58 protein-coding genes and 1 tRNA gene (3 of these 59 only partly in view) are annotated in these 54,088 nt (G+C 67.1%); 37 read left to right on the forward strand and 22 right to left on the reverse strand.

Features of this window, described 5'->3' with window-relative positions:
• Together purD and FPZ61_RS03785 are read left to right on the forward strand one after the other, a co-directional pair.
• A protein-coding gene (gene purD / locus FPZ61_RS03780) for a phosphoribosylamine--glycine ligase (protein WP_185465033.1) crosses the window boundary here: on the forward strand, positions 1-516 show its final stretch. The gene continues 810 nt to the left of window position 1, outside the view; 516 of the gene's 1,326 nt are visible here — the last part of the coding sequence; its start codon lies off the left edge, out of view; it ends in the stop codon at positions 514-516.
• 84 nt (positions 517-600) lie between these two features.
• A complete protein-coding gene (locus FPZ61_RS03785; RefSeq protein WP_185465157.1) occupies positions 601-2,604 on the forward strand; it encodes an ATP-binding protein in 2,004 nt (667 codons plus the stop codon).
• Between the two features lie 19 nt (positions 2,605-2,623).
• On the opposite strand, the gene kaiC is transcribed toward FPZ61_RS03785, so the two are convergent.
• From kaiC to FPZ61_RS03800, 3 genes are all read right to left on the reverse strand, one after another.
• The gene (kaiC, locus tag FPZ61_RS03790; RefSeq protein WP_255441339.1) at positions 2,624-4,168 is read right to left on the reverse strand and encodes a circadian clock protein KaiC; all 1,545 of its coding nucleotides are present in this window, start codon (positions 4,166-4,168) and stop codon (positions 2,624-2,626) included.
• A 76-nt stretch (positions 4,169-4,244) separates the two neighbouring features.
• Positions 4,245-4,583: a circadian clock protein KaiB gene (gene kaiB, locus FPZ61_RS03795; protein ID WP_185465034.1), complete on the reverse strand. Its 339-nt coding sequence runs from the start codon at positions 4,581-4,583 to the stop codon at positions 4,245-4,247.
• The gene (locus FPZ61_RS03800; protein WP_185465035.1) at positions 4,580-5,479 is read right to left on the reverse strand and encodes a circadian clock protein KaiA; all 900 of its coding nucleotides are present in this window, start codon (positions 5,477-5,479) and stop codon (positions 4,580-4,582) included. Before FPZ61_RS03800 ends, kaiB begins: the two co-directional genes overlap by 4 nt.
• A 176-nt stretch (positions 5,480-5,655) precedes the next feature.
• On the opposite strand from FPZ61_RS03800, the gene rplU reads away from it, so the two are divergent.
• Entirely contained in the window at positions 5,656-6,054 is a 399-nt protein-coding gene (rplU, locus tag FPZ61_RS03805) for a 50S ribosomal protein L21 (RefSeq protein ID WP_185465036.1), read from the forward strand.
• Between the two features lie 50 nt (positions 6,055-6,104).
• Entirely contained in the window at positions 6,105-6,371 is a 267-nt protein-coding gene (gene rpmA, locus FPZ61_RS03810; RefSeq protein WP_185465037.1) for a 50S ribosomal protein L27, read from the forward strand.
• A gap of 47 nt (positions 6,372-6,418) precedes the next feature.
• On the opposite strand, the gene FPZ61_RS03815 is transcribed toward rpmA, so the two are convergent.
• Both FPZ61_RS03815 and FPZ61_RS03820 read right to left on the reverse strand, forming a co-directional pair.
• Entirely contained in the window at positions 6,419-7,210 is a 792-nt protein-coding gene (locus FPZ61_RS03815) for a cyclopropane-fatty-acyl-phospholipid synthase family protein (RefSeq protein WP_221629772.1), read from the reverse strand.
• Between the two features lie 50 nt (positions 7,211-7,260).
• A complete protein-coding gene (locus FPZ61_RS03820) occupies positions 7,261-8,049 on the reverse strand; it encodes a queuosine precursor transporter (protein WP_185465038.1) in 789 nt (262 codons plus the stop codon).
• A 68-nt stretch (positions 8,050-8,117) separates the two neighbouring features.
• Here FPZ61_RS03820 and truB point away from each other — a divergent pair, with 68 nt between their 5' ends.
• Positions 8,118-9,038 (forward strand): tRNA pseudouridine(55) synthase TruB, encoded by a 921-nt coding sequence (gene truB, locus FPZ61_RS03825; RefSeq protein WP_185474748.1) that lies wholly within the window; start codon positions 8,118-8,120, stop codon positions 9,036-9,038.
• Between the two features lie 66 nt (positions 9,039-9,104).
• The gene (locus tag FPZ61_RS03830; protein WP_185465040.1) at positions 9,105-9,878 is read left to right on the forward strand and encodes a YebC/PmpR family DNA-binding transcriptional regulator; all 774 of its coding nucleotides are present in this window, start codon (positions 9,105-9,107) and stop codon (positions 9,876-9,878) included.
• Positions 9,879-9,885: 7 nt separating this feature from the next.
• Here FPZ61_RS03830 and FPZ61_RS03835 read toward each other — a convergent pair whose 3' ends face one another.
• Positions 9,886-10,686: a glucosamine-6-phosphate deaminase gene (locus FPZ61_RS03835; RefSeq protein WP_185465041.1), complete on the reverse strand. Its 801-nt coding sequence runs from the start codon at positions 10,684-10,686 to the stop codon at positions 9,886-9,888.
• A gap of 27 nt (positions 10,687-10,713) precedes the next feature.
• Positions 10,714-12,156, reverse strand: a complete 1,443-nt coding sequence (locus FPZ61_RS03840) for a SpoIID/LytB domain-containing protein (protein WP_255441340.1) — start codon at positions 12,154-12,156, stop codon at positions 10,714-10,716.
• Positions 12,157-12,269: 113 nt separating this feature from the next.
• On the opposite strand from FPZ61_RS03840, the gene rnz reads away from it, so the two are divergent.
• Complete coding sequence (gene rnz / locus FPZ61_RS03845) at positions 12,270-13,253, forward strand: ribonuclease Z (protein WP_185465042.1); 984 nt, start codon at positions 12,270-12,272, stop codon at positions 13,251-13,253.
• 96 nt (positions 13,254-13,349) lie between these two features.
• Positions 13,350-13,871 (forward strand): photosystem II cytochrome c-550, encoded by a 522-nt coding sequence (psbV, locus tag FPZ61_RS03850; RefSeq protein WP_185465043.1) that lies wholly within the window; start codon positions 13,350-13,352, stop codon positions 13,869-13,871.
• Positions 13,872-13,953: 82 nt separating this feature from the next.
• Here psbV and FPZ61_RS03855 read toward each other — a convergent pair whose 3' ends face one another.
• The 4 genes from FPZ61_RS03855 to serA all read right to left on the reverse strand — a co-directional run bounded on the left by FPZ61_RS03855 (position 13,954) and on the right by serA (position 17,382).
• Positions 13,954-14,337 carry a hypothetical protein gene (locus tag FPZ61_RS03855; protein ID WP_185465044.1) on the reverse strand — a complete coding sequence of 128 codons (384 nt, stop codon included), beginning with the start codon at positions 14,335-14,337 and terminating at the stop codon, positions 13,954-13,956.
• Positions 14,338-14,401: 64 nt separating this feature from the next.
• Positions 14,402-14,701: a ferredoxin gene (locus FPZ61_RS03860; RefSeq protein ID WP_185465045.1), complete on the reverse strand. Its 300-nt coding sequence runs from the start codon at positions 14,699-14,701 to the stop codon at positions 14,402-14,404.
• A 142-nt stretch (positions 14,702-14,843) separates the two neighbouring features.
• The gene (gene prmA / locus FPZ61_RS03865) at positions 14,844-15,785 is read right to left on the reverse strand and encodes a 50S ribosomal protein L11 methyltransferase (RefSeq protein ID WP_185465046.1); all 942 of its coding nucleotides are present in this window, start codon (positions 15,783-15,785) and stop codon (positions 14,844-14,846) included.
• Between the two features lie 10 nt (positions 15,786-15,795).
• Positions 15,796-17,382 (reverse strand): phosphoglycerate dehydrogenase, encoded by a 1,587-nt coding sequence (gene serA / locus FPZ61_RS03870; RefSeq protein WP_185465047.1) that lies wholly within the window; start codon positions 17,380-17,382, stop codon positions 15,796-15,798.
• A 147-nt stretch (positions 17,383-17,529) separates the two neighbouring features.
• On the opposite strand from serA, the gene FPZ61_RS03875 reads away from it, so the two are divergent.
• The 4 genes from FPZ61_RS03875 (at position 17,530) to murD (ending at position 20,417) form a co-directional block, all read left to right on the forward strand.
• Entirely contained in the window at positions 17,530-18,009 is a 480-nt protein-coding gene (locus FPZ61_RS03875; RefSeq protein ID WP_370593367.1) for a hypothetical protein, read from the forward strand.
• Positions 18,006-18,824, forward strand: coding sequence for a photosystem II S4 domain protein (locus tag FPZ61_RS03880; RefSeq protein ID WP_185465048.1), 819 nt, complete (start codon positions 18,006-18,008; stop codon positions 18,822-18,824). Before FPZ61_RS03875 ends, FPZ61_RS03880 begins: the two co-directional genes overlap by 4 nt.
• Before the next feature lie 103 nt (positions 18,825-18,927).
• Positions 18,928-18,999: transfer RNA gene (locus tag FPZ61_RS03885), tRNA-Val, on the forward strand.
• Positions 19,000-19,025: 26 nt separating this feature from the next.
• Positions 19,026-20,417, forward strand: a complete 1,392-nt coding sequence (murD, locus tag FPZ61_RS03890) for a UDP-N-acetylmuramoyl-L-alanine--D-glutamate ligase (RefSeq protein WP_185465049.1) — start codon at positions 19,026-19,028, stop codon at positions 20,415-20,417.
• Positions 20,418-20,442: 25 nt separating this feature from the next.
• Here murD and FPZ61_RS03895 read toward each other — a convergent pair whose 3' ends face one another.
• Positions 20,443-21,165: a hypothetical protein gene (locus FPZ61_RS03895; RefSeq protein ID WP_185465050.1), complete on the reverse strand. Its 723-nt coding sequence runs from the start codon at positions 21,163-21,165 to the stop codon at positions 20,443-20,445.
• Between the two features lie 138 nt (positions 21,166-21,303).
• On the opposite strand from FPZ61_RS03895, the gene FPZ61_RS03900 reads away from it, so the two are divergent.
• Both FPZ61_RS03900 and FPZ61_RS03905 read left to right on the forward strand, forming a co-directional pair.
• Complete coding sequence (locus tag FPZ61_RS03900) at positions 21,304-21,768, forward strand: EVE domain-containing protein (protein ID WP_185465051.1); 465 nt, start codon at positions 21,304-21,306, stop codon at positions 21,766-21,768.
• Complete coding sequence (locus tag FPZ61_RS03905; protein ID WP_185465052.1) at positions 21,765-22,586, forward strand: hypothetical protein; 822 nt, start codon at positions 21,765-21,767, stop codon at positions 22,584-22,586. The genes FPZ61_RS03900 and FPZ61_RS03905 overlap by 4 nt, the downstream gene beginning before the upstream one ends.
• Here FPZ61_RS03905 and FPZ61_RS03910 read toward each other — a convergent pair.
• From FPZ61_RS03910 to FPZ61_RS03920, 3 genes are all read right to left on the reverse strand, one after another.
• A complete protein-coding gene (locus tag FPZ61_RS03910) occupies positions 22,532-22,846 on the reverse strand; it encodes a DUF2811 domain-containing protein (RefSeq protein ID WP_185465162.1) in 315 nt (104 codons plus the stop codon). The two genes, FPZ61_RS03905 and FPZ61_RS03910, sit on opposite strands and share 55 nt — an antisense overlap.
• A gap of 364 nt (positions 22,847-23,210) precedes the next feature.
• On the reverse strand, positions 23,211-23,588 hold the full coding sequence (locus tag FPZ61_RS03915; RefSeq protein WP_185465053.1) for a DUF1818 family protein: 378 nt from the start codon (positions 23,586-23,588) through the stop codon (positions 23,211-23,213).
• A 3-nt stretch (positions 23,589-23,591) separates the two neighbouring features.
• Positions 23,592-23,822 carry a DNA-directed RNA polymerase subunit omega gene (locus tag FPZ61_RS03920; protein WP_185465054.1) on the reverse strand — a complete coding sequence of 77 codons (231 nt, stop codon included), beginning with the start codon at positions 23,820-23,822 and terminating at the stop codon, positions 23,592-23,594.
• A gap of 67 nt (positions 23,823-23,889) precedes the next feature.
• On the opposite strand from FPZ61_RS03920, the gene FPZ61_RS03925 reads away from it, so the two are divergent.
• From FPZ61_RS03925 to FPZ61_RS03935, 3 genes are all read left to right on the forward strand, one after another.
• Complete coding sequence (locus FPZ61_RS03925) at positions 23,890-25,473, forward strand: Hsp70 family protein (protein ID WP_185465055.1); 1,584 nt, start codon at positions 23,890-23,892, stop codon at positions 25,471-25,473.
• A gap of 82 nt (positions 25,474-25,555) precedes the next feature.
• Positions 25,556-26,425 carry a hypothetical protein gene (locus tag FPZ61_RS03930; RefSeq protein WP_370593361.1) on the forward strand — a complete coding sequence of 290 codons (870 nt, stop codon included), beginning with the start codon at positions 25,556-25,558 and terminating at the stop codon, positions 26,423-26,425.
• A 76-nt stretch (positions 26,426-26,501) separates the two neighbouring features.
• Positions 26,502-26,723 (forward strand): ferredoxin-thioredoxin reductase variable chain, encoded by a 222-nt coding sequence (locus FPZ61_RS03935; protein WP_185465057.1) that lies wholly within the window; start codon positions 26,502-26,504, stop codon positions 26,721-26,723.
• A gap of 39 nt (positions 26,724-26,762) precedes the next feature.
• On the opposite strand, the gene pyrR is transcribed toward FPZ61_RS03935, so the two are convergent.
• On the reverse strand, positions 26,763-27,326 hold the full coding sequence (gene pyrR / locus FPZ61_RS03940) for a bifunctional pyr operon transcriptional regulator/uracil phosphoribosyltransferase PyrR (protein WP_185465058.1): 564 nt from the start codon (positions 27,324-27,326) through the stop codon (positions 26,763-26,765).
• Between the two features lie 233 nt (positions 27,327-27,559).
• Here pyrR and gpmI point away from each other — a divergent pair, with 233 nt between their 5' ends.
• The 4 genes from gpmI (at position 27,560) to FPZ61_RS03960 (ending at position 31,445) form a co-directional block, all read left to right on the forward strand.
• On the forward strand, positions 27,560-29,134 hold the full coding sequence (gene gpmI / locus FPZ61_RS03945; RefSeq protein ID WP_370593368.1) for a 2,3-bisphosphoglycerate-independent phosphoglycerate mutase: 1,575 nt from the start codon (positions 27,560-27,562) through the stop codon (positions 29,132-29,134).
• Positions 29,135-29,155: 21 nt separating this feature from the next.
• Positions 29,156-29,386 carry a preprotein translocase subunit SecG gene (secG, locus tag FPZ61_RS03950; RefSeq protein ID WP_185465060.1) on the forward strand — a complete coding sequence of 77 codons (231 nt, stop codon included), beginning with the start codon at positions 29,156-29,158 and terminating at the stop codon, positions 29,384-29,386.
• A gap of 101 nt (positions 29,387-29,487) precedes the next feature.
• Entirely contained in the window at positions 29,488-29,931 is a 444-nt protein-coding gene (gene msrB, locus FPZ61_RS03955; protein WP_185465163.1) for a peptide-methionine (R)-S-oxide reductase MsrB, read from the forward strand.
• Between the two features lie 89 nt (positions 29,932-30,020).
• Positions 30,021-31,445, forward strand: a complete 1,425-nt coding sequence (locus tag FPZ61_RS03960; RefSeq protein WP_185465061.1) for an MFS transporter — start codon at positions 30,021-30,023, stop codon at positions 31,443-31,445.
• 19 nt (positions 31,446-31,464) lie between these two features.
• On the opposite strand, the gene groL is transcribed toward FPZ61_RS03960, so the two are convergent.
• Both groL and groES read right to left on the reverse strand, forming a co-directional pair.
• On the reverse strand, positions 31,465-33,099 hold the full coding sequence (gene groL / locus FPZ61_RS03965; protein ID WP_185465062.1) for a chaperonin GroEL: 1,635 nt from the start codon (positions 33,097-33,099) through the stop codon (positions 31,465-31,467).
• A 98-nt stretch (positions 33,100-33,197) separates the two neighbouring features.
• A complete protein-coding gene (gene groES, locus FPZ61_RS03970; protein ID WP_185465164.1) occupies positions 33,198-33,509 on the reverse strand; it encodes a co-chaperone GroES in 312 nt (103 codons plus the stop codon).
• Between the two features lie 253 nt (positions 33,510-33,762).
• Between groES and atpD the strand changes: the two genes are divergently transcribed.
• Genes atpD through FPZ61_RS03990 form a run of 4 tightly spaced genes read left to right on the forward strand, consistent with a single transcriptional unit; the run spans position 33,763 to position 37,578 of the window.
• Positions 33,763-35,241 carry a F0F1 ATP synthase subunit beta gene (gene atpD / locus FPZ61_RS03975; protein ID WP_185465063.1) on the forward strand — a complete coding sequence of 493 codons (1,479 nt, stop codon included), beginning with the start codon at positions 33,763-33,765 and terminating at the stop codon, positions 35,239-35,241.
• Positions 35,242-35,279: 38 nt separating this feature from the next.
• Positions 35,280-35,687: an ATP synthase F1 subunit epsilon gene (gene atpC, locus FPZ61_RS03980; protein ID WP_185465064.1), complete on the forward strand. Its 408-nt coding sequence runs from the start codon at positions 35,280-35,282 to the stop codon at positions 35,685-35,687.
• 16 nt (positions 35,688-35,703) lie between these two features.
• Entirely contained in the window at positions 35,704-36,399 is a 696-nt protein-coding gene (locus FPZ61_RS03985; RefSeq protein WP_185465065.1) for a transaldolase family protein, read from the forward strand.
• A 48-nt stretch (positions 36,400-36,447) separates the two neighbouring features.
• Positions 36,448-37,578 (forward strand): rhomboid family intramembrane serine protease, encoded by a 1,131-nt coding sequence (locus FPZ61_RS03990; RefSeq protein WP_185465066.1) that lies wholly within the window; start codon positions 36,448-36,450, stop codon positions 37,576-37,578.
• Positions 37,579-37,604: 26 nt separating this feature from the next.
• Here FPZ61_RS03990 and FPZ61_RS03995 read toward each other — a convergent pair whose 3' ends face one another.
• Positions 37,605-39,905, reverse strand: a complete 2,301-nt coding sequence (locus FPZ61_RS03995) for a transglycosylase domain-containing protein (RefSeq protein ID WP_255441342.1) — start codon at positions 39,903-39,905, stop codon at positions 37,605-37,607.
• A gap of 58 nt (positions 39,906-39,963) precedes the next feature.
• Between FPZ61_RS03995 and FPZ61_RS04000 the strand changes: the two genes are divergently transcribed.
• The 6 genes from FPZ61_RS04000 to FPZ61_RS04025 are packed head-to-tail and all read left to right on the forward strand — an operon-like array spanning position 39,964 to position 45,461.
• Positions 39,964-40,239 (forward strand): hypothetical protein, encoded by a 276-nt coding sequence (locus FPZ61_RS04000; RefSeq protein ID WP_185465067.1) that lies wholly within the window; start codon positions 39,964-39,966, stop codon positions 40,237-40,239.
• Positions 40,236-40,976 (forward strand): FHA domain-containing protein, encoded by a 741-nt coding sequence (locus FPZ61_RS04005; protein WP_185465068.1) that lies wholly within the window; start codon positions 40,236-40,238, stop codon positions 40,974-40,976. Before FPZ61_RS04000 ends, FPZ61_RS04005 begins: the two co-directional genes overlap by 4 nt.
• A gap of 18 nt (positions 40,977-40,994) precedes the next feature.
• A complete protein-coding gene (locus FPZ61_RS04010; protein ID WP_185465069.1) occupies positions 40,995-42,329 on the forward strand; it encodes a protein kinase in 1,335 nt (444 codons plus the stop codon).
• Positions 42,330-42,352: 23 nt separating this feature from the next.
• A complete protein-coding gene (locus FPZ61_RS04015; RefSeq protein ID WP_185465070.1) occupies positions 42,353-43,135 on the forward strand; it encodes a VWA domain-containing protein in 783 nt (260 codons plus the stop codon).
• Entirely contained in the window at positions 43,132-44,511 is a 1,380-nt protein-coding gene (locus FPZ61_RS04020; protein ID WP_185465071.1) for a protein phosphatase 2C domain-containing protein, read from the forward strand. Before FPZ61_RS04015 ends, FPZ61_RS04020 begins: the two co-directional genes overlap by 4 nt.
• Positions 44,508-45,461, forward strand: a complete 954-nt coding sequence (locus FPZ61_RS04025) for a hypothetical protein (protein WP_185465072.1) — start codon at positions 44,508-44,510, stop codon at positions 45,459-45,461. The genes FPZ61_RS04020 and FPZ61_RS04025 overlap by 4 nt, the downstream gene beginning before the upstream one ends.
• A gap of 30 nt (positions 45,462-45,491) precedes the next feature.
• On the opposite strand, the gene FPZ61_RS04030 is transcribed toward FPZ61_RS04025, so the two are convergent.
• Entirely contained in the window at positions 45,492-45,986 is a 495-nt protein-coding gene (locus tag FPZ61_RS04030) for a 30S ribosomal protein PSRP-3 (RefSeq protein ID WP_185465073.1), read from the reverse strand.
• 46 nt (positions 45,987-46,032) lie between these two features.
• Here FPZ61_RS04030 and FPZ61_RS04035 point away from each other — a divergent pair, with 46 nt between their 5' ends.
• Positions 46,033-46,845 carry a TIGR01548 family HAD-type hydrolase gene (locus tag FPZ61_RS04035; RefSeq protein WP_255441362.1) on the forward strand — a complete coding sequence of 271 codons (813 nt, stop codon included), beginning with the start codon at positions 46,033-46,035 and terminating at the stop codon, positions 46,843-46,845.
• Here FPZ61_RS04035 and FPZ61_RS04040 read toward each other — a convergent pair.
• A complete protein-coding gene (locus tag FPZ61_RS04040) occupies positions 46,817-48,136 on the reverse strand; it encodes an aminopeptidase P N-terminal domain-containing protein (protein WP_185465075.1) in 1,320 nt (439 codons plus the stop codon). The two genes, FPZ61_RS04035 and FPZ61_RS04040, sit on opposite strands and share 29 nt — an antisense overlap.
• 84 nt (positions 48,137-48,220) lie before the next feature.
• Here FPZ61_RS04040 and FPZ61_RS04045 point away from each other — a divergent pair, with 84 nt between their 5' ends.
• The 5 genes from FPZ61_RS04045 to ald all read left to right on the forward strand — a co-directional run.
• Complete coding sequence (locus tag FPZ61_RS04045; protein WP_185465076.1) at positions 48,221-49,234, forward strand: CNNM domain-containing protein; 1,014 nt, start codon at positions 48,221-48,223, stop codon at positions 49,232-49,234.
• Positions 49,231-50,559, forward strand: coding sequence for a DUF697 domain-containing protein (locus tag FPZ61_RS04050; RefSeq protein ID WP_185465077.1), 1,329 nt, complete (start codon positions 49,231-49,233; stop codon positions 50,557-50,559). The genes FPZ61_RS04045 and FPZ61_RS04050 overlap by 4 nt, the downstream gene beginning before the upstream one ends.
• A complete protein-coding gene (locus tag FPZ61_RS04055) occupies positions 50,556-51,170 on the forward strand; it encodes a nicotinate-nucleotide adenylyltransferase (RefSeq protein ID WP_185465078.1) in 615 nt (204 codons plus the stop codon). Before FPZ61_RS04050 ends, FPZ61_RS04055 begins: the two co-directional genes overlap by 4 nt.
• Positions 51,170-52,894 carry an NAD+ synthase gene (locus FPZ61_RS04060; protein ID WP_185465079.1) on the forward strand — a complete coding sequence of 575 codons (1,725 nt, stop codon included), beginning with the start codon at positions 51,170-51,172 and terminating at the stop codon, positions 52,892-52,894. The genes FPZ61_RS04055 and FPZ61_RS04060 overlap by 1 nt, the downstream gene beginning before the upstream one ends.
• A gap of 78 nt (positions 52,895-52,972) precedes the next feature.
• Positions 52,973-54,088: the 5' portion of an alanine dehydrogenase gene (ald, locus tag FPZ61_RS04065; RefSeq protein WP_185465080.1), read on the forward strand. The gene runs 24 nt beyond the window's last position; only the first 1,116 of its 1,140 coding nucleotides appear in the window; the start codon lies at positions 52,973-52,975; its stop codon lies beyond the right edge, outside the window.
• Positions 54,024-54,088: the 3' portion of a DUF3326 domain-containing protein gene (locus tag FPZ61_RS04070; RefSeq protein WP_185465081.1), read on the reverse strand. The gene runs 1,114 nt beyond the window's last position; only the last 65 of its 1,179 coding nucleotides appear in the window; its start codon lies off the right edge, out of view; it ends in the stop codon at positions 54,024-54,026. The genes ald and FPZ61_RS04070 overlap by 89 nt on opposite strands.

Consider the following 54,088-nt stretch of genomic DNA (forward strand, 5'->3'; position numbering starts at 1 on the left):
ACCCTCAACGCCCTGCGCCGGCGGGGCATCGACTACCGGGGCGTGATCTACGCGGGGCTGATGCTCAGTGAGGACGGCATCCGGGTGATCGAATTCAACTGCCGCTTCGGGGATCCCGAATGCCAGACCCTGATGCCTCTGCTGGGCGGGGAGCTGGCCGCGGTGCTGCTGGCCTGCGCCCGCGGGGCGCTGGATGAAGCACCGACCCTCTCGATCGCGCCGGGTTGCAGCGCCTGTGTGGTGGCAGCGGCCGCAGGCTATCCCGGGGATGTGCGCCGGGGGGATGCGATCCACACCGGGCAGGTGGCCATCCCCGGGCGGCAGCTCTTCCATGCCGGCAGCCGGCAGGAAGAGTCCGGTGCCTGCGTGACAGCCGGAGGCCGGGTGCTGGCGGTGGTCGCCCAGGCCGGGAATTTCGATGCGGCCTTCGCCAGCGCCTACGACGGCCTTGCTCAGGTGCGTTACGAAGGCATCACCTTCCGCCGCGACATCGGTCACCAGGTCCGGCGCACCTAGGGTGCCAGGACACCTCCGGTCCCGGGCGTGAGCGACGCCTTGCCTTCCTCCACCCCCAGCCCCGACTGCGCGGGCGGCACGCCGTTGCCCCTGAGCTGGTGGGAGCAACTCAGCCTCTGGTGGGCGGAATTCAGCCTCCAGACCAAGTTGCTGGCTGTGGCCACCCTCGTGGTGAGCCTGATGATGACCGGCATCACCTTCTTTGCGCTCAATGGCATCCAGATGGATGCACGCATGAGCGACACCCGTTTCGCCCGGGATCTGGGTCTGTTGCTCTCAGCGAATGTGACCCCGCTGGTGGCGGAGGGGAATGACCGGGAGCTGGCGGCGGTGGCCGAACGCTTCTGGCGTTCCAGCCGAAGCCTCCGCTACATCTTCTTTGCCGATCCCGAAGGGGTGATCTACCTCGGGATTCCGATCAGCTCCACCAACGGCGGCAGCGAACTGCTGCTCAGACGCCGCCTGGAACTGCCGGCGGAGCTCCAGCGCCGGCCCCAGAACCCGCTGATCCGGCAGCACCTCAGTCCCGATGGCCAGGTGACTGATGTCTTCGTGCCGATGGTGAGCGAGGGGCGCTACCTCGGGGTGCTGGCCCTCGGCATCAACCCGAACGAAGCGGTGCTCGCCAGCGCGGCCCTCACCCGCGAGGTGACCGTGGCGGTGTTCATCTCGATCTGGGTGCTGGTGATCCTCGGGGCGGTCTTCAATGCCCTCACGATCACCCGCCCGGTGAAGGAATTGCTGCGAGGTGTGCGGGCGATCGCCGGGGGTGATTTCGAAGCCCGCATCGCCCTGCCCGTGGGCGGGGAACTGGGTGAATTGCTGAATGGCTTCAACGACATGGCCTCCCAGCTGGAGGTCTACGACGCCGCCAACATCGAGGAGCTCACGGCCGCCCAGGTGAAACAACAGAGCCTGATCGCCACGATGGCCGATGGCGCAGCCCTGCTCGATGGAGAGGGGCGGATCGTGCTGGTCAATCCCACGGCACGGCGCCTGTTTCGCTGGGAGGGCCGCAACCTCGAAGGCCAGGACCTGGGCAGTGAACTGCCTGATGTGCTGGCCATGGAGCTTCAGGGGCCTCTCGATGCCCTGGTGAATGGGGAGAGGGACAGTGCCGACGTGCGCAGCAGCTTCGGGGAGCCGCCACGAACCCTGCGCATCGTGTTGCAGACAGTCAAGGATGCTTCGGGGGAAAGCCTGAAGGGCATCGCCATGACCGTTCAGGATCTCACCCGGGAAGTGGAACTCAATGCCGCCCAGAGCCGCTTCATCAGCAATGTGTCCCATGAATTGCGCACGCCCCTGTTCAACATCAAGAGCTACGTCGAAACGCTGCATGATCTGCGTGATCAGCTGAGCGAGGAAGAAACCCAGGAATTCCTGGCGATCGCCAACGCCGAGACCGACCGCCTCACCCGGCTCGTGAACGACGTGCTCGATCTCTCGAGGCTCGAATCCGATCGCACCTGGACCCTCGAGCCGATGGAAATCCGTCCGGCCATGGAGCAGACCCTGCGCAACTACCGCCTCAATGCCGAGGAGAAAGGCGTACAGCTGGTGCTGGAGATGGATGCTCAGCTGCCCTCGGTGCGCGGCAACTGGGACCTGCTGCTGCAGGTGCTCGACAACCTCGTGGGCAATGGGCTCAAATTCACCCCGGCCGGTGGCCGGCTGATGCTGAGGGCCTACCCCTGGCCCGATTCCTGTCACCTCGATCCTGCCAACCTGCCGGCCCATGGGGTCCCCAGCTGCGAGCTCAGTTCACCCCTGCCGAGGCTTCGGGTGGAGATCGCCGATTCGGGCGCAGGCATCTCCAGGGAGGATCAACAACGGATTTTCGAGCGCTTCTACCGGGTGGAGAACGCCGTGCATACCGAAGTGGGCACGGGTCTTGGGCTCTCGATCGTGCGGGGCATCCTCGAGAAGCACGGCACCGCGATTCAGATGGCCAGTGAGCCAGGGGTGGGCACCACCTTCTGGTTCGATCTCCCCCTGGAGCAGGCGGACAGCGATGAATTGCTGGTGGAAGGGGAGAGGCGCTCCCATCAGGCCCGGCTGGGGGAACCGAAACTGGCGGAGGTCTGACGATGTTGTTAGACCAGATCTAAAAGGGCTCCTCACCATCGATGCCACGGGCAATCCGGGAGAGCTCCACCCGTTCGTCTGTGGTGACGCGATGGGGAACGCCACTGATGATGCGCTCAAAATTGGAGAAGGAATCCTTGATTTCCGGACCTTGACTGGTGATCACGAACTCGCGGATGCCTTTGTCGTGCCAGGAGCCACGCATCTTGAACACATTGATGGCGCGGGCCATCTCACCACGGATTTCCACGTACTGAAGCAGCAGGATGGTATCTGTGATCGTGGAGATATGGGAATCGGTGATGGAGTGACTCCCCATGAACTCCTCTGATGTATTTGTGAAGAATCCAGCGATCTCTTCCTGCTTGGCATAGCCGGTGACGCCGATCACGAATTGCCGGAAGGCGTTGTGGCTGACACCTCTCGAGAGTGCCGAGAGCGAATCGATTGCCATCCGTGCTGGCTTGAATCTGGCAATCTCCGTCTTGATGATCTGAAGATGATCTTCCAGTCCGGTTGATTCGGGGTAAGCGCAGATGATCTTGAGCAGGCCATCCTGCTCCATTTTCTCGAAATCGATCCCCCAGCTGGTGGCATTGCGCAGGAGCTGCGCGCGCGACTCCTCATAGGCAAACAGAATTGCACGCTCCTTGTTGTTGTAAGCATCTTCCACGAATTTGCTTACCAGCAGGGTTTTACCGGTGCCGGTGGCGCCGGTGGCGAGGATGATGGAATCCTTGAAGAAACCACCACCACACATCGTATCCAGCCTGGGCACGCCAGAGCTGAGGCGCACATTTGAAGACCGCTGAGTGAGCCTCATGGCCCCGAGCGGGAAGATCGCCACACCGTGGGCTCCCATGGTGAAGGGAAATTCCCCCTTCATGTGAGTCGTGCCCCGCAGTTTCAGGATCTCCACGGTGCGTCGACGACGTTCTCCCTCCAGCACATTGCGGAGGATAATCACATTATCTGACACAAACTCTTCAACGCCATAGCGAGCAATCGGGCCATATTCATCAATCCTCTCGGTGGTCATGACGGTGGTGACACCAATCTCTTTGAGCCTGGCGATGAGGCGAAAGATCTCCCGCCGCACCACTGACACAGCGTCGTACTGCTGAAAGACAGCGGTGATGGAATCAATAGCTACGCGCTTTGCTTTGTACTTGCGAATGGCATAATTGATTCGCTCGATCAACCCAGAGAGATCAAAGTTGCCAGCCACGTCCTGGCCGTCAGGGTCGGGGGATGCATCGAGGATAAAAAGCTTGTCCTGGGCAACCAGCTCCTGAAGATTCCAGCCGAAACTGGCAGCATTTCGGATGATGTCGAGCGGAGACTCCTCAAATGTTACGAAGATTCCAGGCTCGTCGAAATCACGGATGCCGTTATGGAGAAAATGAAGAGAAAAAACTGTCTTGCCCGTCCCAGAGGTTCCGCTGATCAGCGTGGATCGCCCAATCGGAAGACCTCCCTGACAGATGTCATCAAGGCCTTCCACTCCCGTGGGCAGTTTCTGCAGCTTCATGCTGGGGTGGCTAACGGCATTGTGATCCTGCATGGGTCCTTGGTCCTATGGACAGAATCTAAGACCGGCCATCGGGGGGAGGGGGAAAGACAGGGGGCATCGAAAGAATTCAGGACTCATCGGTATCGTCGATCATCTCCTCGGCAATCTGGAGATCGGTGAGCTCGTCATAGAGCAGATCGAGGCCGATCAAGACCCGCTCACGATCGGAGAGATCACCGATGATGCGCCGAACCGGGGGCGGCAGAATCTTGGCCAGGGTGGGGGTGGCAAGAATCTTATCCTCTTCCGCGAGCCTGGGATTCTTGAGCACGTCGATCACCTTGAGGGCATACACACCCTTGAACTCCTTCTCGAGGATCTGGCGCAATGTCTTGAGAGCCCGCATCGAGTTGGGGGTGTTGCCTGCAACATAGAGCTTGAGGATGTAGGTTTTTTGTGGATTCATGATTGCACCTGCGAAGCCATGATCACTTTGGGAACCATCGATTCATCACCCTCACCAGCCGTCATAGAAGGCACCTCCGGAGGGAGGGAGCGACGATACATTTCACAGAGATGGGCCATGACGTCCAGCAACGCCAGACGATAGTCCTTGAGGAAATCCTGCTTGTGACCCTCCAATTGCAGTTTCTTCCAGAAGTCGTCGATCATATTCACGTGAATCTCAACTGTCTTTGTGATTGGCAGGTCAATGAAGAAAGCAGTATTGACAAAGCTTTCGATTGCCTGGTTGGCCGCAGCCGGGTCACGGAAGTAACTGATCAACAGATCTCTGTAGGTGCGCTGTAATGAACGCAGCAACACATTCCGCTCTGCCGCTGGCAGATTTCGCAGAAAGCGTGAAGAATCACGCTTGTAGAATACTCCCAGATACCCCAGACGCTCCTGGAGCCGATGGGGCAACCGCCAGTTTGGCTGCTCACCGACCTCCTCCTGGCCGTCGCCGCCCGCCAGATGATCGCTGGAGGGCCGAGAGCTTCTCCGGCGCAGGCACCGGGAGATCGCTGCATCGAGGCTGTAGCTGAGCTGCTCCATCTGGTCAGGAGGCAGGCGGATTTCATCCTGGAAGTACTCCATCTGACCACTGATCTGACCCACCACCACAGCCGGCAGAACCATGCCCTGGGCGCGCAGCCGCTGAAAGGTCTCGTTCGAGAGCACCCCAGGCTCGAGCAGGACCGCATCGATCTGATCCCAACATCGCTCCAGCTCGGCGGAAGGATCCTGCCGAAGTCCCAGTTCCAGCACCTCATAACGCCCCTCCGGCAACCAGGTGGCACAGGCCTTGCGCAGCGGCTGGTCGCGAATCAGCGAAGCCACGGTGAGCGCCGGCTGGGTCATGGGCGAGGGGACAACGACGGCGTTCGACAAACCTTAGTGTTGACGAGCCGGCAGGCAACAGGGGATGATCTTTGCTTGTCCACGCATTGGATGTGCGACAGGCCTGAACAGTGGTGAGCTGCTGGCGGTGAAGACCGTCACCAACCACCGCTTGCCTGTCCACGCCCCAGGAGCCCATGAGCCAAGCCACAGCCACCCCAGCACCTGCACCCGAGACCTCAGCGTCCACGGCAGGCGCATCCGATCTCTACGCGATCGCCGAGGCTTCAGGGCAGCAGTTCTGGTTCCAGCCCAACCGTTACTACGACCTTGACCGCCTCCCCGCCGAGGTGGACGACACCGTGACGCTGGAGAACGTGCTTCTGGTGCGCGACGGCCAGGGAACCAACCTGGGTCACCCCTACGTGAGCGGTGCCACGATCGAGCTGAAGGTGCTGGCCCATCGCCGTGGACCCAAGATTCTGGTGTACAAGATGCGCCCGAAGAAGAAAACCCGCCGCAAGAACGGTCACCGCCAGGAACTCACCCGGGTGATGGTCCAGTCGATCAGCGTCAACGGCAAGGCGATCGCCTGAGCGGCGGCGCTTCAACCCTCCTCTGTTTCCTCCCACCAGGTCTTCACCCCATGGCCCACAAGAAAGGCACAGGCTCCACACGCAACGGTCGCGATTCCAATTCCAAGCGGCTCGGGGTCAAGCGCTACGGCGGTGAAACCGTCACGGCCGGCTCCATCCTGGTGCGCCAGCGCGGCACCTCCGTGATGCCTGGTGTCAACGTCGGTCGCGGCTCCGACGACACCCTCTTCGCCCTGGTGCCGGGGGTGGTGAGCTTCGAGTCGATCAAACGTGGCCTGCGCGCCCGCAAGCGGATCCACGTCGCCGAAGCTGGCTGAACGACGGCCGCGAAGGCCTTGCCCCCTCCTCAACCCAACAGCCGACCTCAACCCAACAGCCGATAGGCCCGGGTGGTGATCAGGAAGGGGTGGAAGGCCTCTAGGAATCTGGTCTGCAGGGTGCGGAAGAAGCGCTCCACCAGGGCTGGATCATCGAAGTGAAAGGGGTACTCCCCGGAGAAACCCTGGAAGAAATACCAGTTCAGCAGGGCAGTGGACTCACGGTCCATCCTCTCGGCGAAGAGCTCCAGCTGGCCGGAGGGATCGCTGAGATGTTCCAGTACATCCAGGCAGACCACCGTGTCGAAACTGCGGGGAAGTCGTGGATCCTCCAGATCACGGCAGACGCTCAGGCGATCGCTGAGGCCGAATCCAGCGGCCCTCTCGGCCACGAAAGCGCGGTTGTGGGGATTGAGATCCACGAACCAGACCCGCTCCACCCCCGGCAGCGAGGCGGCAGCCAGGGCATGGGTGCCGATGCCACCCCCGAAATCAAGCACCGTTCCGCGGGCGAAGCGGGCCTGCAGGCGCAGAGTGTCGGCGATGTAATCGGCACTTCCCAGGTGCCAGGCCGCGAGCTCCAGCAGATGCCCGGTCCCCACCGTCTGCTCATAGAAGGCTTCCACCCGCTGTGGATCGAAGCCCACAGCACCGGGATGGAGTGAGGCCAGATCCTCGCGACTGCGAGGCAGGCGCTCATCGAGCTGCTCGATGCTGAGCCCCAGGTAGGAGGCCAGCTGCCTGCGCAGGGCAAAGCCGTCGGCCAGGAAGCGCTCCAGATCAAGTCCCCCCTGACCCACCCCGGTGCCGTCAAGCCTGGCGGCCACGGAGCAGGGCAAAGGACTCACGGATTCAGCCAAACCTGCGAGCTGCTGAAACAGTCGACACGCTACGGCCCGCCCATCCCCAGCGGCTCATCGCCCACGGCACAACCCAGATCCCCCAGCTCCGCGCCAGCACCTGGCACCTCCAGCCAGCGGCGCAGCCAGGCCACCAGCAGGTAGAAGGGCAGGGTGTCGAACAGGGCCGCCACCAGCTTGAACAGGTAGCCGCTGGCGATGAAACGCCCCAGCTGGGGCAGTACCGCCTCCTCGGCCCGGATCGGCAGCACATGGGCCGCGTAGTGGCTGATCAGCACCACGGCCGTGGTGTCCACCAGCTGACTGATCAGGGTGGACCCGTTGTTGCGCAACCAGAGCGCCTTGCCAGCGGTGAGGCGCTTCCAGAAATGGAACAACCGCACATCGGTGAACTGGGCAGCCAGATAGGCCACCATCGAGGCCCCCACGGCCCCGAAGGCCAGTGTTCGCATCTCGTAGAACAGCGGCAGTCGCCCCCCCGCCGCAGCAAGCGGCAGACCGGCCCTGCCCCCATGGCCATCGAGACCCGGCAGGATCCCCCCCAGCCAGAGAATCAGGACGATCCAGCCGTTGAGCAACAGCCCCACCCACACCAGCTGGCTGGCCTGACGCTCCCCCCAGATCTCACTGATCAGGTCGGTGCAGAGGAAGGTGACCGGGTAGGGCAGGGCCCCCACCGCCACCACGATCGGCCAGCCCGCAATCGAGCCCAGGGTGAGGAAGCGAGTGAGGCCAAGGATGTTGAGCATGCCCATGGTGCCCAGAAACAGGCCGGCCAGCACAAGGAAGGCCAGATCACGGCGCTGCTGCAGGGTCACGGGGGGGTGGGAGAACGGGCGTTCACCCCAGCCTGCAGGCTGGGGGCCTGGATGCAACAGTGCCTGCCATGACCTCCCCCGGCAGTGCCCCAGGCGCCCCCCAGCCCCAAGGCTCCTGCGGGTTCATCATTCTCGACAAGCCGGCGGGCCTCCCCTCCCATGACTGCGTGGCGAGGATTCGCCGCCGCTATGGCCTCAAGCGCGTCGGCCATGGCGGCACCCTCGATCCCGCCGTGACGGGCGTTCTTCCCCTGGCGCTGGGATCCGCCACCCGACTGCTGCCCTATCTCAACGGCACGAAGGCGTACCGGGGGGTGGTCCAGCTCGGCCTGCGCACCGACAGCGACGATCTGGGCGGCAGCGTCCTGGAGCGTCGGCCCCTGCCGCCGCTGAGCCTGCATGCCCTGGAGACGGCCCTGAACGCCTTCCGCGGCCCGATCCTGCAACGGCCACCGCAGGTGTCGGCGGTGCACGTGCAGGGGGAGCGGGCCTACGCCAGAGCGCGCCGGGGTGAGCTCTCGGATCTGAAGGAGCGGGAGGTCACGATCGAGCGGCTGGAGCTGCTCGGCTGGGACGCCGGCCAGGGGCTGCTGGAGCTGGAGGTGCGCTGCGGCGCCGGTACCTACATCCGGTCCCTGGCCAGGGACCTCGGTGACGCCCTCGGCTGCGGTGGGGCCCTGGCCAAGCTGCGTCGCACCGAAGCCCTGGGCTTTGATCTCAGCGCAGCCGTGAGCCTTGAGGATCTCGAGGCGGAACCGCCGCCACCACCGCTCGCCCCCCTCCGGGCCCTGGGGCAGTACCCAACTCTCATGCTGGAGCCAGCCGAACTGGTGGGCTGGCGCTGCGGCAGGCGCCTGGCAGGCCCCCCCGACCTCCATGAGGGCCAGGTGGTGGTGGTGCTGAAGCCGGATGGCAACCTGGCAGGGATGGCCAGGGCTGTCGCTGAAGGCTGGCTCCAGCCCCGGCTGGTGCTCGAGGCCAAGGGCTGAGACCTGCGGTCTTGCCCTGTTGCCCGGAGCCACGTCTCCTTCGTTTCTCTACGTTTTCGATCCGTCATGGCCGGCCACAGCAAGTGGGCCCAGATCAAACGCCAGAAAGCCGTGGTCGACGCCAGGCGCGGGGTGGTGTTCACCCGCCTCGGGCGGGAGATCACCGTGGCGGCCCGGAACGGGGCCGACCCGGCCGGAAACTTCCAGCTGCGCACCGCCATCGAGAAGGCCAAGGCGGCCGGCATGCCCAGCTCCAACATCGAGCGAGCCATCGCCAAGGGCTCAGGCCAGGGCGGCGGGGAAGCTGACCAGTTCGAAGCGATCCGCTACGAGGGCTACGGCCCCGGTGGGGTCGCCGTGCTGGTGGAGTGCTTCACCGACAACCGCAACCGCACCGCCGCCGACCTGCGCCTGGCCTTCAGCAAACAGGGGGGCAACCTGGGGGAAAGCGGCTGTGTGGGCTACCTGTTCGAGCAGCAGGGGGTGGTGAGGCTGGAGCCGCCGCTGCCCTCCGAAGACAACCTGCTCGAGGGCCTGCTGACCCTGGAGGATCAAGGTGGGCCGCCGGTGCTGGGGTACAGCCTCGAGGGGGAGAGCGCGGAGGTGTTCTGCGCCTTCACCGACCTTGAGGCCCTTCAGCACGGCCTGCGGCAGCTGGGCTGGCCCGTGCGTGACTGGGAATCCCGCTGGGTGTCGGCCACTCCCTGCCGACTCGAAGGCGACGACCATCTGCGCCGCTGCCTGCGCATGCTCGACGCCCTTGAGGAGCTGGATGACGTGCGCAGCGTCACCTCCAACCTGGAGGCGGATGAGGAGCTGATGGAGGCTGTGATGGGCTGAACCCCGCTCACCCCCCCAGGGCTGCCCGATCCACGATCAGATGCAGGCCCGGATGCCCCTGCAGCCAGCTGGCCGGCAGCGACGGTCCCGGGGGCTCCCTCAGCAGCCTGGCCAGAATGCCCGCCTTGGCCGAACCGCTCACCACCAGCAGGATGCGCTCGGCCCCAAGAATCTGCTCAAGGCCGAGGGTGATCGCGCCAGCCGGCACTCGGGAGGGGTTGCCCGCGAAGGCCACCGCGTTGTGGCTGCGGGTGGCGGCGCTGAGCTCCACGCTGCGGCAGGGCGCCTCCGGGCCACATGGGGGCTCATTGAAGCCCACATGGCCATTGCTGCCCAGGCCCAGCAGCTGCAGCCCGATACCCCCCGCAGCCCTGACGGCTGCGGCGTAGCGAGAGGCCTCAGCTGACGGATCCTCGGCCAGACCATCGGGCAAGCGGACACAGCCAGGCTCAAGTCCGAGGGGACGGACCAGCTGGCGGGACATCTCCAGGGCGAAGGAACCTGAATCGGTGGGCCCAAGCCCGATGTACTCATCCAGGTTGAAACTGCGCCAGCCCACTTGAAGGGCCTTCAGCCGCTGCGGCGACAGGGCCAGGAGCCGCTTCACCAGGGCGTCGTAGACAGGCTCCATGGTGCGGCCCGTGGCCAGACCCAGGGGGCGCGCCGGGGCGGCGGTGAGTTCCTGCTCCAGCAGCTCAGCGACGCGCTCGGCCAGGCGGGACGGTCGCTCGAAGCACTCGAAGCGATCGGCCAACCAGGCGGGAGGGGCAAGCGATGGCACCGGAGGGAGGCGGAGAGAGCAGCCCATCCACTGCTGCGGCTGCTGGAAACGAGCTTAAGAGCCTCGCCCAGCAGCCGTGCCGGAGGCCAGGGGTCCGGATCCAGCGCGCAACGGTTGCACCTCCACCCCGCGGTAGTAGTGCTGCAGGATCTGCTCAAACCTCTTGCCCTGCTGGGCCAGCGCAAAGGCCCCCCACTGACTCATGCCCACTCCGTGGCCGAAGCCCCGACCCACGGCGATGATCACCGGCGAGGGCGGTGCCAGGGGACGGGGAGGTGGTGAAGCAGGCAGCGAGCCCAGGCCAGGATTCACCTGGGTTGTCAGTGCGATCGGTCGGGGCTGGCTCCTGCCGGCCAGGGACGGGCCGGAGAAGGTGAAGGGGGCCGCCTTGAAGCGCACCAGCGTGCTGCGCAACCCGAGCCGTTTGCGCAACTGGGCACCGCTGAGCACCAGCGCTCCGGAGGGCCCGATCACCCGGGCCTGACGCACCCGGCCGCTGCCCGTGGTGGAGAGGACATCGATGCGGCGGGCGCCGCCGATCTCGGCAAAGGCCCGGGCCAGCTGCTGCGGGGAGAGGGTTTTCTCCCAGCGGGCCACGGGGCTGGAGTCGTCGTAGTCGGGGACGCTCACCAGATAGGGCAACTGGCGCGACCAGAGATCACCGCTGTTCTCGGTGCTGCCGCCGCTGCTGCTGTGAAAAACAGCGTTGATCAGGCTGTTGCCGTGCATCAGCACCAGACCCTGCGTGCTGCGCACGGCCTCCCTGGTGGAGGTGGTTTCCGCCTCGAGGCCCTTGTAGGCCTGGCTCGTGACCGTGGCGTGAAGATCGAACGGCGCCGAGGGCTTGCGGTGGCGCAGGGCGTAGGTGCGCGCCGCCACCGCCTGGGCCCGCAGGGCCTCCAGGGGCCAGCTGGCTGGCATTTCACTGCCCACCACACTGGGCAGATAGGTTTCGAGGGGGATGACATTGATGGCGCGCAGCTTCGAGGCGTTCGCTCTCACCTGAAGCCGGCCCCTGTAGCGACGCTTCTCGATCTGAAGACTGGCCGAGCCACCCGAACCTGGCAGTGGCTCCAGCCAGAGTTCGCTGAGGGTGAGGCGGCCGGAGCGGCCCTTGGCCACAGCCGAGGGTCGGGCCTCGATCCGGCCCCCGACCTGGCGGAGGGTCAGGGTGGCCCAGGCGGGCATCTGCAGCAGCTCCCTTCCCCTGGCATCGCGCAGGCGCAGACCGCTGTTGCCCGCCACCCGGATCGCCGGCTGATCGAGCAGCAGCACCCGCAGCTGGGGATTGGTGGCCCGGCTGGCCATCAGGGGCTCGAGGGCGTCAAGGGTCGCCACGTTCTGCGCCCCGGCCGGAGCACCGGCCAGCCCCTCCGGCCCCGCCAGCAGCACCTGCGGCAGCAGGGCCGCAGCCAGGAGCAGGGATCGAACGGCCCTGGGACCACGGGCGATAAGCCCGATGGGGCAATGGATCCGACCGATCTTGGAAACAGCCATCAGTGCCGGCAGCCATGCAACGTGCGCGCCATTGTGACCAGCGCATGCCGGTCACGCCAGAGCCGTCCCGGACAGAGCGTGACGTGGCAGCATGCGCCAAAGGGTCAGCCTGAGTGCAAGTCACCTTTCTGGGCACCAGTTCGGGTGTGCCCACCCGTTCCAGGAATGTCTCGGCCGTGGCCCTGCGCCTGCCGCAACGGGCCGAGCTCTGGCTGTTCGACTGCGGCGAGGGAACCCAGCATCAGTTCCTGCGCAGTGAACTGAGGGTGTCGCAGCTGCGGCGCATCTTCATCACCCACATGCACGGCGACCATGTCTTCGGGCTGCCGGGGCTCCTGGCCAGCCTCGGACTGGCGGGCGCCTGCAGCGGCGTCGATCTCTACGGTCCTGACCCCCTGCGCGACTACCTCGAGGGAGTGCTGCGCACCTCCTCGACCCGGATCGGATATCCCCTGCGCACCCACCGGGTGCACAGGGCCGCCCACGCCGGAGCGGTGCTGCTCGATGACGACGACCTGGTGGTGACCTGCGCCCCGCTCACCCACCGGGTCCCCGCCTACGCCTACCGGGTGGAGCAGAAACCCCGCGCCGGTCGCTTCGATGTCCAGAAGGCCCGGGAGCTGGGGATTCCGCCTGGACCGATCTACGCCGAGCTCAAGGCCGGGCGGGAGGTCTGCCTGGATGACGGGCGGGTCATCCGGGGAGAGACCCTCTGCGGACCCGACCGACCGGGCTCGAGTGTGGTGTACTGCACCGACACGGTGTTCAGCGAAGCGGCCGTGGAGCTGGCCCGGGGCGCGGACCTGCTGATCCATGAATCCACCTTCGCCCACAGCGAGGCGGAGATGGCCTTCCAGCGCCAGCACTCCACCAGCACCATGGCCGCCCAGACGGCGGCGCTGGCGGGGGTCAGGCAACTGGTGCTCACCCACCTCAGTCCCCGTTATGTGGCCGGCAACGCCTTCACCCCCGAAGACCTGGTGAACGAGGCCCGGTCGATCTTCCCGAACACCCTTGTGGCCAAGGACTTCCTCCGCCTCGACGTGAACCCCGCAGGCGACGACGAGGCCCTCTCAAAGGCCCTCGATCAACGGTGATCGCTGCAACAGTTCTTGATTCCAGGCCGGGGGGCCCTTCCCCCGTGATACAAGGTCTCAGGTGCGGTGCCCACCGCCTTTTCGCCGGCTCCCTTCATGGCCTCTTTTGTTCCCACTGCCCTTCGGGCGGTTGCCCGGACCCTGCTGGTTCTGCCCCTGGCGCTTCTGCTCAGTCTTGGTTTCTGCGTGACTGCTGCCCAGGCCGCCCAATGGGACACCGCCACCCTGACGGTGCCGGGTGACCCGGACGGCAACCTGGTCACCTTCAGCGAAGCGGAGATCAAGACCGGCCGCAAACTGTTCAACGACAGCTGTGGCACCTGCCATGCCGGCGGGGTCACCAAGACCAACTACAACGTGGGGCTCGATCCCGAAACCCTCTCCCTGGCCACCCCCGCCCGCGACTCGGTTGAGTCCCTGGTCGACTTCATCAAAGATCCAACGTCCTATGACGGGGAGTACAGCATCGCCGATGTGCACCCCAGCCTGCGCAGCAGCGACGTGTTCGTGAAGATGCGCGATCTCGACGATGACGACCTGCGCGTGATTGCCGGCTACATCCTGGTGGCCCCGAAGGTGAGCGGAACCCAGTGGGGCGGCGGCAAGGTCTACTTCTGAGCCGGCCTTCCCTTGCTTCGCCGTGGTCCTCAGGGCCACGGTTTTTTTTATGGGCCCCTCGGGCGCATTCCCAGGTCGTGCTTCAGGCCACCTCGGCCAGATCGGGTGGGCTCACATTGGCGGCATCCATGGACCCTGGCTGCTTGCTGTACCACCACTCCTGCAGGGCGGGGGCCAGCCGCTGGGGGAAGAGGGTGAGGACGGTACAGGTGGGCCTGGCGCCCGGCTGGAGCAGCTCCACGGCGTAGGAGGGGCAACGCCTGGAGGCCAGATCGGCCACGAAGCGCCGGCCGATGCGGCGCCAGCTGGGTTCCTTGCTGCGCCAGGCCAGGCGGCAGCAGGGCCATGGCAGCTCTTCGCGGTCGAAGAGACGACAGCAGGGGCCCAGCACCCGGAAGCTGTACTGACCACCAGGGCTGCAGTGCTCGCTGCCCGGCTCCATCAGGGTGTCCACCTGCACGGCCATGAAAAAGCCACCCAGAAGGGTGGCAGAGAAGGGGTCTGGATTCAAGCCAAGCCAGGCCAGGAGCTCAGTAGAGCTCTTCTTCCGCGTGGGTCTTGATGGTGCAGTCGGAGGTGGGGTAAGCCACGCAGGTCAGCACGAAGCCGGCTTCGATCTGGTCGTCGTCGAGGAAGCTCTGGTCCGACTGGTCGACGGTGCCGGTGCTGAGCTTGCCGGCGCAGGTGGAGCAGGCGCCAGCACGGCAGGAGTAGGGCAGATCGATGCCCTGCTCCTCGGCGGCATCGAGGATGTACTGATCGTCGGGAACCTCGATGGTCTTGTTGAGTCCCTCGCTCTCGTTGATGAGGGTGACCTTGTAGGAAGCCATGGAAAGGATTGGGGCTCACAGACTCCTGAACGTTCAGGGCCTGTAGGACCGCACCGTCCTACATCGGACCGGGGCATTGACGGCGCTCCTGGCGGCGCAGCCCGGGAAGCCCAATCAAAGGGTGGGCATGCATAAGCGTGATTTATGCGACATCAGTGGGGATCACAGCGCGGCACCACTGGATCTCCAGCAGTCCCCAGCCCCCCTGGGAAGCCACCAGATCGGCACTCCAGCCATGGAGGGCGAGCAGTCGGCGCAGCTCCTCGGCCTGATCCACCAGCAGGCCGCTGAGCAGGCCGCGCCCGCCCGGGGCCAGCAGCGCGTGGAAGTGCCCTGCCAGCTCCGCGATCACCGGCGCGAGGATGTTGCAGAGCAACAGATCGGCCTGACCTCCCTCACCCAACAGGCCCGCCAGCTCCTGCACCGATCCTTCGACCACCTGCAGCGCTCCCCCGGCAACCACTGGATAGCCGTTGAGGGCTCCGTTGCTGCCCGTGGCGCGCACGGCCAGAGGATCCGTGTCGGCCGCAGCCACACTGCGCGCTCCAAGCCTCAGGGCGCCGAGGCCAAGGATGCCGCTGCCGCAGCCGAGATCAGCCACCCGCTGGTCAATCGGCTCAAGCCGCTCGATCGCCTCCAGGCAGAGGCGGGTGGTGGGGTGACTGCCGGTGCCGAAGGCGCTGCCCGGATCGATCCGGATCACAGCCCGGCCGGCATGCTCCCGGGGCGGCTCCAGCCAGGCGGGAAGAATGAGCAGCCGTTCGCCCACCGGGTCGGGCTGCCAGTGGCGCTTCCAGCTGAGGCTCCAGTCCTCCTCGTCCTGAAGCCGCCAGCCCAGGGGCGGAAGTGTGAGCCCGAATGGCTCGGCGAGGCGCTCGAGCTGCTGGGCCAGCCGGCGGTGTTCCTGCTCCGGCCAGTCGGCTTCCGGCAGCCAGGCCACCAGTTGGTGGTCACTGGGTTGATCGGGGCTGAACTGGATGGCCACCCGACGGATGCCGAGGGATGGCAGCTTCCAGAGCAGGGATTCCTCCAGCTCTGGGGGCGCCTCCATCTCCAGACGCCACCAGCGGGGAGTCGTGGGCATGGCGGGTGGGTCAGAGCGTGACGGGATGAGCTTCCTGGATCCCGTTGATCCCATGGATCGAGGCCAGCAGGCTGGGGGGGATCGGATCGTCGAGGCTGAGCACCATCACCGCGTCGCCACGAACAATGCGGCGCCCCACCTGCATCGAGGCGATGTTGACGTTGTGCTCGCCCAGCAGCGAGCCGATGTTGCCGATGATACCGGGCATGTCGCGGTGGCGGGTGATCAGCATGTGCCGGGTCGGCATCACATTGACGGGAAACTCATCAATGGTGGTGATGCGCAGATCGCCATCGGCGAAGACTGCCCCGGTCACGCTGTGGCTGCCCTGGCCGCCGCGGCAGGTGAGCTGGAGGGAGCCGCCCGCGAAGTCGCGGCTGGCGTCGTCCTTGACCTCCAGCACGTGGATGCCGCGGCTACGGGCTTCGATGGCGGCGTTCACATAGTTGATGCGATCACCGAGGGCACTGGAGAGCAGACCCTTGAGGGCGGCCACCACCAGCGGCTGCGAGGGATGATTGGCGAATTCGCCCTGAAGCCTCACCTCGAGATCCTGGATCGAACCACCGGCCAGCTGACTGAGCAGCAGGCCGAGGGTTTCCGCCAGCTGAAGGTGGGGCTTGAGCCGCTCCATCACCTCCGGGGTCAGGCCGGGGATGTTCACGGCACTGCGGGCGGGGAGCCCGAGCAGCACGTCGCGGATCTGCTCAGCCACATCGACCGAGACGTTCTCCTGGGCTTCCTCCGTGGAGGCACCGAGATGGGGCGTGAGGATCAGCCGGTCGTCCACCTGGCGCAGTGGGGAGCCGGCCTCAAGGGGTTCGTTGCCGTAGACGTCGAGGGCGGCACCGGCGATGGTGCCGGAGCTCACGGCCTCGGCCAGGGCTTTCTCATCGACAATGCCGCCCCGGGCGCAGTTCACCAGACGAGCCGTGGGCTTCATCGTGGCCAGCAACTCCGCATTGACCAGGTTTTCGGTGTCGGGAGTGCGCGGCAGGTGCAGGCTGACGAAGTCAGCTTCGGCGAAGAGGGGACCGATCGCCATCAGACGCACCTGAAGCAGCTGGGCGCGCTCGGCGGAGATGTAGGGGTCATAGGCCAGCACCTCCATGCCCATGGCCTTGGCGACGCGGGCCACGTGAGAGCCGATCTTGCCCAGTCCGACCACCCCCAGCTTCTTCTTGTAGAGCTCGTTACCGACGTATTTCTTGCGGTCCCAGCCACCGGCCATGGTGCTGACATGGGCCTGGGGCACATGGCGGGAGAGAGCCAGCATCATCGCCAGGGCATGCTCGGCGGCGGCGATCGTGTTGCCCTCCGGAGAGTTCACCACAAGCACCCCCCGCTGGGTGGCGGCTTCCACATCGACGTTGTCGACGCCGACGCCGGCACGCCCGATGATCTTCAGCCGACCGGCGGCCTCGATGATGGCTGCTGTCACCTGAGTGCCTGAGCGGATCATCAGGGCGTCGTAGTCGCCGATGATCTGCTGCAACTGTTCCGGTGGCAAGCCAGTGCGAACATCCACCTGGGCCACCTGGGAGAGGATGTCGATCCCCGTCTGGTCGATGGGATCGGAAACCAGAACCTTTGTCATGACCAGGGGAGAAGAACGTGGGGGGCCTGGAGAACGCCAGACACTACCGGGGGTGAAGTGTAGTGAGCGGTGGCCACGGCACCCTTCGCCAACGCCGAGAATCGGGCCTTTGGGTGCACGGTCTTGGGACTGTCGGTGGTGGTGGTGATGAAGGACCGGCGCAGGCTGCACCGGTTGCGCGATCAGCTCGCTGAACTCCGGCCCGCACCACGGCAACTGGTGGCCCTGGGGGAAGGGGAAGCCAGCATCGATGGCGTGGAGCTGCTCAACCCCTCCCTGGCCCGGCAGCGGCGGCAGCGCAGCATGGTGCGCTGGCTGATGCCCTTCGGCTTCTTCGCCGGCATGATGTTCACCTTCATCACCGACCTTCACACCTTTTCCTTTGCAGGCACTTACGGCGAACCCCTGATCGGCGGTCTCCTGGGCATGGGTTCGGGCTGGATGGGCAGCTACGCCGCCGCTGCCAGCGTCCGCTCGGAGGCCGATGACCGGATCCGCGGCCTGCGCAACCGCCTCGAGGAAGGCAGCTGGCTGCTGGTGGTGGAGAGCAGCCCTGGGCAGGACATCCCCTGGCTGTTGATCCAGCAGGCCGGACCCCAGGCGGTGGTGCGTCTGGGGGAAGGATGAGCCCGACCCCCACCAACTCCGCGCTGCCGAGGCTGCCCAGGTCCGACCTGCTGCTCGGCAGCCGCGATCCCGCTGCACTCGAGCTCCTGATCACCCTGGCCGAGCAGGCCTTGGGCCACTGGCAGCCGCTCTGGTCGGGGTTCCTCTCCGCCACGGCCCGGGAGGAGGCGATGGAGCGACTGGGCAGCCTCAGCGAACTGCATCTCAGAGCCGAGGGTGGCAGGCAGCAGGCCGAACGCTGCCGTCTGCTGCTCCAACGCCGTGACCTCTCCGCTGGGGAGAGCCCGGCCCCGGCGCCCCTGGCCGGTCTTGAGATCAGCGGCAACTTCCTGTTCGATCCAGCCGTGCCGGGCGATGTCAGAGCCGCGCTGCTGCAGGCCGGCGCCCTCGAGAGCGAGCTGGGCGATCTCTGGATGCGGGGAGACCGGGGTGCCCAGGCCATCGTCTGCCCCGAGCTGGCCGGGCGCCTGGAGGGCACCACGGCAAGGGTGCGCAGCGTTGACGTGGAACTGGAGGCGCGAACCGTCGATCAGCTGCAGCCTCCCACCAGGCCCCTCCCGCGCCAGCTGGCCACCGTGGAAGCCTCCCTGCGCCTCGATGCAGTGGCCTCGGCGGGGTTCGGGATCTCCCGCAGTCGCATGGCCGAGCTGGTGCGCCGTGGCGCCACCCGCGTGAACTGGCTGCCAGCGGGCAGCCCCAGCCACGGTCTCAAAGCCGGTGACCGCATCCAGCTGGAGAACCGTGGAGAACTGACCGTGCTCTCGATCCAGCCCACCAAGCGGCAGCGCTGGCGCATCGAACTTCAGCGCAGCTGAGCGGCGGCAGGCCGACTGCTAGGTTTCCTGCTCGATCCAGGTGGCGCCGTTGAGGAGCCGTGAATCCCGGGTCGTACCGACGGGGACTTCAGTTCCCGAACCCGGGCGATTAGCTCAGAGGTAGAGCACTACCTTGACACGGTAGGAGTCACTGGTTCGATTCCAGTATCGCCCACTGAATCCTCTGCACCAGGAGTCAGGATGCCCAGTACGTCACACCCCCTGGCGGTGGTGATCGGCCTGGGACGATCCGGCGCCGGTGCCGCCCGGCTGTTGCGAAACTCCGGCCAGCGGGTGCTGGTGATGGAGAGCCGCCGCACTCCCCAGCTGGAGCAGCAGGCCGAAGCCCTGCGGGTTCAGGGAGTGGAGGTCGCACTGGGTCAGCCCCTGGACTCCGAGCACTTCGCCCAGCTCGAAGCCGGCGACGACCGTGTGGTGGTCAGCCCCGGCATCCGCTGGGATCATCCGGTGCTGGTCGCCCTCAGGGAGCGGGGTGTGAGGGTCTGCGGCGAGATGTCTGTGGCGTGGGACGCCAGTGACGGCATCCCCTGGATCGGCATCACCGGCACCAACGGCAAGACCACCGTCACCCATCTGCTCAGCCACATCCTCAGCCAGGCTGGGCTGGATGCGCCGATGGTGGGCAATGTGGGGCTTTCGGCCACCGAGTTGCTGCTCGAGCGGCGCAGGGCGGGGGCAAGCCGCCCCGACTGGCTGGTGGTGGAGCTGAGCAGCTACCAGATCGAAGCGTCGCCGGAGCTGGCCCCCCAGCTCGGCCTCTGGACCACGCTCACCCCTGACCATCTCGAGCGTCACGGAACCCTCGATCAGTACCGGGCGATCAAGCGCACCCTGCTGGAGAACTCCACCGAGCGTCTGCTGAACGCCGATGATGCCGATCTGCGTGCCCATGCCAGCAGCTGGGACCGGGCCGACTGGGTGACTGCAGGCCCCCATCAGGAGCTGGATGCCGGTCTGCTGCCCAGCCTCTGGATCGATCAGGGGATGGTGATCGCCGCCGAGGGGCCGCTCTTTCCGGCCACCGCCCTCGCCCTGCCTGGAGCCCACAACCGTCAGAACATGCTGCTGGCTGCCGGCGCGGCGCTGAAACTGGGGCTGGCGCCAGCCTCGATCGAAGCCGCCCTGCGCAGTTTTCCCGGGGTGCCCCATCGCCTGGAGCAGATCCGGATGCTGGATGGGGTGCGCTGGTTCAACGACAGCAAAGCCACCAACTACGACGCCGCTGAGGTGGGGATCACGGCCGTGGAAGGGCCGATGGTGGTGCTGGCGGGGGGTGAGATCAAACAGGGTGATCCCCGGGCCTGGCTCGAGGCCCTCGGGCGACAGGCGGCCGCTGTGGTCCTGTTCGGCGCCGCCCGGGAAGCCTTCGCAGACCTGCTGGAGGGCAGCGGCTATGCCGGTACGGTTTGTCAGGTGGTGGGCCAGGCCGAGGCGGTGCCCCTGGCCCGGCAGCTGTCCCGGAGCCTGGGCTGTGCCACGGTTCTGCTCTCGCCGGCCTGCGCCAGCTTCGATCAGTACAGGGATTTCGAAGCACGGGGCGAACACTTCCGCGCCCTGGTGAGCGCCCTCTGAGTAGCCGTACGGATTGCCGCAGCCTTCAAACCGGCGCGGCGGAAACCGCTTCCGACGGAGGCTCGCCGATCTGCCAGGCGGCCAGGTACTGCTGAATGAAGATCGCAGCCAGGGGCACGGTCACCAGCAGCGGCACCAGGCAGAACAGGGCGGAGATGGCGATCAGCAGCAGCGAGAGCAGCTCATAGCCGACCAGCCCCCAGCTGTGAGGGCTGGAGAAAAGATCCCTGAAACAGTTCAGGAAGGCCGGCCAGATCGGTTCGTCGGTGGTGAAGACCCGCCGCACGTAGATGGGGGTGAGCGCCATCACGATCAGGCCGGGAATCAGACAGAGCAGGATGCCGAAGCCACCAGCCAGGGAGGCCAGCAGTCCGGCCAGGAGATAGCGGCGGGGATCAGAGCGAAGCAGGGCCAGACCCTCCCGGTAGAGCGGATGGTGGCCCGTGGCGAACCAGAGCGCCGGCAAAGCGGAGATCAGCACGCCCACCAGGCCGGCCAGCATCTGGTACAGGAGGGAGAAGGGCAGGTTCAGCACCGACGACACCAGCTGGGTCACGCCTTCCCTGAGATCCGGAGAGACACCGGCGGTCACCGCCACGGCGATGAAGGTGATGAGCAGGCTGATCAGGACCGAGACCAGCGCCAGGGCCAGGAGCGTGAGCTGCAGAGCCAGGTAGGTGCGCCAGTGGGCCACGTAGAGATTCCAGGCCGACTGGAGGGTGGGCCTGGGGGCTGGTGGCGAACCCATCACCATCATTTCCTGCGCTTCGTGCTGGCGCTGTCTAAGTCAGGGAAGGCACCGCAGCCAACCCAACCGTCACAAACCAGCTCGATACAATCCGATCTCCCCGACCCATCGGGGCCCCACGGGGCCTCACCAAGCACGATGGCTTACTGGTTGATGAAAAGTGAGCCGGATGTGTATGGCATCAGCCACCTCGAGCGCGAGGGCAGCACTCTCTGGGACGGCATCCGCAATTACCAGGCCCGCAACTTCATGCGCTCGATGGCCGTTGGTGATCAGGCCTTTTTCTACCACTCCAACGCCAAGCCCCCCGGCATCATCGGCCTGATGGAGGTGATCGAAACCGGGCTGATCGATCCGACCCAGTTCGATCCAGATTCGAAGTACTTCGATCCAGCATCAACAGCTCAGGCCCCCCGCTGGGACTGCGTCCGCCTGGCCCACCGCCGCACCTATCCACGGCTGCTCAGCCTTGAGGAACTGCGCAGCAGCTTCAATGAGCAGGAGCTGGCCGTGGTGCGCCGGGGAAACCGCCTGTCCATCCTGCCGGTGCCCGAGGCCACGGCCCGGCGGCTGCTCGAGCGGCTGGACCCTTCTGCCGTATGACCCCTGAGCCCCTGGGGCGCGGGGACCGTCTGGCGGCAAGCGCCCGGGAGGGAGCGGCCGCCATCGCGGCGGTCGGCGGCTGGCTGAAGCAGGGGAGGGCGGCCTACCGGCGAGCCCCGTGGCTGTTCAGCGGGTTCACCCTGCTGGGCGGCAGCACTCAACTGATCGGCCAGCTGCTGCAGAACCGGGCCAGTGATGCCCTCGCCCTGGGCGAGGGACCTGTGGCGGTCTCCATGACGATGGTGCTGGTGGGGCTGATGCTGAGCGTGGTGAGCCTTCTCTGGCTGAACGTGGGGCTGCTGCGGGGCGCCTGGATCGCCCTGGAAGGCCGCCAGCCTCGGCTGGCTGACCTGGCCAGCTGGCAGATGGCCGCCATGGGGCGTCTGCTGGGCGTGGCGCTGCTGCTGCTGCTGCTCAACCTGTTGATCCTGGCCACCTCAGGGCTGGCGGCCGGTCTGCTGAGTCTGATCCATCCCTGGCTGGCCCTGATGCCGCTGCTGGCCGGCGCCGCTCTGCTGATGGCCCTGATGGTGGCGCAGATCTTTCACCTGCCCCTGGCGGTGGTGGGAGGGCTGCCTCCGGTTGCGACCTTCCGCCGCGGCCAGGCCCAGGTGGCCTCCCATGGCTGGCACCAGCTGGCCCTGAGCATCAGCCTGGCCCTGATCGTGCTGCTGCCCCTCGGGCTGGCCCTGCTGATCGCCTGGCCCCTGGCTCTGGGGTTGCTCGCCAGCTGGCCGCTGGCCCTCTGCACCCTGACCGCCGGCTACAGGGGACTGTTTGGAGCCGAGGACCGGGCCGGTCGGGCCGGTGCTGCCTGAGCCGGCAGCACCTCTCCTCCCCTCTGGAACATGTTGGCCACGTAACACCGGGTGACGGCCCGGCTCTGAACCCCGTTCTGAACCAGGAAGCCCGCCAGAGCGGCCTGGAACAGGCGGTACTGATCCCAGTTCGGGTGGGCGTCGATGAACTGGGCCATCGAGGTGAGCAGAGCCTCGGGGACCATGGCCCGAAAACTCACCACCCCGACATCCGACTCGCCTTCAACAGCCTGGGTGGCCGAAGTGGCGGAGGCGGTCATGACCGGGGCAATGTCCATGGACGGAGGGTCTGCTGGTGGGTTCACCCAGTTCTCCACAGCGCCGGGGCCGCGTCAAATCGGGTCCCCGGCGGAGCGTCAGCACCCTTCCAACCCTGAGACTCCCTGCCCCGCAGGGTCGAGGCCCACTCGAAGCTTCAGCGAACGGCGCCATTGAACTTGCACGGGGCGCCTGTCAAGGGGAGACGGCTGCGCCCCGGATTTCTCCCCAGCGACCAGCCGCCATCCCTGTCGCGGGGCCTGAACCTGTGGAAAACCTGTGAAAAAGACAGGTCCAACAGAGCCTGGGCTGGGGAGGACCACGCCGATCAGCAGTGCTGATCGGCGCCCAATCCAATGGGCCGTCTCACAGGGGCAGACAGATCAGAGCCCTCGCCAGCTCAGAGCCAGCCCCCGGCGCCCAGCGGCCTTCCAGGCCCCTCAGGCCAGGGGCGGGAGCGAGGATGCAGCGCAACTCCCAGAACTCCGGATTCCCATCGAGTCCAAGCCACCATCCACCGCGTTCCAGCTCCAGGCTGATCAATTCCTCCGCCATCAGCTGATCAGCGATGGCGCCGAGCTGCTCCAGCAGGCTGCCGAGGCCATCGCGCAGGACTCTGGCTTCAGGCTGGGTGAGTTCGACAGCCCACTCGGCACCTCCGATGAGCACTGAAAATGGGGCCTTGGACGGGTCCCAGGCCAGCCTCCAACCGTCTCCCTCGGCGCTGTAACCGCCAGCTGTCAAGGATCAGCCGGGCAACAGATCGGGTTGGTCCTGCTCGTCGCTGAGCTCAACGATCGCCCGCTGCACGGGCTTGACCATCGAGTCTTCGAGCAGCCCATCGAAATCATCGAAGCGCCGTTGCTTGGCGCGGAAAGCGATGCGGACGGTGGTGAGGTAACGGTTGCTCGACTGACCGATCAGACTTTCAGCCCGCTGGGCCAGCTCCTTGGGATGAACAGTCGGTCCGGTGTACATCGAAATGGACTCGTTTTGTGAAGTCTAGTTCAGCTTCCGATCAAGCCCTCAGGAGCACCCCCCATCCATGGCCGTGACCGGCACGCTGGCGATCGACCTGGGCAGCAGCACCACGGTGCTGGCCTTTCAACCCAGCAGTGGCGGGGCACCACAACTGCTGGCCCTTCCACCCTTCAGCAGCGACGACCCCTGTGTCGTCCCGAGCCTGATCTGGCTCTCCAGCCCCCAGAGCGCCCAACCCCTGATCGGCCGTCAGGTGCTGGACGCCGGCCTGAGCGCTTGCGATGAAACAGGCCTCTGCCGCGACTTCAAGCGCAGGATCGGTGCCCTGCAGGCGGAGCCCCCAGAGGCGGCGACCACCGCCAGCCCCTCACGGGAACCGCTCACACCCGAGCAGGCCGGGAGCCTGCTGATCACCCGGCTCTGGCAGGCCCTGCCCCCTGCGGTGGCGCCCACCCGCCTGGTGCTCACCGCCCCGATCGAGGGCTACCGGGGCTATCGCCAGTGGCTGCAGCAACTCAGCCGGCAGATCCCGGTCGAGGAGGTGGCCCTGGTGGATGAACCCACCGCAGCCGCCATCGGGGCGGGATTGCCGGCGGGCAGCCGGGTGCTGGTGGTGGACCTGGGCGGGGGAACGATCGACCTCTCGCTCGTTGCCCTCCAGGGCGGGGAGGGCCGTGCGGCACCGATCGCCCAGTTGCTGCGTTTCGGCGGACGGGATCTCGACGGCGGGCGCCAGGCCCTGCGCTGTGCCGAAGTGATCGGAAAAGCCGGTGCCTCCATCGGTGGACGCGACATCGACCACTGGATCGCCGCGATGCTCGCTCCCGACCTGGGGGCAGATCCATCGCTGCTGGAGGCCAGCGAGCGACTCAAGTGCAGTCTCAGCAACGCCGAGGAGGTGACGGGTGTCTGGAGCTCAGCGGAGGCAGGCAGCCGCCCCCTGCGCCTGGATCGCCCCCAGCTCGATCGGCTCCTGCGCGAGAGGGGACTGCTGGAGCTGCTCGACGAGCTGCTGGAGCGGGTGCTGGCGTCGGCGCGGGCGAAGGGAATCGACCCCGAGCAGATCGATGCCGTGCTCCCGGTGGGGGGCACCAGTCGTCTGCCCAGCATTCGCCACTGGCTTCAGGAGCGCTGCGGTGCCATTCCCCTGCGCGACCAGCGGCCGGTGGAGGCGGTGGCCCTCGGGGCCCTCGCCCTCACCCCGGGGGTGAGGCTGAAGGACGTGCTGGCCAGGGGTGTGTCCCTGCGCTGCTGGGATCAACGCGCTGGAGAACACCGCTGGCACCCGCTGTTTCTCGCTGGCCAGAGCTGGCCCACCGACCAGCCCCTGGAGCTGGTGCTGAGCTGCAGCCGCGACGGTCAGACCACTCTGGAGCTGGTGCTCGGTGAGCCGATCGAAGAGGAACGCAGTGAGGTGGTGTTCATCGACGGGCTTCCCCAGGTGCGACGGCGGCCCGCCGGGGAAGCCCGCACTGAGCCCTGGAGCCACCAGCCTGCCCCCCTGGCCCTCGAGCCTCCGGGCCGCTGCGGAATCGACCGGCTGAAGCTCAGCTTCAGCATTGATGATCAGGGCCAGTTGCTGCTCGAAAGTGAGGATCTGCTGAGTGGCACCATGGCGGCAGCGCGGGTGCTCGGTCCTGTGCGCTGAGGTCCCGCTACAGCCGCGGCAGGCCGGCCAGAGCCAGTGGACGACACGCCGGCTGCCCCCTGACCGTGTTCCGCAGTCCCTGATGTCCATAGAACTGGAACATCCATTCACACCTTCCCTCTTGGCCATCCGCCGCCACAGGCTTCCGCGCTTCTGGCTGGCTCTCACCCTCGGCCTGGTGGCCGCCGCAGTGGGAGGTGCCTGGTGGTGGGAATCCCAGTTGCCAAGGCGCCTGGAGCGGGCCGCCAACGAAGGCCGCTTCGACGATTGCCTGCGCTACAGCGACCAGCTCGAGTCCCTGCGCTGGTTGAGCGGCCGGGCACCGGCGGAACAGGGACGCTGCCGCCGGCAGAGGGCGGAGCAGCTCTGGGGGGAGCAGAAGCCCGAGGAGGCGCTGAAGCTTCAACTGCTGCTGGCCAATTCAGCGGCGGGCACCGAGGCCGACCGCCAGCAACTGCGGGCCTGGCAGCAGGAGCTCAAAGACCGGGCCCTGGCCCTTTTCGAGCAGGGCGACCTCGAGGGCGCCCTCGCCCTGCTCAAGCCGATGGGAGAACATCACCGGCCCGACGGATCCGCCCTCGGCGACAACCTGCGCGAGTTCTGGGCCCGCAATCAACTGCAGCAGAAGCGTGCCGTGAAGCTGGTGGATGAGAAACGCTGGTGGGAGGCCCTGGACGCCCTCAACCGGATCGACCACCCCTGGTGGAAAACGGCCTCAGCCCCCCTGCGCGAGCAGGTGGATGAGGCGATCGCCGGGCTCAAGACCAAGGAACAGGAGCACCACAGCCACGGGGGTCAGCTGATCGACAGTGTGCCGATCGCCAGCCTTGATGCCGCCGTCCAGCGCCACCTGGCTGAGGGTGTCGACGAGTGGACCGCCTTCACCAAGGCCTGCGACGAGCTGGGCGGACGGGTGGTCGAAGCGGGTCCGGAAACCACCTGCCGCCGCTGAAGCCACCGATCAGGAGCAACGACCGATCCTCACTCCAGCCCATGACAGGATTGGCCCTTCCAGTGGGTCACAGCGCATGAAGCCCGGAGAACAGGTCAAGGTCTGCCAGAGCGTGGTTGTGTACACCCACCCGGAACACCGCGGCAAGGCCTTCGATCTTCTGGGTCAGCAGGGTGAAGTGCTGCAGGTGCTCGACGACTGGAAGGGCAAGCCGATCAGCCCCACCCTGCCGGTGATCGTGGTCTTCGGCCGGTTCCGCGCCCACTTCCGGGCCGACGAACTCGAAACCGTGGGCTGAACTCCCGAACCCGTGCCGGCTGCCGTGGAGCCGACAGGGTCAGCTGGAGCGGATCAGGAACACGCCATCTTCGCCATCGGTCTGGCGCAGGCAGAGCTGGATCGACTCCTGGCGGCTGGTGGGCACCAGGCGACCACAGAAATCGGGCTGGATCGGCAACTCCCGGTGACCGCGATCGACCATCACCAGCAACCGCACCAGATCGGGGCGGCCCCAGGTGTGCAGAGCTTCCAGGGCCGCCCGCACGGTGCGTCCGGTGAAGATCACGTCATCCACCAGAACCAGGTGTCGCCCCTCGATCTCGGAGGGCAGCTGGGTGGCTTCCGCCAGGCGGGTGCCGACCCGCTCGAGATCATCTCGGTGGAAGGTGGGATCGAGACTTCCGTGGTCGATCGGGTGACCGCAGAGCTCCTCCAGCTGCTGGGCCAGCACCCGGGCCAGAGCGACACCACGGGTCGGTATGCCGAGCAGCAGCAGCTGCCTGCTGTCGACGACACCCTCAAGCACCTGGGAGGCAAGCCGTCGCACCGTGCGGGCGAGATCATCGGAGGAGAGGATCTCCACCCGCCGCGGATCAGACGTCGGCCCGGTCGGAATGTTCACTGAGAACCGAATCTGGTTTCTCCATCGTATGGACGTTCGTATGTCCCCAAAAGCTGACGCCCTGCGGCGCCTGCAAGGTTGACCACCCTTCGGGAGTAAGTTGAAGCAGGAGCACGCTTGTACGACCATTTGGGCAGTCAGGGGTGAGCGCAATTCCTACTTTCGGATCTCCAATTCCTTCCTCCCGCAAGGAGTCAGTTTCACGGTCGGGCAACGATCAAGGCGTGGCTCCCGTGGTCCTGGCCATCCTTGATGGATGGGGCTTCCGCGACGACGAAAGCCATAACGCGATCCTCCGTGCCAGCACTCCCGTGATGGACGCTCTCTGGGAGGCCTATCCCCACACCCTGATCCAGGCCAGCGGTGGGGATGTGGGACTTCCCGACGGCCAGATGGGCAATTCCGAAGTGGGACATCTCACGATCGGCTCCGGCAGGATCATCCGCCAGGAGCTGGTGCGGATCGGCAAGGCCGTGCGCGACGGCAGCCTGGCCGCCAACCCCGCCCTCAACACCCTGGCCGACCGGCTGCTGCGTGATGGCGGCACCCTCCATCTACTGGGCCTCTGCTCCGATGGCGGGGTGCACAGCCATATCGACCACCTCGGAGGCCTGCTGCGCTGGGCCGCCGGCCGCGGGCTGCGTGACGTCTGCATCCACGCCATCACCGACGGCCGCGACACACCTCCCCAGAACGCGATCACCTACCTGGAGTGCATTGAAGACCAGGTGGCGGAGGCCGGAGTCGGACGGATCAGCACCATCTGTGGCCGGTACTGGGCCATGGACCGGGACAACCGCTGGGATCGCACCGAAAAGGCCTACCGCCTGCTGAGCGAGGAGGGAGAGATCAGCCCCCTCTCTTTCCAGGACGCCATCGAGGCGGCCTATGCCGAGGGGATCAACGATGAATTCCTCGAACCCCTCCGCCTCGCTGGCGGCTCCCTGAATCCAGGCGACGGGCTGATCTGCTTCAACTTCCGGCCCGACCGGGTTCGCCAGCTGATCCGCGCCTTGGTGCTCGACGACTTCGATGGCTTCGAGCGCGAGCGCATCACCCCCCTGCACGTGGTCACCTTCACCCAGTACGAGCTCTCGCTGCCGGTGGCGGTGGCTTTCCCCCCTGAGTCTCTCGATGGCTTGCTGGGGCAGGTGGTTTCCGAGCATGGGCTGCGCCAGCTGCGCACGGCGGAAACCGAGAAGTATCCCCATGTCACCTACTTTCTCAACGGAGGCATCGAGCAGCCGTTTCCCGGTGAAGACCGCCACCTGGTTCCATCACCTCGGGTGGCCACCTACGACCAGGCCCCGGCGATGTCGGCCGAACAACTCACCGACAGCTGCATCGCGGCCCTGAACACGGGTGCGTACTCCCTGGTGGTGATCAACTACGCCAATCCCGACATGGTGGGGCACACCGGCAGGATGGACGCCACCCAGCAGGCGATCATCACGGTGGACCGCTGCGTCGGACGGCTGGTGGAAGCCGCCAACCGCCTGGGCGGGACCGTGCTGATCACCGCTGATCACGGCAATGCCGAGCTGATGCAAACGGAGGATGGCCGCCCCTGGACCGCCCACACCACCAACCCGGTGCCGGTGATCCTGGTGGAGGGGGAAAAGCGCAAGCTCGTGGGCCATGGGGCCGCTCCACACCTGCGACAGGGTGGTGGCCTCGCCGACGTCGCCCCCACCCTCCTGCAGATCCTGGGCCTGCCTCAGCCCGAGAGCATGTCCGGCACCTCCTTGGTGCAACCGGTCAACCTGGCCAGCCCCGCGACCGCCTTGGCCGAGGCCGTCCAGGTCTGATCGGTTGGTTAGGTTGAAACCATGATCACTACCGTTCTCACCTGGATCTGGTCCGCCGTCGGGGTGCTGCTGATCGGCAGCGTGTTGCTGCACAGCCCCAAAGGAGACGGCATGGGAGGCCTGGCCAGCAGCGGTGGCTCGATGTTCAGCAGCGCCCGCAGCGCCGAAGCCACCCTCAACCGGATCAGCTGGACCCTCCTGGGCCTGTTTCTTGGTCTGGCGATCGTGCTCAGCGCAGGCTGGTTGCGCTGAGGTTCCCCCTCAGGCCAGCCCCTCAGGCCAGCGTCCCTTCACCACCAACCCGTCCTGTGGATCCGATCAAACGCCGTGGGCTGCTGGCCTCCTTCGCCGTCATGTTCAGTGCACTCTGGGGTGGCGCCAAGGCCGAGGCTGCCTCGAAGGCTTCGGATCCCAGCTGGCGGCTGAGCGACAGTGAATGGCGCCAGCGCCTGAGCCCGGCCGCCTACGACGTGCTCCGGCGTGAGGGAACCGAACGCCCCTTCACCAGTCCGCTCAATAACGAGAAACGTCAGGGAACGTACCTCTGCGCGGGCTGCCGCCTGCCCCTGTTCAGCTCTTCGGCGAAGTACGACAGCGGCACCGGCTGGCCCAGTTTCTGGCAGCCACTGCCGCAGGCCATCGCCACCAAAAGCGACTTCAAACTGCTGATCCCCCGCACCGAGTACCACTGCAGCCGCTGCGGCGGCCACCAGGGTCACGTCTTCAATGACGGCCCCCGGCCCACCGGCAAGCGCTACTGCAACAACGGGGTGGCGCTGGAATTCAAGGCGGGCTGAAGCCTTCACTCCGAGAGGGCTCAGTTGCGCCGATGGCAGCGAAGCCCCAAAGCCTTGAAGCCCTCATCGAGGCGGGCCCGGTTTCGAGGATGCAGTGGCTGCTGTGGTCCCTGGCCAGTGCCGGCAAATTGTTCGAAGGGCTGATCGTCTTCAGCGGGGGCATCACCCTCCCGCTGATGGCGGAAACTTTCACACTCAGCCCCAGGGCGCAGGGACTCGTGAGCGCGGCCACCCTGCTGGGCATTCTGCTGGGAGCCCTGCTGCTGGGGCCCCTGGCCGATCGGTTCGGCCGAAAATCGCTGTTCGTGGGGGAGATGCTGGTCCTGGTCGCAGCCCTGCTGCTGGTGGGGCTCAGCCCCGGCCCTGGCTGGCTGCTGGCGGGGCTGGTGCTGGCCGGTGTGGCCCTCGGTGCCGACTACCCCACGGCCCATCTGGTGCTCTCGGAGAGCTTCCCGTCGGTCCTGCGTGGCCGGCTGGTGCTGGCAGCCTTCAGCTTCCAGGCCCTGGGCGCCCTGCTGGGGACAGCTATGGCGGCCAGCGCCCTGCAGCGCTGGCCGGCGGCTGAGACCTGGCGGGTGCTTTACCTGATGCCGGCAGGTGCGGTGCTGCTGCTGGCCCTGGCCCGGTTGCTGCTGCCTGAGAGCACTCCCTGGCTGCTCAGCCAGGGGCGCCACCAGGAGGCGGAACTCCAGCTGCGCCGCCTGCTCAATCGCCAGGACCTGGACCTGAGGCCCATCCCGGCGACTGACCGTTCACCCCCAAGGGAGAGGATCTCCGGCCCTGGCTCCGGGCCGATGGACGACCGACTCTGGTGGAGGCCCCTTGGATCAGGGCAGCAACGGGCCCTGATTCTCAGCGCCATCCCCTGGTTCCTGCAGGACATCACCACCTACGGGGTGGGGATCTTCACGCCGCTGCTGCTGGCCCCGGCCAGCGACCTGGGCAGCCGGCTGTTCGCTGCCCGAGGGGCCGTGCTGGTGAATGGGGCGTTCCTACTGGGCATCGCTGCTGCGATCCTGCTGACCGACCGCCTGGGTCGCATCCGCCTGCAGATGGCCGGCTTCCTCGGCTGCGCGGGCAGCCTTCTGCTGGCAGCCAGCGGAAGCCATCCAACCCCAGGATCACCCCTGGGTCACTGGTCACTGCTGCTGGGCGGACTGGCTCTGTTCCAGTTCATGACCAACCTTGGTCCCAATTCCCAGACCTATCTCCTTGCTGGAGAAGTCTTTCCCACGGCCATCCGGGGGCAGGGTGCCGGGCTTGCCGCCGCCGCCGGCAAGGTGGGGGCCGTGCTCACGGCTTTTGGCTTTCCATTGCTGCTCAACACCTGGGGCAGTGAGCAGCTCCTGATGCTGCTCACCATCCCTTGCCTGGCGGGGGCTCTGATCACCTGGTTGTTCCGGATCGAAACGGCCGGCCACGGGCCAGCAGGATGCAGCCGGTCCGGGCATGAAAAAAGGAGAGGGGCACAGCCCCCCTCCCAACCAGAGGATTCAGATGACGGGACGTCGTGATCGGCCGCGAAGCGACGGATCAGTAGTCGAAGTCGCCGCCCATGCCGCCGCCGCCGGCGGGAGCTGCTTCCTTCTTCTCGGGCAGGTCAGCCACGATGCACTCGGTGGTGAGCACCATGCCGGCGATCGAGGCGGCGTTCTGCAGCCCCGAACGGGTCACCTTGGCGGGGTCCACGATGCCGGCGGCCAGCATGTCGACGTAGTCGCCGGTGGCAGCGTTGTAGCCCTCATTGAAGGGCATGCCTTTGACATGCTCAGCCACGACGGCGCCGTTGACACCGGCGTTCTCGGCGATGCGCTTGAGGGGCGCGGTGAGGGCGGAGGCCACGATGGTGGCGCCGATCAGCTCCTCGCCGGAGAGGTTGGCAGCGGCCCACTCTTCAAGGGCCGGAGCCAGGTGGGCCAGGGTGGTGCCACCGCCAGGAACGATGCCTTCCTCAACGGCCGCCTTGGTGGCGTTGATGGCGTCTTCCAGGCGCAGCTTCTTGTCCTTCATCTCGGTCTCGGTGGCAGCGCCCACCTTGACCACGGCCACACCGCCGCTCAGCTTGGCCAGACGCTCCTGCAGCTTCTCCTTGTCGTAGGAGGAGTCGGTTTCGTCCATCTGCTTGCGGATCTGCTCGCAGCGGGCCTTCACCGCCACTTCGTTGCCTTCGGCCACGATGGTGGTGGTGTCCTTGTTGATGGTGATGCGGCGGGAGGTGCCCAGCATCTCCAGCTTGGTGTTCTCCAGCTTGAGGCCGGCGTCCTCGGTGATCAGCTGACCGTTGGTGAGAACGGCGATGTCCTCGAGCATGGCCTTGCGGCGGTCACCGAAGCCGGGAGCCTTGACGGCGGCCACGTTGAGCACGCCGCGCAGGCGGTTCACAACCAGGGTGGCGAGGGCTTCCTTCTCAATATCCTCAGCAATGATCAGCAGAGGCTTGCCGGTGCGGGCGATCTGTTCCAGAACGGGCACCAGATCCTGGACCAGACCGATCTTCTTGTCGGTGAGCAGGATGTAGGGCTCCTCGAGTACCGCTTCCATCCGCTCGGTGTCGGTGGCGAAGTAGGGCGAGATGTAGCCCTTGTCGAAGCGCATGCCCTCGGTGACCTCCAGTTCGGTGGTCATCGACTTCCCTTCTTCCAGGGAGATCACACCTTCCTTGCCCACCTTGTCCATGGCATCGGCGATCATCCGGCCCACTTCTTCGTCGTTGCCGGCGGAGATGGTGCCCACCTGGGCGATGGCGTTGGAGTCGGAGATCGGCTTGGCGTGCTCCTCGATCTTCTTGACGAGGTAGTCGGAAGCCTTGTCGATGCCCTTCTTGAGGGTGATGGCGTTGGCGCCGGCGGCCACGTTGCGCAGACCCGCCTTGACCATGGCATGGGCCAGGACGGTGGCGGTGGTGGTGCCGTCACCGGCGGCGTCATTGGTCTTGGAGGCGGCCTGACGGATCAGGGCCACGCCGGTGTTCTCGATGTGGTCCTCGAGTTCGATCTCCTTGGCGATCGTCACGCCGTCGTTGATGATCTGGGGAGCGCCGAATTTCTTCTCCAGAACCACATTGCGACCCTTGGGGCCGAGGGTGACGGCAACGGCTTCAGCCAGGATGTCGATGCCCTTCTCGAGAGCCCTGCGGGCGTTCTCGTTGTAGATGATGCGCTTGGCCATGGAACGATGTTGTCCTTGCTAAGAGATTGAGATCAAATGATTGGGAAAGTCGAACCTGAACCTTCAGTTCGGGAAGCTTCCCTGAACACGACGAGCGATCAGTTGACGATGGCGAGGATGTCCTTCTCGGAGAGAAGCACGAACTCGTTTCCACCAAGCTTGATGTCGGTGCCGGCGTACTTGCTGTAGAGGACCTTGTCGCCCACGCTCACTTCAGGAGCCTGACGGGATCCGTCATCACTGCGCTTGCCGGGGCCGACCTGAACCACCTCACCCACCTGGGGCTTTTCCTGGGCGGTGTCGGGCAGAAGGATGCCGCCAGCCGTTTTTTCGTCCGAATCGGACACCTTGATGAACACGCGGTCTCCAAGCGGTTTGACCGTGGAAACACTCAGAGAAACAGCAGCCATGAATCCATGCAAAAGCGACAGGGTGACGCCTTCGGCGCCACGGCAACGGGGAGTTGGCACTCGAGCCCGTTGAGCGCCAACCTAGGCGTCGGCGATGCGGACCCGCCATCGGAATCCTGTGCGGGTCACCGAACCGCCGCCACCGTCGGCAACCGGAGCGGCGCAGGGATCCGAGGGGCTGGCGGCTGGCTGGAGTGGTAAGGTTGCGCCGCTTAAGGCGGGTGCTCCCGCTGCGCGATCCTTTTCACTACCTATGGCTGCTGCACCCGCAACCTCCGGCGCTTCCACCGGCACCAAAGGCGTTGTTCGCCAGGTGATCGGTCCAGTCCTGGACGTTGAATTTCCTGCAGGCAAGCTTCCGAAGATCTTCAACGCCCTGCGCATCGAAGGCAAGAATTCAGCCGGACAGGACGTCGCCCTGACCGCTGAAGTGCAGCAGCTGCTCGGCGATCACCGGGTGCGCGCCGTCTCGATGAGCAGCACCGATGGCCTCGTTCGCGGCATGGAGGCTCTCGACACCGGCTTCCCCATCTCCGTTCCCGTCGGTGAAGCCACCCTGGGCCGCATCTTCAATGTGCTCGGGGAGCCCGTCGATGAACAGGGTCCTGTCTCCACCAGCCTCACCGCTCCGATCCACCGCGACGCTCCCAAGCTCACCGAACTGGAGACCAAGCCCAGGGTCTTCGAGACGGGCATCAAGGTGATCGACCTGCTGGCGCCCTACCGCCAGGGGGGAAAGGTGGGCCTCTTCGGAGGTGCCGGCGTGGGCAAGACGGTGCTGATCCAGGAGCTGATCAACAACATCGCCAAGGAGCACGGCGGTGTGTCGGTGTTCGGTGGCGTGGGTGAGCGCACCCGTGAAGGCAACGATCTCTACGAGGAATTCAAGGAATCCGGGGTGATCAACTCCGAGGACCTCAGCAAGTCGAAAGTGGCGCTCTGCTACGGCCAGATGAACGAGCCCCCGGGCGCCCGCATGCGCGTCGGCCTCTCGGCGCTCACGATGGCCGAGCACTTCCGCGATGTGAACAAGCAGGACGTGCTTCTGTTCATCGACAACATCTTCCGCTTCGTGCAGGCCGGCTCCGAAGTGAGCGCCCTGCTGGGCCGGATGCCCTCCGCCGTGGGTTACCAGCCCACCCTCGGCACCGACGTGGGTGAGCTGCAGGAGCGCATCACCTCCACTCTGGAGGGTTCGATCACCTCGATCCAGGCCGTCTACGTTCCCGCCGACGACCTCACCGACCCGGCTCCCGCCACTACCTTCGCCCACCTCGATGCCACCACGGTGCTGAGCCGTGGCCTGGCCTCCAAGGGCATCTACCCAGCCGTGGATCCCCTGGATTCCAGCAGCACCATGCTCCAGCCCGCGGTGGTGGGTGACGAGCACTACCGCACGGCCCGGGCCGTGCAGAGCACCCTTCAGCGCTACAAGGAACTGCAGGACATCATCGCGATTCTCGGCCTCGACGAGCTCTCCGAAGACGACCGTCGCACGGTGGACCGGGCACGGAAAATCGAGAAGTTCCTGTCCCAGCCTTTCTTCGTGGCTGAGATCTTCACCGGCCAGTCGGGTGAGTACGTGAAGCTGGAGGAAACCATCAAGGGTTTCAACATGATCCTGGCCGGCGAGCTCGACGATCTCCCTGAGCAGGCCTTCTATCTCGTCGGCACGATCGACCAGGTCAAGGCGAAGGCTGAGAAGATTGCCTCCGAAGCCAAGAAGGGCTGAGTCCCACCACCCCATCCGCTTCCTGAGCACTCGCCCCCATGACTCTCAACCTGCGTGTTCTGGCCCCCGACCAGAGCGTCTTTGACGGGACAGCCGACGAGGTGATCCTCCCCAGCACCTCCGGTCAGGTGGGGATCCTCACCGGCCACGTGTCCATGCTCACGGCCTTGGATGTGGGCGTGATGCGCCTGCGGGCCGGCAAGGACTGGACCAGCATCGCCCTGATGGGTGGATTTGCCGAAGTGGAGGCCAATGAAGTCACGGTGCTGGTGAACGGCGCCGAACTCGGCTCCGGCATTGATGCCGGCAAGGCCGAGCAGGAGGTCGAGAAGGCCGAGCAGAAAGCGGCAGGATTCGAAGGTCAACCCCCCAGCACCGAGAAGGTGAAGGCCATGCAGGACCTGGCACGCTCCCGCGCCAGGCTGCAGGCCACCCGCGTCAGTTGAGGTCGGTGGGCTCTGCATGAGCCTTCGTTTCTTCCTCGACTCGGCTGATCCCGAGGACTGGGCCACCTGGATGCCCTGTGGCCTGTTCCACGGGATCACCACCAATCCCACCCTGCTCCGCCAGGCAGGGCAGCCCTGCAGGATCGACGCCCTGGCTTCCCTCAGCCGGCGTGCCCTTGATCTTGGATGCCAGGAGCTGCATCTCCAGGCCTGGGGGCGTGAGTCCAGCGCGCTGAGCGATTGCGCACAGGCCCTGGCTGAGCTCGACCCTGGACGGATCACGGTCAAGGTTCCCGTGACCAGAGTCGGCGCCAGAGCGGCGGTGACCCTGATCGGCCAGGGCATTCCCCTCACATTCACCGCCTGCTACGAGGCGCCCCAGGTGCTGGTGGCGGCAGCCCTCGGTGCCCGCTACATCGCCCCCTACCTCGGTCGGATCAATGACCTGGGGCGGGATGGCCACCAGGAACTGATCACAATGCAGAAATGCGTCGATCGCACTGGATCGAGTCTGAGGCTGTTGGTGGCCAGCCTGCGGTCCCCGGGTGATCTCAGCCGCCTGGCGGCAGCAGGCCTGACCACCTTCACCATTTCGCCGAAGCTGGCTGAGGAGCTGTTCAGCTGCCAAGCCACCGAAGCGGCGGCGGCACGCTTCGAAGCGGAAGCCAGCCACAAGCCAGTCGACAGCGGCCTGGCCTCCAGGGATCGATAGATTCGCGCCCATGGGTACAGCAGTGAACACAGCACTCCCGGTGGGCCGGTGAAGGGCCAAGGGCGTGAACTCGGACTGCAGCTCCGGGCCTGGCATGAGGCCGACACACCGGGGCTCACCAACGGAAAGGTCATGGCCAACCGGCTCGTCGACCTGCTCGGGGCCGAGGAGGGCCTCAAGGGCCCCGTGCGCGATCTGGCTGGCCAGCCGCTTTTCCTGCGCGCACTCAGGGACAGCGGGGCGGGCCGCGAAACCTCCGTGCGGCTGCTGGCCCAGCAGCTCGGAAGCACCTACGCCCCGGCGGTGCTGGTGGAGCTTCTCGACCTCCTCGAAGCGGCCACAGGTGTGGCGGTCTCCCTGGCGCCGGACCCCAAGACCAACGCACCGGGCTCAACTCCCGGAGTCGCGCATGGTCCCTGGGGCCTGGCCCTGCGGGAGTCGCTGCAGGCCATGGGTCCCGGCCTGGCCGTGGCGGCCGGGGCTGCTCTGGTGCTGCGCTGGCTCAGCGGCGAACTCGACCACTGGCTGTTCAAGTCGTGGGACTGGCAGGGCTGGCTGGTGCTGGCACTGACCCTGGCCCTGCTGCAGGCCCTCAGCCTTGGCCCCCTGAAGTGCGCGCGACGCCAGTGGCCCCTGGAGCAGGCCGACGCCACCGAACCCCACCAGGCCTGGCGCTGGATCAGCGCCCCCTGGATCCACCACAGCCATGGCGAAGCGGTGGTGAATGTGCTGCTGCTGCTGCTGATCCTGCGGGCTCCGTCGCCACTGCCCCTGCCCGATGTGGTGCTGCGTTACATGCTCACCAGCCTGGCCACCACGGCTCTGGCACTGCTGGTGGCGATGCGGCGCACCTCAGAGCGCCGCTGGGATGGGGCCGCAGGGGCGGTCAGTGCCCTGATCGGCCTGGCGGCCGCCTCAAGCCTGGTCCACTGGCGTTCCCTGGCCTTCAGCCTCGGTCCGATCGAGATTCCTGCCTGGGTGTTGCTGCTGGTGTACGGCGCCCTGCAGCTGGGCTGGCAGCTGCCCCGCCAGAGCGAGCACGACGAGAGCAGGCCCCTCGATCGGTTGCTCAGCAGCCAGTGGTGGTGGGGGCTGGTCCTGGGAGTGGGCTGGGCGGTGTACAGCCGGCTGGAAACCCTGCTGCAGCTGGCTCTGCGCGCCAGGGACAGCGGCGGCTGAGTGGAGCGGACCCATCAGGGCAGGCCTCAGCTCCGGCCCAGGCCAGATCCGACCGCCGCCATGTAGCGCCCCCAGAGTTCGGCCGCCAGAGCACCGCTGGCCGCTTCGGCCGGTCGGTTGTCGTCGTTGCCCATCCAGATGGCAGTGAGGATCTCCAGGGTCGGGGAGTAACCGATGAACAGCACGTCCACGCCCCTGTCGGTGGTGCCGGTCTTTCCTCGGGCATCGGCCACCACGGCAGCCGCCTGCCCCGTCCCACTGCGCACCACCCGTTCCAGCAGATCATCCATCACCGCAGCGTCCTCCCCGCGCAGCAGCTGACGCGGCTGCTCACCGATGGGGGTGGTCACGCCGCGATCCGGACAGGAGGGGAGGCTGTAGATCGAGCGGCAGATGCCCAGGTCGTAGATGCGGGTCACGCCGTGCATGGGCACGCTGCGGCCGCCGTTGGCCACCACGGCATAGGCCCGGGCCATCTCATAGAGGAGGGTTTCACGGCCGCCCAGCATGGTGTTGAAGTCGGCGTCGAGGGGGGTGCTGATCCCCAGCTGACGGGCCTTGCGCACCACCTCCTTCAGGCCGGCCTTCTCGGCCAGGCGCAGGGCCACCACGTTCTCGGAATCGGCGAAGCCGCTGGCCATGGTGATGCTGCCGCCGCCCTGGCGACAGCCCGCCACGTAGGCCAGGGGAGCACACGAGACGGGCTGATCGGGGCTGGCGCCGGCCTCGAGCGCCGCCAGGTAGGGGAAGAGCTTGAAGGTGGAGCCGGGCTGGCGCATGGCCTGCACCCGGTCAAAGCTGGAACGGGAATAGTCACCGCCACCCACATAGGCCAGGATCTCGCCGCTGCGGAAATTGAGGGAGATCAGAGCCCCCTGGGTCAGTCCGACACGGGCTGCCGGCCCCTCGAGGAAGCGCTGCAACTGCTGCTGGGCCAGCTGCTGCAGCTTGGGATCGATCGTGCTCACCACGTGGTAGTTGCCGCCTGAAGTCTTCTCCGAGAGGTTGAGCGCAAAGCGGGTGCCCTCCAGTTCCCCGAGCACGTAGTCGCTGAAGAAGGGATAGCTGGAGAAACCGGAGTCGCGGCAGGCCGAGGGATCGATGTTCAGGGGCCGCCTCTGGGCGTCGATCAGCGGCTGATCGCCCAGGTAGCCCTGTTCGTGCATCAGCTTGAGCACCAGGTCGCGGCGCTCCCTCCCGGCGGTGGGGTCCTTGGCATTGCACGGGCTGTAACCGTTGGGGCTGGGCAGCAGCCCCACCAGGAAAGCCGCCTGATCCACATCCAGATCACTGGCCGACGTGCGGAAGTAGAGACGGGAGGCCTGCTCGAAGCCATCGGTGCCGAGGCCGAGATGGGCCCGGTCCAGATACATCTTGAGAATCTGATTCTTGCTGTAGCCCACCTCCAGCTGCAGGGCCACCCACAGCTCCCGCAGCTTGCGGCTGAGGCTGTAGTCGATGCCCACCTCCGGGTAATAGATGCGGGCCACCTGCTGGGTGAGCCCACTGCCGCCACCGCTGCCCAGCAGGGCCGAGCGCAGGGTGCCGAACAGATCCACCCCGCTGTTCCAGCCGAAGCGTGCCTCTTCCGAGGCCATCAGGGCCTGGCGCAGGTGGAGCGGATAGGCCTGCAGGGACGGCAGAGCCGTGGCCGAGCCCTCCCTGGCGTCGATCTGCTGACCCGATGCCGAGACGATCTTGACCGGACCGGAGATCAGGCGAATGCGGGAGCCGCCACCGACCGAAGAGACCAGCAGCAGACCGCCCACCAGCAGGCCCGACCCCAGCAGGCTGGCCAGGCCGAGCAGGTGAACCGCCTGCTCCAGCGGACTGCGGGGGTTCAGGTAGCGCAGGCGAGGGGCAGCGCCCTTGAGGGGAGAGCCGAGCTGCACCTGGTCGCCGTGGCGCAGGCGGATGGCCCGGATGCGGCGGTCGCGGTGGAAAAGGCCGTTGGCGGAGTTGAAATCCTCAAGGGCAAAGTCGCGCTCATCGGGGCGCGGCTTCTCCAGGATGGCGTGCACCCGGCTGAGGCTCTCCGCCTCCAGCGGCAGTTCGCAGGCGGGATCGCGGCCGATGCGGTAGCGGCCCTCCCCCAGCACGGTGCGACTGAGCCGCCGCTCCCCCAGCCACAGCTCGGCCACGGCCTGGCGCACCAGCAGCGGGCGCCAGGCCGAACGGACGGCGCCAGGGCGGCTTTCCAGCGGCCCCTGGCTCAAGGAAGCGAGGAAACGGCGCCAGGCGGCGCGGTGGCCATTGGTCGGCGGCTCCTCGGAGATGCGGCCCGAGCCCTGCGCAACGTCGCTCTCAGGAACGGACGGGTCGACCATGCGGGGGGTGAACAGGCGTGGCCCGGGGATACGCTAAACGCATCGATCTCCTCTCCCCGTGCTGCGCCAGCGCGATCCCTGGGAGCCCTTCCGGCTCTGGCTGGCCATCACGATCGGGCTTTATGCCGTGCGGGCCAGCTTCGCCGCCACCTGGGTGGGGGCGATCCCGGGCTGGGTGCTCCTGGTGATGGTGCTGGTGGCCCTGCTTCTGGCCAGCAAGGCCCTGCTCTTTCCTGGCCGGGTCACGCCCTTCCGCTCAGGCGATGGCGGCTGGTGGAGTGACATCCAGGACGACTGGCACCTCTGGTGGCGCCGCCGCCGTGGAGGGCCATGACCCCGCCTCAGGCCCGGCTGCGGCTGCGGGATCAACCCGGGAAGGTGGCCCGGCTCGATCCGTCCCGGCCTCTCACCATCGGGCGCGAGGGCAACAACCGCCTCTGCATGCCCGATCAGCCCGGGCTCTCTCCCCACCACGCCGTGGTCCGCCACTCCAGCAGCCAGCGCAGCTGGGTGGTGTGCGACTGGCAGAGCGCCGATGGCACCTTTCTCAGAGGGGAACGCCTCCAGCAGTGCAGGCCCCTGGCCCATGGCGACGAGATCCGGCTGGGAGTCAACGGTCCGGCGCTGATCTTCGAGCTGGCTGCACCTGCGGGAGCGGCCAGCGAGCCAGCGGCGGAGGGGAATGCTCAGCGAGCCCACACTCCCCGCAGGGAGTCGGCACGGGGTTCGGCTCCGGTGGTGACGAGCCTCGACATCGGCGGCCAGCAGATCGCCCTGGATCAGATCCGATCGGCCACGGTGCAGAGCCTGCCCCGCCATCCGCACATCTTCAGCTGGTGGCTGCTGGTCTGCCTGGGGGGCCTGCTGCTGTTGCCATTCCCGCTCCTGTTCTGGCCCCTGGAGGTGGCGGCCCTGGTCGGCTGGATCCTGCTGGGCTCCCGCAAGGACCACACCCTGACGGTGGTGCTTCGCGACGGCCGCGCCCAGCGCCGCAGCTTCGCCAACCGACTGACGGCCCTCTCCCACCGCAATGGGATCCGCAAGGCCATCGGCCAGAGTCTGGAGGCCTGAGCCCCCAGACAACCCACCGTGACCTGGATCCTGCCGGAAGGCGCCTGCCTCGATCTGGAGGGAATCCCCGGCCCGGTGCATGTGCTTCACGGGCTGGGGGGCGGCACCCAGGGCCAGGTGTTCGAGGTGGAGGTGGCCAGCGAGCGTCTGGCCCTGAAGTGGTACCTGCCGGCGTGCATCGCCCGCGATCCCCATCTGGAGCGGCGCCTGGGCGAAAGCATCCGGGCCACTACCCCCAGCGACGCCTTCCTCTGGCCGCTGGCCCTGGTGAAGCCCGGCCCCGGAACGGTGCCGTTGCTTCGCAGCAGGGATCCCGGCTTCGGCTACCTGATGGAGCTGCGCCCGCCGGGCTTCGTGGGAGCCCATGAGCACGTCGGCGGGCATCTGGCCATCAGCCTGCTGCAGGTGCTGCGGGCCAGCTTCTTCCTGGCCGAGGCCTTTCACGCCCTGCACCTCAAGGGCCTCTGTTACAAGGACATCTCCCTGGGCAACCTGTTCCTGGAGCCCTCCAGCGGCCGCATCCTGATCTGCGACAACGACAACGTGGATGTCGATGGGCGGGATCTGGGCGCCGTGCTGGGCACCCCTGGATTCATGGCACCGGAGATCCTGATGGGCCTGGCCCGACCGGGGGCCAACAGTGATCTGTTCTCTCTGGCCGTGCTGATCTTCCGGCTGCTCACACGCCACGACCCGCTGCGGGGTCGCAGGGAACTGGCGATCCGTTGCCTGGATGAGCCCGCCCGCCGCCGGCTCTACGGAGAAGACCCGCTGTTCATCTTCGACCCGGTCGATCCGAGCAACAGGCCCGATCCGATCGAGCACGCCGCCGCCCTGATCACCTGGCCGATCTACCCCGAGCCGATCAAGCAGTTGTTCGAGCAGACCTTCGGGGCCGGCCTGCAGGCTCCCCAGCGACGGGCGCTCACCGGCCAGTGGATGACGGCCCTGGCCGCGGCCCTCGACCAGCGTCAGCTGTGCGCCCACTGCGGTCAGGAAACGTTCCCTGCCCCCAGCGATCCTGGCCCCCTGTGCTGGAGCTGCGGCTGCCCATTGCCGCACCCGGCCAGGCTGAAACTGCCCCATGGCCTGGTGACGGCGGCGGCCGGCAACGCTCTGTATCCCCACCATTTCGACCGGCTGCTTCCCCTGCAGCTGAAAGCACCGCTGGCACAGGTGGAGGCCCATCCCAGCCAGGCCACTCTGCTGGGACTGCGCAACCTGAGCGGCCAGACCTGGCGGGCCGAGCTCAGCAATGGCAACCGGATGGCGGTGGAACCGGGACAAACCTGTAATCTCTCGCCACTGGTGCGGCTCACCACACCGGCCGGGGCGGTCGAGCTGCAGTCCTGAGCCTCCCGCGGAGCCCAGATCCGATGCCCTTTCCGAACGTCAGGCTCACCAACAGGCCGCTGCACTTCATCTACATCTGTGATTGCTCCGGCTCGATGGCGGCCCAGGGCAAGATCCAGGCACTCAACCAGGCGATTCGTCAGTCGCTCCCGGGGATGGCCGAGGTGGCTCGCCAGAACCCAGAAGCGCGTGTTCTGGTCAGGGCTGTGAGCTTTGCCGACCGGGCCTGCTGGCACCTGGAGAAGCCCACTGCCGTGCAGCAGCTGCAGTGGCTGGACCTGCAGGCCGGAGGCATCACAGCCATGGGTGAGGCCCTGGAGCTGGTGGCCGGGGTACTGCAGTCGCCCCCGATGGAGGAGCGGGCCCTGCCACCGGTGCTGGTGCTGATCTCCGACGGCCAGCCCACCGACGACTTCGACGCGGGCCTGGCCAGCCTGATGCGCCAGCCCTGGGCCCAGAAGGCGGTGCGCCTGGCGATCGCCATGGGGCACGACGCCGACACCGAGGTGCTGCAGCAGTTCATCGGCACCGAGCCCGGCGGTGGCCTGCCCTCCGGAGAAATCCCCGGTGCCAGCGGGCAGACGCCCCTGCACCGCTCGGGCCGCTCACCTCGCCGCCCTCTTCAGGCCAGCAACGCCACCTCCCTGGCCCAGTACATCCAGTGGGCCTCCACAGCCGTGGTGGGTGCCGCCTCGATGCCCATCAGCCGCATGACAGGCTCGGAGCACCAGGCCAACATCCCCCTACCGGATCTGCCTCCCACCCTGATGGATCCCATCGACGACGTCGGTCCCCTGGTGTGGTGACTGGCTGGAGGCCACCACTGCGGGCAAGGCACATCGGTGCCGCCCACCAACGCCAGGGCCGCCCCTGCCAGGACGCGGTGGCCTCAGCCCAGTGCCACAGCCGTGACCACCAGCCGGTGCAGGTGATGGCATTGGCCGATGGCCATGGCGGTGAACGCTACCCCTACAGCGATGTGGGGAGCACCCTGGCCTGCGAACAGGCTCTGCTGGCCGTGGAGGAGCATCTGCGCGAATGCGCGCTGCTGGGCGCCCAGGCACCGGGGGCCAACGAGTGGGCCAGGTGGCTGGAAGCCGAACTCCCCCAACGGATTCACAGCCGCTGGCTGGCTGAGGTGCTCGACCACTGGCAGCGGCAGACGGCTCTGGCCCCCGCCCAGGCTGTCGCTGCTGAAGCCCCAGGGTCCGAGGACCAGGTGCCACTGCGCTACGGCACCACCCTGGGGCTGGTGGTGATGGCGCCGGGGTGGTGGGGCTACACCGGTCTGGGCGACTGGGACCTGGTGCAGGTGGGGCCCGGGGGGGAGGCCGTGCTTCTGAGCGAGGAGGCCCCTCAGCAGGGAGGTGGCGAGGCCACCGGCAGCCTCTGTCTGGAGCAGGCTCCCAGGATGTTCCGCAGCGGACTGAAGCCGATCGAGCACCGGGGGGCAGCCTTCGGACTGCTGCTGAGCACCGATGGCATCCGCAAGTCCTGTGCCACCGACACGGATTTTCTGGCGCTGGCCGCCCATCTGATCGCCACCCCAGGCACCGGAGCCAGCGACGCGCTGGCCGCGAACCTCAAGCAGATCACCAGCGAGGGCAGCGGCGACGATGTGTCGGTGGCGATGGCCCTGCACGGCACGCTGGGGTCAACCCAGCCGGGGCCAGCCCAGGTCGCAGCCCTCCACAGGAAGGCTGGCGACGATCAACCTCGCGGAGCAGCCGCTCACTCCGGCGCCACTGCGCGGCTGGAGGCCCTGCGGAGCCATCCCGGCCCCGCCCTGGCAGCTGTGGCCCTGCTGGTGGTCGCCGCGGGACTGGGCGCCCGCTGGTTGTGGGTGAAGCCACGGAGCCATGCCCCGCAGCCGGTGGCCACGGCCGTGCGCCGCCAGATCAACCAGCTTTGCCGGGGCCCCAGCGTCGCCATCGCCGGTACCCTCAGCAGCCGTCGCAGCCAGTTCACCGGTCTGCGCGAGGGCCGCCTGCGGGCGCTGTCGTTGCTGGACGCCTCCAACCAGGACCCCCTCGGGGCCCTGATCGCCAGCAGCTTCGATCCCGCCACGGGTGGACTGGTGCAGGGGGAGGCCCTCAGGGCCCTCAACCTCTGCCCACCCCTCGAGGCCACCCTGCAGCTGCAGTGGCAACCCAAGACCATCCCTGCCCTCCCCGCGCGATGAACGACCACCAGCTCGGAGCCGCCCTCAGGCAGCAGGTGCTCAGCGACCTCCGGCGTGGTCGAGGCACTGAGGGCCGTCGCCTGCAGGCGGTCGCGGGCGACCTCTGCGGCGAGGGACAGAACAACCTGCTTCCGGCCCTGCGCCATCTGGTGATGTCGGCCGCCTTCGCCAGCGCCGCCAGCCAGAACCCACCCCTCTCCGAGGCGCGGCTGCAGCAACGGCTGATGCAGGAAGTCGAGGAGGTGTTCACCCCTGCCATCTGCCGGCGCATGGAGAGCGTGGTGGGAGGGCTGCTCGATCTGCCAGCCAAGGGCACCTCAACCCCAACAGCAACCAAGCCAGCAGCCCCTGCTCCTGCCCCTGCAGCCGCAACACCAGTCCCGGCGCCGGCCAGCCGAGGCGGCAACAGCGTCCTGCTGGGCTTCCTCGCCTTCCTCACGGGCGGCCTGGCGGTCGCCCTGGTGGGGGCCGTGATGCTGTTGCGCTATTCCCCCCAGGGCTCCGTTGAGAACCCTTCCGCGACCAGACCCAGCACACCGCCGCCGCCGGTGGCCCGACCAACCACGCCGCCCGAGGAACCAAGCCTGCCCACGCCGGAGCCCCCCACCACGCCACTGCCTTCGGCCGACACCGACCTGGCCATCGCCAGCATCCGGGGGCTCTACGACGCCCTGAACACCAGGGCCTATGACCAGGCCCGGCAGTTCTTCGCCGGCGCCGCAGGCGATCAGTTCGATCCTGCCTTCTTCAACCAGTTCGAGCGGGTGAGCGTGGAGGATCTGCGCGAAACCGCTCAGGAAGGATCAACCGTCACCTTGCAGGGCCTGGTGACGTTCGTCTATCCCGATGGCTCCTCCCAGACCGAGAGCCGCAGTTTCACCGTCGACACCGCCACAATTCCAGCCCTGATCACCGCCAGCGAATTCGCAGGGGTGATCAGGGCCCGCTAGTTCAACCAAGGCCAGGCGCCTGTGAGGCGATCAGGCGGTACCGCAAAAGGTCACGTCGGGGAACTTGCCCTTGGCTTCTTCGAGCGACTTGCCCTTGCCCTCTTCCTGCCAGTAATTGATCACCTCAGTGGCCTTGTTGAGGATTTCCACCCGCTCGTTGTCGGTGATCCACGACTTGGCTTCCAGCTCTCCTTTGAGGGTTTCCCAGGCATCTTCCCGGGGCCAGAAGAAATAGGCCGTCAGGGGGCTGGGGCCACCGCCCACGATCTGATCCACGGCCAGGGCGACGTTGTCGGGCAACCAGAGGATCTTGAGCAGGAAGCGACCCTCATCGGCCTTGGGGGTATGCCCGGAGGGGACCCCATCCTCATCGACCGTGGCCGACGCCAGGGCGGCACTGGCTCCGCGCAGGGGCGGGCGCCCCTGGGTGGGAGCCTCATCAGCGGTGCTCACCGCCGCGGCCGCCTCAGCGGTGGTACCTGCAGGAGCAGCGCTTTCAGTGGCCGTCATGGTTTCGGCGCTCAAGGCAAAAAGGCAAACAACTAACGTAACAGCCTCTGCACCAGCATCCCTGCAGCCGCGCGCCGTTCTTCTCTTCGACATTGACGGCGTGATCCGCGATGTCAGTGGCAGTTACCGACGAGCCATCGCCGAAACCGTGCACCACTTCGGCGGCTGGTCTCCGGAGCCGGGGCAGATCGATGCCCTCAAGGCCGAGGGACGCTGGAACAACGACTGGCAGGCCTCACTGGAATTGCTGCGGCGGCGGGACTGCCGGCCCCTCCCCACCCTTGAGGCGGTGGTGGAGGTGTTCAGCAGTCTGTACTTCGGGGCCGATCCGGACGGTGACCCTGCCGGCTGGATCGGCTTCATCCGCGAGGAACCCCTGCTGGTGGAGCACGGCTATTTCCAGGCCCTGGAGCAGGCCGGCATCGCCTGGGGCTTCGTCAGTGGCGCCGAACCCCCCTCCTGCCGTTATGTGCTCAGGCAACGCCTCCAGCTGGAGGATCCGCCACTGATCGCCATGGGCGAAGCCCCCGACAAACCAGATCCCACCGGGCTGCTCCAGCTGGCGCTGAAACTGGGCAGCACCGCCTCTGGGGAGCTGCTGCCGGTGGCCTATCTGGGCGACACCGTGGCCGATGTGGACACGGTGATGGCGGCCCGGCGCCAGCGCCCGGACCTCACCCTGCTCAGCCTGGCGGTGGCTCCACCGCACCTGCAGGGGCAGGGCCAGTCCGGCAGCCGCCGGCACTACGAGCAGGGGCTGCGGGCGGCAGGGGCCGATCGGATCCTCTCCAGCACATCCAGCCTGGAGCCGGAGCTGCTGCTGGACTGGCTGGGGGCCGAGCGCCTCAGCGCTCCATCGCCGCCGGAGCCTTGAGGGCGGCAGCCGTGAGCACCTCATGGCCCTCCACGGTCACGGCCACATCGTCTTCGATGCGGATGCCGATGCCCTTCCAGCGCTCCTCGATCTCCGGCTGTCCTTCGGGCACCGCCAGGCGATCGCTCACATAGAGCCCTGGCTCCACCGTGAGGACCATGCCCGGCTGCAGCGGCTGGGGGTGCTCGCCGAGGCGGTAGGCCCCCACGTCATGGACATCGAGACCCAGCCAGTGGCCGGTGCGGTGCATGTAGAGGTGGCGGTAGGCCCCCTGCTCGATCAGGTCCTCCACCGTCCCCCTGAGCAGACCGAGGTCGAGCAACCCTTCAACCAGGACCCGCAGGGCCGCGGCGTGAACCTGCTCGGCGTCGGCGCCGGGTGCCACCGTGGCGATCGCCGCCAGCTGGGCCTCGAGCACGAGCTCGTAGAGGGCCCGCTGCTCGCCACTGAAACGGCCGTTGACCGGGAATGTGCGGGTGATGTCACCGTTGTAGTAGTCCGACACGCTGCAGCCGGCATCGATCAGGAGCAGATCCCCATCCAGCAGCGGGGCATCATTGCGGGTGTAGTGGAGGACACAGGCATTGTCGCCACCGGCCACGATCGAGCCGTAGGCCGGCCCACGGGCCCCCTGCTCCAGAAAATGCTGCTCGATCACCGCCTGGATCTGGCGCTCGCTCAGCCCGGGACGGGCCACCTCCCTGGCCCGTTCATGGGCTTCGGCGGAAATACGCGCAGCCTCCCGCAGCCGCTCAAGCTCGCCCGGGCTCTTGCGCAGACGCATCTCCTGCAGGATCGGGCAGGGGGCCACCAGTCCCAGGGCGGCGCGACCCGTGCGCGGCGAGCGATCGAGTTGCTGGGCCCAGGCCTGCAGCACCAGGGATTCCACGGCGGTGTCGCGGCCCACCCGGAAGGCGATCCCTTCGGCGTCATGGAGGTAGTCGCCGAGCCTGGACGCCAGCTCGGCGCGGGGGTGGGCCAGATCCGCCCCGAACACCTCAACGGCCCCCTCGCAACCCCAGCGGAAGCCGTTCCAGACCTCTGCGGAGGGATCCCGAGGCTCCACGAACAGCACGAAGGGGTTGTCGCTCTGATGGGGCAGGAACAGGGCGACGGCTCCCGGCTCATCGAAGCCAGTGAGATACCAGAAGTCGCTCTGCTGGCGGAAGGGATACTCCACATCGGCGTGGTGCCGCACAAGGGGAGCCGCCGGAATCACCGCGGCCACCCCCCCCAGAGCTTCCAGGAAACGCACACGACGCTGGTGGAACTCGGCCTGGGGGATCACCATGGAATGGACGCCTCTAGCGAGAAGATGGCATACCCCATTGAATGAGCGTGTTCCCATGCCGCGAACGGCCGCGCAGACTGCCCGATGAATGAGCTCCTGGGTCTGGCGGCCCTGGTGGTGGTGATCCTGATCGGGTCGGCGGCCTGCTCCGGTGTGGAGGCGGCCATGCTCACGGTCAACCCCCTGCGGGTCCATGAAGTGGCCAGCAGGCCGAGGCGGGTTCGTGGGGCCAAAGCTCTGCTCGGCCTCAAGAACCGCATGGGCCGTGCCCTGGCCGTGCTGGTGATCATCAACAACGGCTTCAACATCTTCGGCAGCCTGATGCTGGGCAGCTACGCCGGTTGGGTCTTCTCCCGCATCGGTGTCGACCGGGTGGCCCTGCCCCTGTTCTCGGTAGGGCTCACGGTGCTGGTGATCATGCTGGGGGAGATCCTGCCCAAGGCCCTGGGCAGCCGCCTGGCCCTGCCTGTGGCGCTGGCCAGCGCGCCACCGGTGAGTCTGCTGCTGCGACTGATGCTGCCCCTGGTGCTGCTGCTGGAGCGGATGATGCCGGCGATCACCGCCGAGAGCGAACTCACCACCGATGAAGAGGAGATCCGTCTGCTGGCTCGCCTCGGGTCCCAGAAGGGCCAGATCGAGGCTGATGAGGCGGCGATGATCGCCAAGGTGTTTCAGCTCAACGACCTCACGGCCCGCGACCTGATGGTGCCCCGGGTCGCGGCACCGACAGTCTCGGGCCATGCGCCCCTGGAGAGCGTGCGCGATCTGCTGCTCACCAATGCCGCAGGCTGGTGGGTGGTGCTCGGTGAGGAGGTGGATGAGGTGCTGGGGGTGGCCAGCCGCGAGAGCCTGCTGGTGGCCCTGGTGGAGGGCCGCGGTCAGGACAGCGCCCTGAGCCTCACCGAACCGGTGGAGTTCGTGCCCGAGATGATCCGCGCCGATCGACTGCTCACGGCCTTCCGTCGCAGCAGTCATTCGGTGCGGGTGGTGGTGGATGAATTCGGCGGATTCGTGGGGGTGATCGGTGCCGACGCCGTGCTGGCGGTGCTCGCCGGCTGGTGGCGACGACCCCAGCCCCCCGCGGAGGCGCAGGGATGAGCCGAGCGGCCGTCAACCCTCCCCCGATCCTTGAGCGCTGTGAACCGTTGCTGCAGCGCTGGCGAAGGCAGTTGCAGCTGAGCGCCCGTGAGCGAGCGTCTCTGGGGCCGGAACTGGCCGCTTTCGATCGCCAGCTCGTGCGGCTGCAACGCCGGGAATTGCATGTGGCAGTGCTCGGACGGGTGGGGGTGGGCAAATCGAGTCTGCTCAATGCCCTGCTCGGCGAACCTCGCTTCGCCACCGACCTGGCCCACGGCTGCACCCGGCAGCAGCAGCGGCAATCCTGGCCCGGAGCCCTGGCCGGGCAGCTGCAGGTTCAGCTGGTCGACACCCCCGGCATCGATGAAGTGGCGGCCATGGCCCGCCATCGCCTGGCCGCCCGGGTGGCCCTGGGGGCGGATCTGGTGCTGGTGGTTCTCGATGGCGACCTCAGTCGCGTGGAGGCCGACGCGGTGCAGCAGCTGCTGAGCTCGGGCAAACCCCTGCTGCTGGTGGTCAACCGCATCGATGGCTGGCCCGCGGCGGAGCGGCAGACCCTGCTGGCCAGCATCCGCCGCCGTCTTCCGGCGGCTGTGCGCCACCTGGAGCTGGTGGCGGTTGCCGCGGCCCCCAGGCGCGGGGTGCTGCGGGCGGACGGCAGGGTGCGCAGCGAGACACTGCCACCGGCAGTGGAGCCCTTGCGCGAACGCCTCACCAGCCTTCTCCAGGCCCATGGGGAGCTGCTGCTGGCCCTCAACACCCTGGCGGCCGGCGATCGCTTCAACCAGCGCCTCTCGCAATGGCGCCTGAGGCAGCACCGTCGCCAGGCCCAGACCCTGATCGGACGGTTCGCGGCCCTCAAGGCCACCGGTGTGGCGGCCAACCCCCTGATCCTGCTGGATCTGGCCGGTGGCCTGGCCCTGGACACGGCCCTGGTGGTGCAGCTGTGCGAGCTTTACGGTCTGCAGCTGAGCGGACCCCAGGCCAGGGAGCTGCTGGGCCGCCTCTCCGGCCACAGTGCCCTGCTCGGAGGTGCCCAGCTGGCCCTGCAACTGCTGCTGGGGACCGTGCGGCAGCTGCTGCTGCTGGCAGCGCCGGCAACCGCCGGGCTGTCCCTGGCTCCTGCGGCTCCGGTGGCCCTGGCCCAGGCGGCCCTGGCCGTGCAGACCACCCGTCAGACCGGGCGCCTGGCCGCCGCCGCCCTGCTGAGCGGGGCCCAGCGGGGCCAGGCCCGCCCGGGGGCCCTGCTGCGCCGCCTGGTGCGCCACGACCCCCAGGCGCGTCAGTGGCTGGAGGAGTGGCATCAGGAGGGCCGCCAGGCCGTGAACGCCACCCTGCTGCCGTGAGCGAACCTGCCGGCCCAGCGGCCTCGGTGGCCCTGTTCGGCACCAGCGCCGATCCGCCCACCCTCGGCCACCGCACCCTGCTGGAGGGGCTCACCGATCACTACCCGCAGGTGAGGACCTGGGCGAGCGACAACCCCTTCAAGACCCATGGGGCACCGCTGGCGGTGCGAGCCTCCCTGCTTGAAGCGCTGGTGGAGGGCCTGGAGAAGCCCGGCCTGCGGCTGGACCAGAGCCTGAGCAGCCCCAGGGCGGTGGAGACCCTGGAGCGGGCGAGGCAGCAGTGGCCGGATGCGGAACTGGTGTTCGTGGTGGGCAGCGACCTGCTGCCCCAGATCCAGCGCTGGTATGCCGCCGATGAGATCCTGCACCGCTGCCGTCTGGCCGTGGTCCCGCGGCTGGGCTGGCCGCTCGACTCCCTGCAGATCGATCAGCTCAATCGTCGTGGCGGCCAGGTGGAGGTGCTCCCACTGGAGATCCCCGCCGCGGCCAGCTCCACCATCCGCCGCCACCCCGACCCCCAGCTGGTGCCGTCTGAACTCTGGCCTGTGCTCCTGGAGCAGAATCTCTATGGTCTGCGCTCCTGCCTGGCGAGCCGACCTCCCCTGCGCTGATGCGTCTTGCCCTGGCTCAGACCAATCCTCTCGTGGGGGATCTGGGCGGCAACGCCGCCCAGCTGCTGATGCACAGCCAACGGGCCGCAGCAGCGGGAGCCGATCTGGTGGTGACCCCCGAGCTCTCGCTCTGGGGCTACCCCCCAAGGGATCTGCTGCTGCGCCCCGCCTTGCTTCAGGAGCAAACCCGGGTGCTGGATGCCCTCGCCGCCGACCTGCCGCCGGGGCTGGGGCTGCTGGTGGGCCTGGTGAATCCGATCGCAGGAGCCGAGCTGCCGGCCCTTTACAACGCCGCGGCCCTTGTTCATCAGGGTGTCTGGCGGGTGGTGGCCCACAAACGGCTCTTGCCGAGCTACGACGTCTTCGACGAACGGCGCTACTTCCAGCCGGGAAATCAGGCCTGCCTGCTGGAGTGGCCAGGGGCTGAGCGGGTCTGGCGCCTGGGTCTCACCATCTGCGAAGACCTCTGGGTGGAGGAACGGGTCCAAGGCCGCCGACTGGCCGGTGCCGACCCGATCGCGGAACTCGGGCCCCAGCGCCCTGACCTGCTGCTGAACCTCTCAGCCTCCCCCTTCTCCCAGGGCAAACCGGAACTGCGCCAACGGCTGGCGGCGGCGGCGGCGGCCCGGCTGGGCTGTCCTGTGGTCTACGTGAACCAGGTGGGGGGCAACGACGAGCTGGTCTTCGACGGTTGCAGCTTCGTGATCGATCCCGAGGCCCGGGTGTTGCAGCAGCTGCCCTGCGCCACAGTGGCTCTCGACCTCTGGGAGGCCATACCCCAACAGACAGCGCCGGCTCCGTGGCCCCCAGCCTCACCGGCACCGACCCCGCTGCCGGCGCCCCTCGACCAACTGTTCCGGGTGCTGGTGCTTGGGGTGCGCGATTACGCCCGCAAGTGCGGCTTCGAGCGGGTAGTGCTCGGCCTCAGCGGTGGGATCGATTCAGCCCTGGTGGCCGTCATCGCCGCGGCGGCTTTCGGGCCTGAGCAGGTCCTGGCCCTGCTGATGCCTTCCCCCTACAGCTCCGCCGGATCGCGCCTCGATGCGAGCAACCTCGCCGACCGGCTGGGAATCCCCCACCAGACCCTGGCGATCGAGCCCCTGATGGCAGCTTTTGACGAGGGCCTGGAAGCCGTTCTGCAGGGGGTGCCCCAGGGACTGACCGCCGAGAATCTGCAGTCGCGCATCCGCGGCACCCTGCTGATGGCCGTGGCCAACCAGCAGGGCCGGCTGCTGCTCTCCACCGGCAACAAGTCGGAGCTGGCCGTGGGGTACTGCACCCTCTACGGCGACATGAACGGCGGACTCTCGGTGATCGGCGATCTCTACAAGACCACGGTGTTCCGCCTCTGCCGGTGGCTCGACAGCGACGAAGCCGCCTGCTGCCGTAAGGCCTGTGGCCTCCCCGCCAGCGGTGAACTGATCGGTGACGCCATCCGCTCCAAGCCCCCGAGCGCCGAACTGCGGCCCGACCAGCGCGACAGCGATTCCCTGCCGGACTACGACCAGCTGGATCCCCTGCTCAAGGCCTACATCGAGGAGCTGCGCTCGCCGGAGGAGCTGTTCACCCTGGGGCAGGTGGACCGGGAGCTGGCACGCCGGGTGTATCGGCTGCTGCGCACAGCGGAATTCAAGCGTCGCCAGGCGGCGCCGCTGCTGAAGGTGAGCGGCCGCGCCTTCGGCGGAGGCTGGCGGATGCCCATCGCCGCGGGACCGATCGCGTGAGGGATCACTGCTGAATACGCCTGGAAAGCTGGCGATCGGGCGGCCAGCCCGCCAACCTGGAAGGAGCTTCTCAATGGCATGGCCAGCATGGGCCCGGCGGCACCGATCGCGAGCATCGGTGTTCCCAGGGAGATCAAACGGGACGAACAGCGGGTGGCCCTCAGCCCCGATGGGGTCAGGGAGCTGGTCTCCCAGGGACTTGAGGTGCGCGTCGAGGCCGGAGCGGGCAACGGTGCGGGCATGGAGGATGAAAGCTACGCCGAGGCTGGAGCACGGCTGGTCGACCGCGAGGAGGCCTGGGGCGCCCACCTGGTGGTGAAGGTGAAGGAACCTCAGCCGGAGGAGTTCCCCTTCCTGCGCAGCGATCAGGTGCTGTTCACGTACCTCCACCTGGCCGCCTATCCCGAGGTGGGCCAGGCCCTGCTGGACGCGGGCACCACCGGTGTGGCCTACGAAACTGTTCAGCTCGACAACGGCAACCTGCCGCTGCTGGCGCCGATGAGCGAGATCGCCGGACGGCTGGCCGCCCAGGTGGGCGCCCACCTGCTCGAGAAGCCCCACGGCGGCCGGGGGGTGCTGATGGGCGGCTGCGCTGGAGTGCGGCCGGCACGGGTGATCGTGCTCGGGGCCGGCACCGTGGGCTGGCATGCCGCCAGGGTGGCCGCGGCCATGGATGCGGAGGTGTTCCTGCTGGACCACACGCCCCAGCGCCTGCGCATGCTCGAGCCCCAGCGGATCGGTCGGATGGTCAGCCTGGTGAGCAACAACAGCCTGATCGAGCGGCTGGCGCCCAGTGCCGACCTGGTGGTGGGGGCCGTGCTCACTCCGGGCAGCCGGGCCCCGACCCTGGTGAATGAGGATGTGGTGAAGCGGATGAAACCGGGTTCGGTGATCGTCGACGTGGCCATCGACCAGGGGGGCTGCATCGCCACGAGCCGCGAGACCACCCACACCGAGCCTGTGGTGACCATCCATGGCGTGCAGCACTACGCCGTGGGCAACATGCCCGGGGCCGTGCCCTTCACCTCCACCGAGGCCCTGGTGAGTGTCACCTTGCCCTACATCATGGGCATCGCCGGGCGGGGACTGGTGGAGGCGGTCACCGAGCGGCCCGAGCTGCTCTCCGGACTCAACACGGTGGATGGGGCCGTGTGCCATCCCGGAGTGGCCAAGGCCCTGGGGATGCCGACCCGC

The organism is Synechococcus sp. BSA11S, assembly GCF_014224355.1.
Lineage (GTDB): Bacteria > Cyanobacteriota > Cyanobacteriia > PCC-6307 > Cyanobiaceae > Regnicoccus_A.

Bases quoted from the DNA above. Each gene is read 5' to 3' on its own strand.
- murD (WP_185465049.1), top strand. From the start codon at position 19,026: ATGCCCAGTACGTCACACCCCCTGGCGGTGGTGATCGGCCTGGGACGA.
- FPZ61_RS03925 (WP_185465055.1), top strand. From the start codon at position 23,890: ATGGCCGTGACCGGCACGCTGGCGATCGACCTGGGCAGCAGCACCACG.
- atpD (WP_185465063.1), top strand. From the start codon at position 33,763: ATGGCTGCTGCACCCGCAACCTCCGGCGCTTCCACCGGCACCAAAGGC.
- groL (WP_185465062.1), bottom strand. From the start codon at position 33,099: ATGGCCAAGCGCATCATCTACAACGAGAACGCCCGCAGGGCTCTCGAG.
- truB (WP_185474748.1), top strand. From the start codon at position 8,118: ATGACCTCCCCCGGCAGTGCCCCAGGCGCCCCCCAGCCCCAAGGCTCC.
- FPZ61_RS03800 (WP_185465035.1), bottom strand. From the start codon at position 5,479: ATGACCCAGCCGGCGCTCACCGTGGCTTCGCTGATTCGCGACCAGCCG.
- FPZ61_RS04040 (WP_185465075.1), bottom strand. From the start codon at position 48,136: ATGGTGATCCCCCAGGCCGAGTTCCACCAGCGTCGTGTGCGTTTCCTG.
- prmA (WP_185465046.1), bottom strand. From the start codon at position 15,785: ATGCCCACGACTCCCCGCTGGTGGCGTCTGGAGATGGAGGCGCCCCCA.
- FPZ61_RS03910 (WP_185465162.1), bottom strand. From the start codon at position 22,846: ATGACCGCCTCCGCCACTTCGGCCACCCAGGCTGTTGAAGGCGAGTCG.
- psbV (WP_185465043.1), top strand. From the start codon at position 13,350: ATGGCCTCTTTTGTTCCCACTGCCCTTCGGGCGGTTGCCCGGACCCTG.
- FPZ61_RS04025 (WP_185465072.1), top strand. From the start codon at position 44,508: ATGAACGACCACCAGCTCGGAGCCGCCCTCAGGCAGCAGGTGCTCAGC.
- msrB (WP_185465163.1), top strand. From the start codon at position 29,488: ATGTTCAGTGCACTCTGGGGTGGCGCCAAGGCCGAGGCTGCCTCGAAG.
- kaiB (WP_185465034.1), bottom strand. From the start codon at position 4,583: ATGAATCCACAAAAAACCTACATCCTCAAGCTCTATGTTGCAGGCAAC.
- FPZ61_RS03900 (WP_185465051.1), top strand. From the start codon at position 21,304: ATGGCTTACTGGTTGATGAAAAGTGAGCCGGATGTGTATGGCATCAGC.
- FPZ61_RS03935 (WP_185465057.1), top strand. From the start codon at position 26,502: ATGAAGCCCGGAGAACAGGTCAAGGTCTGCCAGAGCGTGGTTGTGTAC.
- FPZ61_RS03930 (WP_370593361.1), top strand. From the start codon at position 25,556: ATGTCCATAGAACTGGAACATCCATTCACACCTTCCCTCTTGGCCATC.
- FPZ61_RS03855 (WP_185465044.1), bottom strand. From the start codon at position 14,337: ATGGCCGTGCAGGTGGACACCCTGATGGAGCCGGGCAGCGAGCACTGC.
- FPZ61_RS04050 (WP_185465077.1), top strand. From the start codon at position 49,231: ATGAGCCGAGCGGCCGTCAACCCTCCCCCGATCCTTGAGCGCTGTGAA.
- FPZ61_RS03895 (WP_185465050.1), bottom strand. From the start codon at position 21,165: ATGGGTTCGCCACCAGCCCCCAGGCCCACCCTCCAGTCGGCCTGGAAT.
- rpmA (WP_185465037.1), top strand. From the start codon at position 6,105: ATGGCCCACAAGAAAGGCACAGGCTCCACACGCAACGGTCGCGATTCC.
- FPZ61_RS03905 (WP_185465052.1), top strand. From the start codon at position 21,765: ATGACCCCTGAGCCCCTGGGGCGCGGGGACCGTCTGGCGGCAAGCGCC.
- FPZ61_RS03985 (WP_185465065.1), top strand. From the start codon at position 35,704: ATGAGCCTTCGTTTCTTCCTCGACTCGGCTGATCCCGAGGACTGGGCC.
- atpC (WP_185465064.1), top strand. From the start codon at position 35,280: ATGACTCTCAACCTGCGTGTTCTGGCCCCCGACCAGAGCGTCTTTGAC.
- rplU (WP_185465036.1), top strand. From the start codon at position 5,656: ATGAGCCAAGCCACAGCCACCCCAGCACCTGCACCCGAGACCTCAGCG.
- FPZ61_RS04015 (WP_185465070.1), top strand. From the start codon at position 42,353: ATGCCCTTTCCGAACGTCAGGCTCACCAACAGGCCGCTGCACTTCATC.
- FPZ61_RS03835 (WP_185465041.1), bottom strand. From the start codon at position 10,686: ATGGGCTGCTCTCTCCGCCTCCCTCCGGTGCCATCGCTTGCCCCTCCC.
- FPZ61_RS03960 (WP_185465061.1), top strand. From the start codon at position 30,021: ATGCAGTGGCTGCTGTGGTCCCTGGCCAGTGCCGGCAAATTGTTCGAA.
- secG (WP_185465060.1), top strand. From the start codon at position 29,156: ATGATCACTACCGTTCTCACCTGGATCTGGTCCGCCGTCGGGGTGCTG.
- FPZ61_RS03830 (WP_185465040.1), top strand. From the start codon at position 9,105: ATGGCCGGCCACAGCAAGTGGGCCCAGATCAAACGCCAGAAAGCCGTG.
- FPZ61_RS03880 (WP_185465048.1), top strand. From the start codon at position 18,006: ATGAGCCCGACCCCCACCAACTCCGCGCTGCCGAGGCTGCCCAGGTCC.
- FPZ61_RS03875 (WP_370593367.1), top strand. From the start codon at position 17,530: ATGAAGGACCGGCGCAGGCTGCACCGGTTGCGCGATCAGCTCGCTGAA.
- FPZ61_RS04045 (WP_185465076.1), top strand. From the start codon at position 48,221: ATGAATGAGCTCCTGGGTCTGGCGGCCCTGGTGGTGGTGATCCTGATC.
- kaiC (WP_255441339.1), bottom strand. From the start codon at position 4,168: ATGCAGGATCACAATGCCGTTAGCCACCCCAGCATGAAGCTGCAGAAA.
- FPZ61_RS03840 (WP_255441340.1), bottom strand. From the start codon at position 12,156: ATGGCTGTTTCCAAGATCGGTCGGATCCATTGCCCCATCGGGCTTATC.
- FPZ61_RS04060 (WP_185465079.1), top strand. From the start codon at position 51,170: ATGCGTCTTGCCCTGGCTCAGACCAATCCTCTCGTGGGGGATCTGGGC.
- serA (WP_185465047.1), bottom strand. From the start codon at position 17,382: ATGACAAAGGTTCTGGTTTCCGATCCCATCGACCAGACGGGGATCGAC.
- FPZ61_RS04005 (WP_185465068.1), top strand. From the start codon at position 40,236: ATGACCCCGCCTCAGGCCCGGCTGCGGCTGCGGGATCAACCCGGGAAG.
- groES (WP_185465164.1), bottom strand. From the start codon at position 33,509: ATGGCTGCTGTTTCTCTGAGTGTTTCCACGGTCAAACCGCTTGGAGAC.
- FPZ61_RS03995 (WP_255441342.1), bottom strand. From the start codon at position 39,905: ATGGTCGACCCGTCCGTTCCTGAGAGCGACGTTGCGCAGGGCTCGGGC.
- FPZ61_RS03860 (WP_185465045.1), bottom strand. From the start codon at position 14,701: ATGGCTTCCTACAAGGTCACCCTCATCAACGAGAGCGAGGGACTCAAC.
- FPZ61_RS03920 (WP_185465054.1), bottom strand. From the start codon at position 23,822: ATGTACACCGGACCGACTGTTCATCCCAAGGAGCTGGCCCAGCGGGCT.